Source organism: Sporosarcina sp. P12(2017), assembly GCF_002743035.1.
Lineage (GTDB): Bacteria > Bacillota > Bacilli > Bacillales_A > Planococcaceae > Sporosarcina > Sporosarcina ureae.
This window is the reverse complement of record NZ_PDYL01000004.1, coordinates 173,015-226,804: the sequence shown is the minus strand read 5'-3', so window position 1 is coordinate 226,804 and position 53,790 is coordinate 173,015. Positions and strand designations below refer to the sequence as shown.

Annotated in this window: 48 protein-coding genes, 1 pseudogene and 1 other annotated feature (1 of these 50 running past the window's edge); of the genes and pseudogenes, 32 read left to right on the top strand and 17 right to left on the bottom strand. The window is 41.7% G+C overall.

The genetic code is table 11. The annotated features are described in order from the left end of the window. The first annotated feature begins 244 nt into the window (after nucleotides 1–244). Complete coding sequence (locus CSV80_RS05100; protein ID WP_099671845.1) at nucleotides 245–1,468, top strand: IS110 family RNA-guided transposase; 1,224 nt, start codon at nucleotides 245–247, stop codon at nucleotides 1,466–1,468. Nucleotides 1,469–1,862: 394 nt separating this feature from the next. Here the strand turns inward: CSV80_RS05100 and CSV80_RS05095 are convergent, their stop codons facing one another. Continuing rightward, nucleotides 1,863–3,374, bottom strand: coding sequence for an APC family permease (locus CSV80_RS05095; RefSeq protein WP_099669990.1), 1,512 nt, complete (start codon nucleotides 3,372–3,374; stop codon nucleotides 1,863–1,865). A gap of 235 nt (nucleotides 3,375–3,609) precedes the next feature. On the opposite strand from CSV80_RS05095, the gene CSV80_RS05090 reads away from it, so the two are divergent. From CSV80_RS05090 to CSV80_RS05080, 3 genes are read left to right on the top strand one after another with little or no spacing between them, the layout of a single operon-like run. Continuing rightward, nucleotides 3,610–4,431 (top strand): amino acid ABC transporter substrate-binding protein, encoded by an 822-nt coding sequence (locus CSV80_RS05090; RefSeq protein ID WP_029053371.1) that lies wholly within the window; start codon nucleotides 3,610–3,612, stop codon nucleotides 4,429–4,431. Further along, a complete protein-coding gene (locus CSV80_RS05085) occupies nucleotides 4,421–5,137 on the top strand; it encodes an amino acid ABC transporter permease (RefSeq protein WP_099634949.1) in 717 nt (238 codons plus the stop codon). The genes CSV80_RS05090 and CSV80_RS05085 overlap by 11 nt, the downstream gene beginning before the upstream one ends. Then, nucleotides 5,134–5,871, top strand: a complete 738-nt coding sequence (locus tag CSV80_RS05080) for an amino acid ABC transporter ATP-binding protein (protein ID WP_029053369.1) — start codon at nucleotides 5,134–5,136, stop codon at nucleotides 5,869–5,871. Before CSV80_RS05085 ends, CSV80_RS05080 begins: the two co-directional genes overlap by 4 nt. A gap of 232 nt (nucleotides 5,872–6,103) precedes the next feature. Here the strand turns inward: CSV80_RS05080 and CSV80_RS05075 are convergent, their stop codons facing one another. Next, nucleotides 6,104–6,418 carry an MGMT family protein gene (locus CSV80_RS05075; RefSeq protein WP_099669989.1) on the bottom strand — a complete coding sequence of 105 codons (315 nt, stop codon included), beginning with the start codon at nucleotides 6,416–6,418 and terminating at the stop codon, nucleotides 6,104–6,106. 123 nt (nucleotides 6,419–6,541) lie between these two features. Between CSV80_RS05075 and kynU the strand changes: the two genes are divergently transcribed. The 4 genes from kynU to CSV80_RS05055 all read left to right on the top strand — a co-directional run bounded on the left by kynU (nucleotide 6,542) and on the right by CSV80_RS05055 (nucleotide 10,963). Further along, nucleotides 6,542–7,813 (top strand): kynureninase, encoded by a 1,272-nt coding sequence (gene kynU, locus CSV80_RS05070; RefSeq protein ID WP_099669988.1) that lies wholly within the window; start codon nucleotides 6,542–6,544, stop codon nucleotides 7,811–7,813. After that, complete coding sequence (kynB, locus tag CSV80_RS05065; RefSeq protein WP_099669987.1) at nucleotides 7,810–8,442, top strand: arylformamidase; 633 nt, start codon at nucleotides 7,810–7,812, stop codon at nucleotides 8,440–8,442. Before kynU ends, kynB begins: the two co-directional genes overlap by 4 nt. Continuing rightward, nucleotides 8,385–9,257, top strand: coding sequence for a tryptophan 2,3-dioxygenase (kynA, locus tag CSV80_RS05060; RefSeq protein WP_255407636.1), 873 nt, complete (start codon nucleotides 8,385–8,387; stop codon nucleotides 9,255–9,257). The genes kynB and kynA overlap by 58 nt, the downstream gene beginning before the upstream one ends. 65 nt (nucleotides 9,258–9,322) lie before the next feature. Continuing rightward, nucleotides 9,323–10,963, top strand: coding sequence for an S-layer homology domain-containing protein (locus tag CSV80_RS05055; protein ID WP_099669986.1), 1,641 nt, complete (start codon nucleotides 9,323–9,325; stop codon nucleotides 10,961–10,963). Nucleotides 10,964–11,064: 101 nt separating this feature from the next. Here CSV80_RS05055 and CSV80_RS05050 read toward each other — a convergent pair whose 3' ends face one another. Beyond that, on the bottom strand, nucleotides 11,065–12,297 hold the full coding sequence (locus CSV80_RS05050) for a dicarboxylate/amino acid:cation symporter (protein ID WP_233201526.1): 1,233 nt from the start codon (nucleotides 12,295–12,297) through the stop codon (nucleotides 11,065–11,067). Between the two features lie 185 nt (nucleotides 12,298–12,482). Here CSV80_RS05050 and CSV80_RS05045 point away from each other — a divergent pair, with 185 nt between their 5' ends. Both CSV80_RS05045 and CSV80_RS05040 read left to right on the top strand, forming a co-directional pair. After that, the gene (locus tag CSV80_RS05045) at nucleotides 12,483–12,902 is read left to right on the top strand and encodes a MarR family winged helix-turn-helix transcriptional regulator (RefSeq protein WP_099669985.1); all 420 of its coding nucleotides are present in this window, start codon (nucleotides 12,483–12,485) and stop codon (nucleotides 12,900–12,902) included. Between the two features lie 12 nt (nucleotides 12,903–12,914). Continuing rightward, nucleotides 12,915–14,105 (top strand): MFS transporter, encoded by a 1,191-nt coding sequence (locus CSV80_RS05040; RefSeq protein WP_099669984.1) that lies wholly within the window; start codon nucleotides 12,915–12,917, stop codon nucleotides 14,103–14,105. 44 nt (nucleotides 14,106–14,149) lie between these two features. Here the strand turns inward: CSV80_RS05040 and CSV80_RS05035 are convergent, their stop codons facing one another. The 3 genes and pseudogenes from CSV80_RS05035 to CSV80_RS05025 all read right to left on the bottom strand — a co-directional run bounded on the left by CSV80_RS05035 (nucleotide 14,150) and on the right by CSV80_RS05025 (nucleotide 17,225). After that, nucleotides 14,150–15,025 carry a GGDEF domain-containing protein gene (locus CSV80_RS05035; RefSeq protein ID WP_099669983.1) on the bottom strand — a complete coding sequence of 292 codons (876 nt, stop codon included), beginning with the start codon at nucleotides 15,023–15,025 and terminating at the stop codon, nucleotides 14,150–14,152. A gap of 71 nt (nucleotides 15,026–15,096) precedes the next feature. Beyond that, nucleotides 15,097–15,908 (bottom strand): annotated as a pseudogene (locus CSV80_RS05030) (alpha/beta fold hydrolase). Between the two features lie 126 nt (nucleotides 15,909–16,034). Continuing rightward, nucleotides 16,035–17,225: a coenzyme F420-0:L-glutamate ligase gene (locus CSV80_RS05025; protein ID WP_099669982.1), complete on the bottom strand. Its 1,191-nt coding sequence runs from the start codon at nucleotides 17,223–17,225 to the stop codon at nucleotides 16,035–16,037. Nucleotides 17,226–17,337: 112 nt separating this feature from the next. On the opposite strand from CSV80_RS05025, the gene CSV80_RS05020 reads away from it, so the two are divergent. Next, entirely contained in the window at nucleotides 17,338–18,222 is an 885-nt protein-coding gene (locus CSV80_RS05020; protein ID WP_099669981.1) for a LysR family transcriptional regulator, read from the top strand. A 382-nt stretch (nucleotides 18,223–18,604) separates the two neighbouring features. Here CSV80_RS05020 and CSV80_RS05015 read toward each other — a convergent pair whose 3' ends face one another. The 5 genes from CSV80_RS05015 to CSV80_RS04995 all read right to left on the bottom strand — a co-directional run bounded on the left by CSV80_RS05015 (nucleotide 18,605) and on the right by CSV80_RS04995 (nucleotide 23,596). Further along, on the bottom strand, nucleotides 18,605–20,662 hold the full coding sequence (locus CSV80_RS05015; RefSeq protein ID WP_099669980.1) for a catalase: 2,058 nt from the start codon (nucleotides 20,660–20,662) through the stop codon (nucleotides 18,605–18,607). 70 nt (nucleotides 20,663–20,732) lie between these two features. Then, nucleotides 20,733–22,409: an ABC1 kinase family protein gene (locus CSV80_RS05010; RefSeq protein ID WP_233201525.1), complete on the bottom strand. Its 1,677-nt coding sequence runs from the start codon at nucleotides 22,407–22,409 to the stop codon at nucleotides 20,733–20,735. A 102-nt stretch (nucleotides 22,410–22,511) separates the two neighbouring features. After that, nucleotides 22,512–23,081 (bottom strand): manganese catalase family protein, encoded by a 570-nt coding sequence (locus CSV80_RS05005; protein ID WP_099669979.1) that lies wholly within the window; start codon nucleotides 23,079–23,081, stop codon nucleotides 22,512–22,514. Nucleotides 23,082–23,117: 36 nt separating this feature from the next. Continuing rightward, nucleotides 23,118–23,381 (bottom strand): spore coat protein CotJB, encoded by a 264-nt coding sequence (locus tag CSV80_RS05000; RefSeq protein ID WP_099669978.1) that lies wholly within the window; start codon nucleotides 23,379–23,381, stop codon nucleotides 23,118–23,120. Next, complete coding sequence (locus CSV80_RS04995) at nucleotides 23,381–23,596, bottom strand: spore coat associated protein CotJA (protein WP_099669977.1); 216 nt, start codon at nucleotides 23,594–23,596, stop codon at nucleotides 23,381–23,383. Before CSV80_RS04995 ends, CSV80_RS05000 begins: the two co-directional genes overlap by 1 nt. Nucleotides 23,597–23,846: 250 nt before the next feature. Between CSV80_RS04995 and CSV80_RS04990 the strand changes: the two genes are divergently transcribed. From CSV80_RS04990 to CSV80_RS04960, 7 genes are all read left to right on the top strand, one after another. After that, nucleotides 23,847–25,094 (top strand): EAL and HDOD domain-containing protein, encoded by a 1,248-nt coding sequence (locus CSV80_RS04990; RefSeq protein WP_099669976.1) that lies wholly within the window; start codon nucleotides 23,847–23,849, stop codon nucleotides 25,092–25,094. A 185-nt stretch (nucleotides 25,095–25,279) separates the two neighbouring features. Further along, nucleotides 25,280–26,965, top strand: a complete 1,686-nt coding sequence (locus CSV80_RS04985) for a BCCT family transporter (protein WP_099669975.1) — start codon at nucleotides 25,280–25,282, stop codon at nucleotides 26,963–26,965. 64 nt (nucleotides 26,966–27,029) lie between these two features. Beyond that, complete coding sequence (locus CSV80_RS04980; RefSeq protein ID WP_099669974.1) at nucleotides 27,030–27,806, top strand: ABC transporter ATP-binding protein; 777 nt, start codon at nucleotides 27,030–27,032, stop codon at nucleotides 27,804–27,806. Between the two features lie 123 nt (nucleotides 27,807–27,929). Beyond that, complete coding sequence (locus CSV80_RS04975) at nucleotides 27,930–29,375, top strand: phospholipase D family protein (protein WP_233201528.1); 1,446 nt, start codon at nucleotides 27,930–27,932, stop codon at nucleotides 29,373–29,375. Between the two features lie 112 nt (nucleotides 29,376–29,487). Continuing rightward, nucleotides 29,488–30,105, top strand: coding sequence for an NAD(P)-dependent oxidoreductase (locus tag CSV80_RS04970; protein WP_099669972.1), 618 nt, complete (start codon nucleotides 29,488–29,490; stop codon nucleotides 30,103–30,105). Nucleotides 30,106–30,244: 139 nt separating this feature from the next. Next, entirely contained in the window at nucleotides 30,245–31,816 is a 1,572-nt protein-coding gene (locus CSV80_RS04965; RefSeq protein ID WP_099670001.1) for a sensor domain-containing diguanylate cyclase, read from the top strand. Continuing rightward, complete coding sequence (locus CSV80_RS04960; protein ID WP_233208466.1) at nucleotides 31,797–32,477, top strand: SAM-dependent methyltransferase; 681 nt, start codon at nucleotides 31,797–31,799, stop codon at nucleotides 32,475–32,477. The genes CSV80_RS04965 and CSV80_RS04960 overlap by 20 nt, the downstream gene beginning before the upstream one ends. A gap of 27 nt (nucleotides 32,478–32,504) precedes the next feature. Here the strand turns inward: CSV80_RS04960 and CSV80_RS04955 are convergent, their stop codons facing one another. The 3 genes from CSV80_RS04955 to CSV80_RS04945 form a co-directional block, all read right to left on the bottom strand. Then, nucleotides 32,505–33,806 carry a uracil/xanthine transporter gene (locus tag CSV80_RS04955; protein WP_233201523.1) on the bottom strand — a complete coding sequence of 434 codons (1,302 nt, stop codon included), beginning with the start codon at nucleotides 33,804–33,806 and terminating at the stop codon, nucleotides 32,505–32,507. Between the two features lie 186 nt (nucleotides 33,807–33,992). Continuing rightward, entirely contained in the window at nucleotides 33,993–36,404 is a 2,412-nt protein-coding gene (locus CSV80_RS04950; RefSeq protein WP_099669971.1) for a bifunctional diguanylate cyclase/phosphodiesterase, read from the bottom strand. Between the two features lie 257 nt (nucleotides 36,405–36,661). Beyond that, nucleotides 36,662–37,366, bottom strand: a complete 705-nt coding sequence (locus CSV80_RS04945) for a pseudouridine synthase (protein ID WP_029053343.1) — start codon at nucleotides 37,364–37,366, stop codon at nucleotides 36,662–36,664. A gap of 174 nt (nucleotides 37,367–37,540) precedes the next feature. Further along, nucleotides 37,541–37,760: a binding site (T-box leader), on the top strand. Between the two features lie 88 nt (nucleotides 37,761–37,848). Here CSV80_RS04945 and CSV80_RS04940 point away from each other — a divergent pair. From CSV80_RS04940 to CSV80_RS04895, 10 genes are all read left to right on the top strand, one after another. Next, the gene (locus CSV80_RS04940) at nucleotides 37,849–39,231 is read left to right on the top strand and encodes an anthranilate synthase component I family protein (protein ID WP_233190826.1); all 1,383 of its coding nucleotides are present in this window, start codon (nucleotides 37,849–37,851) and stop codon (nucleotides 39,229–39,231) included. A gap of 58 nt (nucleotides 39,232–39,289) precedes the next feature. Beyond that, entirely contained in the window at nucleotides 39,290–40,327 is a 1,038-nt protein-coding gene (gene trpD / locus CSV80_RS04935) for an anthranilate phosphoribosyltransferase (RefSeq protein WP_369802806.1), read from the top strand. Continuing rightward, complete coding sequence (gene trpC, locus CSV80_RS04930; RefSeq protein ID WP_029053340.1) at nucleotides 40,324–41,112, top strand: indole-3-glycerol phosphate synthase TrpC; 789 nt, start codon at nucleotides 40,324–40,326, stop codon at nucleotides 41,110–41,112. Before trpD ends, trpC begins: the two co-directional genes overlap by 4 nt. Then, complete coding sequence (locus tag CSV80_RS04925; RefSeq protein WP_099669968.1) at nucleotides 41,109–41,741, top strand: phosphoribosylanthranilate isomerase; 633 nt, start codon at nucleotides 41,109–41,111, stop codon at nucleotides 41,739–41,741. The genes trpC and CSV80_RS04925 overlap by 4 nt, the downstream gene beginning before the upstream one ends. Then, on the top strand, nucleotides 41,725–42,915 hold the full coding sequence (gene trpB / locus CSV80_RS04920; RefSeq protein ID WP_099669967.1) for a tryptophan synthase subunit beta: 1,191 nt from the start codon (nucleotides 41,725–41,727) through the stop codon (nucleotides 42,913–42,915). The genes CSV80_RS04925 and trpB overlap by 17 nt, the downstream gene beginning before the upstream one ends. After that, nucleotides 42,912–43,703 carry a tryptophan synthase subunit alpha gene (trpA, locus tag CSV80_RS04915; protein WP_099669966.1) on the top strand — a complete coding sequence of 264 codons (792 nt, stop codon included), beginning with the start codon at nucleotides 42,912–42,914 and terminating at the stop codon, nucleotides 43,701–43,703. Before trpB ends, trpA begins: the two co-directional genes overlap by 4 nt. A 254-nt stretch (nucleotides 43,704–43,957) precedes the next feature. Next, a complete protein-coding gene (locus CSV80_RS04910; protein WP_099669965.1) occupies nucleotides 43,958–44,887 on the top strand; it encodes a S66 peptidase family protein in 930 nt (309 codons plus the stop codon). Then, nucleotides 44,888–45,997 carry a mandelate racemase/muconate lactonizing enzyme family protein gene (locus tag CSV80_RS04905; RefSeq protein WP_099669964.1) on the top strand — a complete coding sequence of 370 codons (1,110 nt, stop codon included), beginning with the start codon at nucleotides 44,888–44,890 and terminating at the stop codon, nucleotides 45,995–45,997. Continuing rightward, nucleotides 45,990–46,874 (top strand): C40 family peptidase, encoded by an 885-nt coding sequence (locus tag CSV80_RS04900; RefSeq protein ID WP_158231862.1) that lies wholly within the window; start codon nucleotides 45,990–45,992, stop codon nucleotides 46,872–46,874. Before CSV80_RS04905 ends, CSV80_RS04900 begins: the two co-directional genes overlap by 8 nt. A 90-nt stretch (nucleotides 46,875–46,964) precedes the next feature. Then, the gene (locus CSV80_RS04895) at nucleotides 46,965–47,444 is read left to right on the top strand and encodes an acyl-CoA thioesterase (protein ID WP_029053333.1); all 480 of its coding nucleotides are present in this window, start codon (nucleotides 46,965–46,967) and stop codon (nucleotides 47,442–47,444) included. A 352-nt stretch (nucleotides 47,445–47,796) separates the two neighbouring features. Here CSV80_RS04895 and mscL read toward each other — a convergent pair whose 3' ends face one another. The 3 genes from mscL to CSV80_RS17460 form a co-directional block, all read right to left on the bottom strand. Next, nucleotides 47,797–48,183: a large conductance mechanosensitive channel protein MscL gene (gene mscL / locus CSV80_RS04890; RefSeq protein ID WP_029053329.1), complete on the bottom strand. Its 387-nt coding sequence runs from the start codon at nucleotides 48,181–48,183 to the stop codon at nucleotides 47,797–47,799. Nucleotides 48,184–48,217: 34 nt separating this feature from the next. Then, nucleotides 48,218–48,874: a phosphatase PAP2 family protein gene (locus CSV80_RS04885; protein ID WP_158231861.1), complete on the bottom strand. Its 657-nt coding sequence runs from the start codon at nucleotides 48,872–48,874 to the stop codon at nucleotides 48,218–48,220. 260 nt (nucleotides 48,875–49,134) lie between these two features. Beyond that, on the bottom strand, nucleotides 49,135–49,311 hold the full coding sequence (locus CSV80_RS17460) for a hypothetical protein (protein ID WP_158231974.1): 177 nt from the start codon (nucleotides 49,309–49,311) through the stop codon (nucleotides 49,135–49,137). Nucleotides 49,312–50,562: 1,251 nt separating this feature from the next. Between CSV80_RS17460 and desA the strand changes: the two genes are divergently transcribed. The 4 genes from desA to CSV80_RS04855 all read left to right on the top strand — a co-directional run. Continuing rightward, the gene (desA, locus tag CSV80_RS04870; protein WP_099669960.1) at nucleotides 50,563–51,609 is read left to right on the top strand and encodes a Delta(5) desaturase DesA; all 1,047 of its coding nucleotides are present in this window, start codon (nucleotides 50,563–50,565) and stop codon (nucleotides 51,607–51,609) included. 116 nt (nucleotides 51,610–51,725) lie between these two features. Next, nucleotides 51,726–52,853 (top strand): sensor histidine kinase, encoded by a 1,128-nt coding sequence (locus CSV80_RS04865; protein ID WP_099669959.1) that lies wholly within the window; start codon nucleotides 51,726–51,728, stop codon nucleotides 52,851–52,853. Between the two features lie 5 nt (nucleotides 52,854–52,858). After that, a complete protein-coding gene (locus tag CSV80_RS04860; RefSeq protein ID WP_029053324.1) occupies nucleotides 52,859–53,470 on the top strand; it encodes a response regulator transcription factor in 612 nt (203 codons plus the stop codon). Nucleotides 53,471–53,525: 55 nt separating this feature from the next. After that, on the top strand, nucleotides 53,526–53,790 hold the 5' end (the start) of the coding sequence (locus CSV80_RS04855) for a D-serine ammonia-lyase (RefSeq protein WP_099669998.1). Its footprint extends 1,028 nt past the window's final position; the window shows 265 of its 1,293 coding nt (coding positions 1–265); its start codon is at nucleotides 53,526–53,528; its stop codon lies beyond the right edge, outside the window.

The following is a 53,790-nucleotide window of genomic DNA, read 5'->3' as shown; positions in this document are numbered from 1 at the left end:
AAAACATACTAACATTAGTAGCACAAACCAAGGCCATGGTTTGTGCTACTATTTTTTATAGTAGAAGTGAAGAAAAGCCGACCAGCCTCTGGGACCATTTGTGAGTCCGTATATAAAACCGGCTAACTTCACGCCCTTATATGAATCAGTTTAGTATGTTGGGTCCAAAGAGATCGTGTATAAGAAAGTGGAATCGATAAGGTTTGTGAAGGCTTCTATAATTGGTAAAGAAGGAGAAATGAACATGAAACATGTCGTAGCTTTAGATGTGAGTAAAGGAAAAAGTACGATTGCGATTTATGATGGTTATCGCCAATGTGAATTTGAAGGCGAATTACATCATACACGTGCTGAATTTGAACGATTACACGAAAGAATGGCAGAGATCACGAAGGTAGATGGACGGGCGCCAGATATCGTGTTTGAAGCAACCGGCGTTTATTCAAAACCTGTCGAAGCATTTCTAAAAGATTTTGGCTATGCATATTGCCGCATGAATCCACTTGAAGCCAATTTACAGATGGCGAAGATGCGACGGCACAAAACGGATCTTAGCGATGCTCATGAACTTGCGAAAACTCATTTTCAAGTGGAGCGTAAAAATACATATATCCAAGATGATTATTATGAACAGATGCGTGCGATGACACGTTATTACGATGAAGTCGATGAAGAAATGATTTTACTGAAAAGCAGGATGCATTCAATTCTACATCTCAGTTTTCCAGAATTAGAAAAGCTTATTACACCAAGTTCGGCTCTGTTTTTAAATATTGTTCAACTCTATCCGCATCCTGCACTTTTACTGGATCATTCAAAGACGATCATTAAGAATCGTTTAAAAGCTAATACAAGAAAGAACCTTTCGTTGACACGGGCCGAAGCGAAAGCATCCGTTCTATTGGAAGCAGCGCGAAACAGCTATCCAGCCATTAAACCGAATGATATTCGATGCGACCAGGTTCGTGATTACGCGTCCCGAATTGCAGATTTGATGGAGAAGAAAGATACACTGGTGAAACAAATGAAAGAGTTATCAGAAGGCCGAAAAGAATATCTTGTCTACCGCTCGATACCGGGTATAGGCGATTCGACGGCATGCCGATTAATCGGAGAAATTGGAGATATTCGCCGCTTTAAGAATGCGAAACAATTGAACGCCTACGCAGGCATCGATATCATGCGATATCAGTCGGGTAATACACAATATAGAGATCGTATTAATAAAAGAGGAAACAAACATCTGCGGAAGATTTTATATTTTATGATATGCGCTATGCTTATGGCTAAAGGAAAGCCGAATCATTTTGTAGACCATTACTACAAATTAAAAAAGCAACCTCAGAGGAAGCCTCATAAGGTTGCGATCATCGCCTGCATCAATAAGTTTCTGAAAGTGACATTTCAGTTACTGACGCGTGGCATTCTTTACGATTATGAGTCCGCACTACCAGCTCAGAAATCGTAATCACCTACCTAGAACTATACCACAATGACCTTTCGAAAAAAACAAAATCGTCAGGTCTTTTTGGCGTATCTAAAGAGGATGGTTAAGCGGGGTGGGATATCCCACCCCGCTTAACCATCCTAGAAAGTATAAATTAATCTTTTAAAAAGGTTGACTAATCGTAAGAAAGAGGCTGGGACATAACTAATTTAGCTTTGTCCAAAGCCGAATGATAAATACGTTTTTTATTATCTAAATACAGAAAACCGAACTATTGCAGAATGCTGTGTTAGCATCTCTAATAATAGTTCGGCTTTTTGGGTTGCTGAGAACCTTTTGTCCCAGCCTCTTTCTACTGTAAGGAAAGAACCGCCACAAGAAGTGTAAACTTGTGGCGGTCCGTTATTTAGTATGCTTATGAACGAGTAGCTTCTGGAACAGGAAGATCGGTATCGGGTTCTACAGTTGCTGCATCCATCACTTCTGAGTCGATGGATTTCCCTAATATGTAATACTCCGTCTCATCTTGTGTCAGGCTGTTGTAACGCTTGCGGATAACCGTATAGAAGATTACACCAACGATTGTCCAAGTAAGTAATAATAAGTAAGAAGGCGTTGTGAGTGCCGCTGGAGAGTTTGGCACAAGTAGTAATGCCAAGAACGATCCACTAGCCACCATTCCTAGTAATGCCAAAAGCTTTTTCAATGGAGCAATTTCACGTCCTATTTCCTCTTTACCCCACGCTAGTACTTTAAATGCTGCCAGACATGTGAAGAAGTAGGCAACAGATACGCCCATTGAAGACATATCAACGATCCATGTCAATGCTTGGCGACCAAACCATGGTGTCGGCAAAGTAATTAATGCGACGAACCAGATCCCCCATTTAGGTGTTTGGTTTGCCGTCATTTCACGGAAGAAGTTAGGTAATGCACGTGCACGCGCCATAGAGAATAATAGACGACTTGAGGACATGAAGAAACCATTCAAACCAGTGAAGATTCCCATGACAATCGCTACTGCCATAATACCTAGTCCTCCGATTCCTAGTGCGGAACGAACAACTTCGCCTGTTGCCCACAAGTCACCGTTTCCGATGTTAGCCGTTGCAGGATATGTCCAGCTAGTCAGGCCAATCATGATCGCATAGATTACGAAAGATGTGAAAAGAGAAGCTACAATTAACATAGTTGCTTTACGAGGGGAAAAGTTGAATTCTTCTGCAGCTTGCGGCACATTATCGAATCCGACGTATGCCCATGGTGCAATTGCCAATACTACAAGTATAGAAGTAATAATTGACTGATTCCCTTTGAACAATGGCTGCAAATTGGCAAGCGGTTGTTCGGCTCCAGCGAATGTGAAGATACCGAGTACTATGACACCGGCAACAAGCAAGACGCTGAAATAAAATTGAATCTGACCTGAAATACTTGTTCCTGTCGTGTTAATAAATGCGAATGCTAAAATCAGCAAACTAGCAACAATGATTTCAGGTATGTATACGTCCCATCCTGCGACGCTATATAGAAACCCTTGTTTCATAAATCCGGGAGCTAAAAATTTCAGTAATAAAGTGAGTGCAGAAGCATTTAATGCGACGATCGATATATAACCGAGTGACAAGAACCAGCCGCAAATAAACGCCCATACTTTCCCTGCCGCCACAAAAGCGTATGTAAATCCGCCCCCGGAAACCGGAAACTTCTTGATCATTACACCATAACTGGAGGCGATGATCATCATCACGAGTGCGCCAATTCCTAATCCAATGACTGCGCCTAGTGGTCCGGAAGATTGAATCCAATCCCCTGGTAAGATGAACGCTCCCCAACCAACAGATGAGCCGAGTGCGATAGCAAACACCCATGATGGCTTTAATGTTTTATTTAATTTCCTTCGTGCATTCTCAGATTCTTGATCCATGTGATCCAACCCCTAAGTTAGTAGTATAGCGATTGTATGCCCCTTCTTTAGGGAATTAAAACGTGTTAGGCATCAAATTATTATTTTACTATCGTAAGACAGAAGTATTTAGTTTTACCAACGAATTCTGTATAGTGTAATAACGTATGATGCAAGCTTTACATGTTGACAGAGTCTACTCAATCTTTTATGATTCTAAACAACAAATACTTATAAGAATAGTGGGGTTTTATAGATGAAGAAAGTACTTCTACCATTTATGATCGTTTTATTGGCTGCTGTTTTGGTAGCATGTGGTGGTAAAGAAGAAAGTAAGCCCAATGACTCCGCTGAAAAACCGGCAGAGCAAGACGGTCTGCTAGAAGAAGTTCTCGCAAACGGTGTGCTCAATGTAGGAACGGAAGGAACATACGCACCTTTCTCTTTTCACGATGAATCTGGAAAGCTCACAGGCTATGATGTGGAAGTTACACAAGAAGTTGCGAAACGTTTAGGCGTGGAAGCAAAGTTTTTTGAAACACAGTGGGATGCTGTTTTTGCAGGGTTAGATGCGAAACGATTTGACATGATTGCCAATCAAGTCGGTGTAAATGAAGAGCGCAAAGCAAAGTATGAATTCTCTCAAGCCTATACGCACTCGAACTCTGTCTTAGTCGTTCGTGAAGACGCGGATATTGCGTTTGATGGAATGGAAGGAAAGAAAGCTGCGCAGACATTGACAAGTAACTATGGCGAACTAGCAAAAGCTAATGGTGCGGAAATCATAAAAATCGACGGATTCAACCAAGGAGTCGACTTAGTCGTTTCAAAACGAGTAGATGGCACGTATAACGATAAACTTTCTGCACTTGATTACTTAAAACAAAAACCTGATGCGCCGATTAAAGTTGTTGAGGAAGAAGAAATCTCTGAAGAGAATCAATCAGAGAGCGCCTTTTTATTCAGACAAGGCAATGAAGACTTAATAGAAGAAGTAAACAAAGCGTTGGATGCGATGCGTGAAGATGGTACATTGAAGACGATCTCCGAAAAATGGTTCGGCGAAGATGTATCTTAATACGATTGCACTAAGTCCCGAACGTATACAGAGATTCCAAGAAATCGCATCAACATCCATCGGGCCATTGATTGAAGGGGCTATTAAGTATACCATCCCCTTGGCAATCATCGCATTTAGTATTGGATTGATCATTGCAATCTTTACGGCATTAGCGAGAATTTCATCTAATAAATTATTGCGAGCAATAGCGCGAGTGTATGTATCAATCATCCGAGGAACGCCTTTGCTTGTACAATTATTTATCATATTCTACGGTTTGCCGACAATTGGTATCACCATTGATCCCTTCCCGTCGGCCATCATAGGCTTTTCATTGAATGTCGGTGCCTATGCCTCGGAAATCATTCGAGCAGCTATACTGTCCATTCCTAAAGGACAGTGGGAAGCAGCATATTCTATCGGTATGAATTACTCGCAGGCATTGCGGAAGATTGTTTTGCCGCAAGCCGCTAGAGTTTCCGTACCACCGCTTTCGAATTCCTTTATTGGACTGGTGAAAGATACGTCGCTTGCAGCTACTATTTTAGTAGCTGAGACATTTAGGAGGGCGCAAGAAATTGCCTCTATGAACTATGAATTTTTATTCGTCTATATCATGGCGGCTCTAGTATATTGGGTAATTTGTTTCATCTTGTCGATCATCCAAGGTAGAATTGAAATACGCCTGGATCGAGTTGTCGGTAAGTCAGGGGGATTATCATGATTTCTATACAAGGATTGAAAAAGTCTTTCGGATCGCAAGAAGTAATAAAAAATGTAGACTTGGAAATCGAGCAGGGAAAAGTGGTCGTGATTATCGGTCCTTCAGGTTCTGGTAAATCTACGTTGTTACGTTGTCTGAATGTGCTCGAAACACCGAATGGTGGCGTGCTGTCTATAGATGGACAGAAGCTAGACTTTAATACATCGGTCTCGAAGAAATCTATCAGTGCATTTCGTCGTTTGACAGGAATGGTATTTCAGAGCTATAACCTGTTTCCGCACCTGACAACGACAGGTAATGTGACGGAAGGACTCACTACAGTCAAAGGGCTATCGCATAAAGAAGCCGTGAAGAAGGCTGAACTGCTACTAGATAAAGTAGGATTGGCTGATCATAAGGACAAGCATCCCTTCCAGCTTTCAGGCGGTCAGCAACAGCGTGTTGCAATTGCACGAGCACTTGCGATGGATCCGAAAGTCATGTTGTTTGATGAGCCGACATCCGCTCTCGACCCTGAACTTGTCGGTGAAGTACTTCGAGTCATGAAGGACCTAGCACATGAAGGGATGACGATGGCTGTCGTAACACATGAAATGAGGTTCGCTAAGGAAGTGGCCGATGAGGTAATCTTTATAGATGATGGTGTCATTGTAGAACGCGGTGCACCAGCTGAGATCTTCAACCATCCAAAGCATGAGCGAACTAAGAAGTTTTTGAGTTTATTACAAGTATAGATAGACAAAACGCTTGGCACATAAGATGCCAAGCGTTTTTCTATGTTGATATAAGTGGAAATCAGCTTATTCGCTCATTAATTCGTATAAGTGATCATAGTTCGTGCTTCACCGCTCAATGCAACCTCACAACCGCTCTATCAATCTCGGTGAGCGCTCAATCAGCTTGCTCAAGCGCTCATAGTTCGTGCATAACCGCTCAATCTCAATAACCTTAACTACATACTCCCATTCAGTCCGGATGCCAACGATATGTATCGAGTGAGACACGGCCGTTTGCGTTGAATTGAACACCTTCCGCGAGCAATCGCTCACGTTGTGTCTCGCCTTTTCCTTCTGCGTTTTCCGGAGTCGAGATTCCACCTTGTGCATTGATGATACGATGCCAAGGCAATTCATATTTAGCACTCATCGAATGTAAAATACGTGAAATTTGTCTTGCACCTCGAGGATTTCCTGCTTCCGCAGCTACTTGCCCATAGGTCATCACTCGACCTGGAGGAATAGCTAGAATGATTGCCACGGCTTGTTCTGTAAATTTTTCCATAGTGATGCAACCTCCTTTTTTGTAAAGTCTAGCATAGATTATCGATACGTGTTATGCCATTATTCAGACGATATTGAATGCCAATATGGTATTATTTATGTACAGATAGAAAGGAGAATGTATATGAGCTCCAATACACTAGAGTTTGCAAAAGTACTAGATCAGCAAGATTCATTTGCGCCTTACAGAGAGGAATTTTATTTACCGCTAGAGAAAATCTATATGGATGGAAATTCACTTGGATTATTATCGAAGCGTGCAGAAGCGAAGTTATTCGAACTGGTAGATACATGGAAAGCACTTGCAATCGATGGCTGGACAGAAGGAATGCATCCGTGGTATTACATGGCAGAACAAATAGGGGATAGAATGGCACCATTAGTTGGCGGGAAGAAATCTGAAGTGATTGCAACAGGTTCTACTACGACCAATTTACATCAAATGGTTTCCACATTTTATCGACCTTCGGGAAAACGAACGAAAATACTAGCGGATGAATTGAATTTCCCGTCAGATATATATGCGTTGCAAAGTCAGATTCGTGTACAGGGGCTTGATCCGGAAGAGCATCTGATGCGTGTGAAAAGTGAAGATGGACTTACGCTTGATGAAAAGCGAATCATTGAGGCAATGACGGAAGACGTCGCGTTAATTGTACTGCCTTCAGTTCTATATCGCAGTGGTCAGGTGCTAAACATGAAAACGCTTACGCAAGCCGCGAAAGAAAGAGATATCATAATTGGATTCGATTTATCGCATTCGGTTGGATCCGTACCACATGCACTTCATGAATGGGACGTAGATTTCGCTTTTTGGTGTACATATAAACACTTGAATGGCGGACCTGGATCCGTTGGTGGTTTATTCGTCAATGAACGACATTTCGGTAAAAAGGCAGGTCTTGCAGGATGGTTTGGCTCTGATAAGACCAAGCAATTTGATATGAATCATACGATGACAGCTGCAACAGATGCAGGCGCATACCAAATCGGCACGCCGCATATATTGAGCCTGGCTCCGCTACTCGGTTCACTCGAAATGTTCGAGGAACTTGGAATGGAGAGAATCCGTGAGAAGTCATTGAAACTCACAAGCTTTATGTTGAGCTGTATAGAGAATGAATTGGGTGAGTATTCATTTGGTATCGGGAACCCGCTGGACGATTCACGTGGGGGCCACTTATTACTGCAACACAAGGAAGCCGCAAGAATATGTCAAGCATTGAAAGCACAAGGTGTCGTTCCGGACTTCCGTGCGCCTGACGGTATTCGGTTAGCACCTGTTGCACTGTATAATTCATTCGAAGACGTCTGGCAAACGGTACAAATTCTCAAAAAGATTATGCAAGAAGATGTTTATAAACAATTTTCGAATGAACGCGGGGTGGTAGCATGACGAATCAATGGATCGATATTACACAACCATTGAATCAGCGTATTGCGGAGTGGCCTGGGGATACACCGTTTGCCTATGAAGTAGCTGTATCGAAAGAGCAGTCCGGTTCCGTAAACATAGGTAAATTAACGATGAGTACGCATATCGGCACACATACGGATGCCCCTTTTCATTATGATGATGGTGGATTAAAAATCTTAGATTTACCAGTGGATTTGTATATAGGCAAAGCTTGTTTAGTAGACGTGACAGGAGTTAGCTGTGTGACACGGGCAGATTTGGAGCCATTTGATTTTGACGGTGCAGAACGACTTTTAGTGAAAACGGGAAGTCACCCAACTCCAACGAAATTTCCTGAGAACTTCACTGTCATTGGGGAAGATGTCGGGCCACTGTTGAAGGAGCGAGGTGTACGTCTAATCGGCGTAGATACACCATCCGTTGATTCGGAGACTAGCAAAGATCTACTTGGTCATCATTCGTTATATCGCAATGATGTGATTATCATCGAGAATTTAGTATTACATTCATTGGAAGTGGGGAATTATGAGTTGATTGCATTGCCTTTAGCATTGGAAGATGCGGATGGAAGTCCTGTCCGTGCAGTCGTCAGGAGGTTACAGTCTTGAAGGAAAAAGGGATTCATACCGATTTTAGGGATTCGATGACGTACAGCGAGTATTTGCATTTAGATCAGGTATTATCGAGCCAGAAGCGTCTATCGGGACATCATGACGAAATGCTTTTTATCATTATTCATCAAGTAAATGAACTATGGATGAAGCTGATTTTACATGAGCTAGAGACAGCAATCGAGTCGATTCAACAAGATGAGTTGCCGGAAGCATTCAAAATGCTTGCTCGAGTATCAAAAGTTCAGACTCAGATTATTCAGGCATGGGATGTCTTGGCTACATTGACGCCTGCCGAATACATGGAGTTTCGCGATAGTTTAGGAAAGGCTTCAGGATTCCAATCCTATCAAAATCGTTTGATTGAGTTTGCTTTAGGTTATAAACAACCACAAATTATTAAAATCTATGAAAAGGATAACGAGCTGTCAAAGAGATTGGCGAAAGCGTATGAGGCACCGGGAATTTATGATGTAGCCATTCAAGCTTTGGCACGTGCAGGTTTTGATATCAAGGCAGACTTACTCACACGTGATTTTTCAATTACTTATAAAGGAGATCCGAGTGTAGCGGCTGCATGGCTTGAAGTGTATCGGGATGTAGATCGATATTGGGATTTATATCAATTAGCGGAAAAGCTAGTCGATATCGAAGACAGTCATCAGCAATGGCGCTTTAGGCATATGAAAACAGTGGAGCGCATTATCGGCTTTAAGCAAGGCACAGGTGGCTCATCGGGTGTTCACTATCTAAAATCTGTACTTGATCATCGCTTCTTTCCAGAACTCTGGGATGTCCGAACTAAAATTTGACAAACTGGCAAGCTACCAACTATCATTAAATTTACAATAATCTGAAAAGAGAGGTGGTATGTATAATGACCAAGAAGTCGATGAGCTATGTTGTGATGGCATTTGCCTTAGTATTGCAAATTGCAGTCATGCCGTTACAAGCGTCTGCTGCAGATCCTGAAAAAGCACCTACGTGGATATCTCCTATTAATTATTTAGCGCTAGGGGATTCGTTAGCAGCTGGTGTCACACCAAATAACGAACTCGGTAAAGGCTATACAGACTTTTTAGCGGAGGAACTGGCTAAAAGTGAAGTATTGCAGGCCAGCAATAAAGGATTTTCATACCCAGGCTATAAAACGGATGATGTCTTGAGGGATTTTGAGATGGACGTCACGAAGCCGATCGTAGGGATCGGACATTCCGACAAAACAGCTACTCTTCATCAATCTGTGAAAGAAGCACATCTCATTACGTTAACAATCGGTGCAAATGACGTATTGCCAAAGTTTACGTTTGATGACAAAGGTACACCGCAATTCAACTCGGAAGAATTACAGGCGGCTATTATGAAAGTCGGGATGAATACGCAAAAAATATTGGCTAAAATATATCAACTGAATCCGAATGCACAAGTATATGTGATGGGCTATTACAATCCATTCCCTTACTTGAGTCCACAGAATCAACCATTAGTAAATCAGCTTGTCGTAACGTTGAATGATGCGATTAAAAAAGGTATAACAGGCACTACGGCACAGTTTGTAGACACATCAAAGCAAATCGCTGAAGATCCTTATACGTACTTGCCTAATCCTGAAAATATTCATTTAAGTCAAGCGGGCTATAAAGTAGTTATGGAGGCTTTCCAAAAATCATTGATGGAGAACTATTCATGGTTTGCAAAAGATGCACTTACTGTCACAGCCAAAGATTCGACTACAGTAGAACTCAACTGGAAACCGGTCATTGATACGGGAATGGTCTCCATGTATCAAGTCTATACTGGTGATAAAATGGTAGGCGAAGTGATGTCACCTGTCTTATCATATGAAATTACAGATCTCGAGCCGAATAAAGAGTATCATTTCTCTGTTCACGCCGTTAATCAGAATGGCAAAAAGAGCATGCAGCACTTGAATACTAAATACACAATAGATCAAGAGCCGGTTGAACCAACAGTGATGTTTACAGATATCACAAATCATTGGGCTAAAGATGTAATTGAAGTGGCAGCAATGAAAGGTATTGTTAGTGGCTATGCAGATCACACTTTCCGACCGGACACATCACTCACACGTGCACAAGCTATGTCAATCATTGTTCGCGCGCTGGATTTAAAATCTAAAAGCACAAAATCGGCATTTACTGATTTAGCAGACTACGCGGACAGCACGAAGAGGGATATACAAGCCGCTTATGACCATGGTTTAGTAAGTGGAGTGAATGGTCACTTCATGCCAAACAAGCCTATCACTCGTGCGCAGTTAGCATTAGTATTGAGTCGAACGTATGAAATAGCAACTGGAAAGCCATTCACGCCAACAGTAGCAGCACCGTTTACAGATATTAAGAAGTTCTCAAAAGACACGCAGTGGGCAATAGCGGGTCTTTACCAAATGAATATTGCAACAGGGGACAATGGCAAGTTCATGCCAAACGATTCCACAACACGAGCACATGCTGCAAAGATGATCGTGCATTCAATGGAAGCCATTGCACAATAATAAAGTAAATATCAAAAGGCAAGCCTCACATTGAGGCTTGCCTTTTGATGTTGTTCGATTGTAGATAACGATACTAGTTAAACGTTGATCAACAGTGTGGTTTATGCAAATTTCTTACGTGGCGTTTTCTTATCCACCACAGCAGCACCCACAATATCCCCCATGACATTGGAAGCGGTACCCGCCATACCAATTAATGCATCAACTCCGGCGATCAGAGCGACAATCTCCAGCGGTAATCCGAACATAGTAAGTACTGCAGATAGCGTAACCAATCCGGCAGCAGGAACACCAGCTGTTCCAATAGAAAGTAAGGTTCCAATTGCGATGATGACGATAAAATCTACAGCGGATAAGTTCAAGTTCGTGATATTCGCTGCGAAGACCAGGGAAATACCCATGCGCAATGCGCCGCCATCGGAATTGAAGACTGCGCCGAGTGGTAAAGCGAAGTTCGCTGTATTCTCAGAGACACCCGCTTTTTTAGCAGAATCAATTGCAATGGGCAACGTAGCAATACTACTAGAAGTGAAGAATGCAGTTGTATAGGCATCTTTTGTATTACGATAAAAAGGTAATACTGGATTACCAAAAAATTTCAAGAATCCGCTATAGACAAATAACCAGAGAATTAAAACGCCAAGATAGAATACACCGACGAATGATAGTAATCCAAGTAATGTTTCCCATCCTTGCTCACCAAAAGCAGTGGCACTGATTGCGAAAACACCAATGGGTGCATATAATAACACGCCTTCAAGAATTTTATAGAACATCGTATTTAATGCGTTAAAGAAACGATCAAGAAAATCGCCCATTTCAACGAGTTTCGTATCTTTGGAAAATTTCATGGAAGACATGGCCATGCCGATGATGATTGCGACGAATAGAATGGCCATCAGATCACCAGATGTGAAAGCTTCGAAGATATTCTTTGGTACAATTTGTAATAAAATTTCTGAAAATCCAGGTGCATGTGGAGGTTCCACTACTGCGTCAGTAGGTAAAGTTAAATGTCTACCTGGCTTGAGCCACATGGCCAATGAGAGTCCGATTAAAACGGCGGCCGCTGTAGTTGCCGTATAATAGAGAATTAACTTACCACCCATTTTCCCAAGTTGGGCTAAGTTCATTTGATTAACAGCTAATACAACTGTCAGGAAGATGACAGGAATGGCGATCAGGCTGAGCAAATTTAATAATAATGTTCCAAATGGTTTCAGGAAAGTAGTGTATTCGTTAAAAAAGATTCCAAGTAAGGTGCCCGCAATAAATCCAATCGTAATTTTAGCGACAAAAGGTGTGTTCTTATACTTATTCCAAATGGGTATCACTCTCCTGTTCGTTACTTATTCCCGCATCTAGTGAACTACAGTGAGAGAATATTATTTCATCATATCATATCTGTACAAATAGATTGCGTTAAGTACCTTGCTATTGCTTTACTTTCCATAAAAAAAGATTTAAAATAAAATAAATGGTTAGCCAGACTAACTAAAAAATAAGGGGTGTAAATTTTATGGAGCAAACACAACAGTTTTTTCCGGAATATGTTCAACTCTACCGTCCATTGTTAAATCGATTAAATAATTTGTTGGCACCGTATCAATTATTTCACTCACAATGGGGAATACTAAAGTTGTTATGGTTAGATGGTGAAATGACATTAGCAGAAATTGCTATACGTAGACAAGTGGAAAAGCCCAGTGTCACTAAAATTATCCAGCGTCTATTGGAAATGGGTTTAGTCAGCATTCGGCCAGGAACAGATCGCAGGGAGAAATGGATAGGATTGACCGAACAAGGAAAAGCTACAGTAGTAAATGTTATGGCTGACTTGGAAGTATTTTATGACAATTTACTTGAAGGTGCTACAGTGGAAGATCTAGAAGCAGGAATTCGTGTGTTAAAACTAGCAAATAAAAATCTTCATAAATGAGAGAGTGGTTGAATGAATAATAAAAAAATCTGGACAAAGGACTTTATTGTTACATCAGTCATTAACTTCTTTTTAATGTTAGTCATGTATTTACTTATAGTTACGATTGCGCCTTACGCAGTGAAGGAGTATGGCGTATCAACAAGTGTTGCAGGTCTTGTGTCAGGTATTTTCATCATTGGAACATTGATTGCACGCCTTGCTGTAGGTGGGTTAATAGAAAAAGTCGGCAGCCGAAATATCCTATTGATTGGATTATTGGTCACTGTATTGGCATCCGTCTTTTATTTTGGCGCAGTAAACTTACCGTTATTAATGGCGAACCGATTCTTCCATGGTGTTGGACTAGGCATTTCTTCTACCGCGACAGGTACAATGGTAGCTCAAATGCTTCCACCTTCACGTAGAGGTGAAGGCATTGGGTATTTCAGTTTAAGTACAGTTCTTGCTACAGCGATTGGACCATTTTTCGGTATTTTCTTAAGTCAGCACTATCATTTCAATATACTCTTTATGTTTTGTCTGGTACTCAGTATTAGTTGTGCGGCGATGTTCTTTTTCGTTGAGAGAAAGCCAACAGTCCTGCCTAAAAAGAATGTACAGACGACAACAAAGAAATTGGGAGTTCACGGATTATTAGAAGTGCGGGCATTACCGATTGCGTTTGTGACGTTGTTAGCAGCTATCGCTTATTCTGGTGTGCTATCATTCATTTCGTTCTATGCTGAGGAAATCAACTTGGTAAGTGCAGCCAGCTTCTTCTTTTTAGTATACGCCATTGCTGTACTGTTCTCGAGACCATATACCGGTAAATTATTGGATGTAAAGGGTAATAAGTTTGTTGTTTATCCTTCGTTGTTATTATTTGCAGGTGGATTATTATTGTTAAGTGGGGCAAATGCAGGTTGGATGCTACTTCTTGCGGGCGGTGTTCTTGGGCTCGGGTTTGGTAACTTCCAATCATCTGCACAAGCGATTGCGTTGCAAGGTGTGAAACCTGAGCGTTTAGGTGTTGCTACGTCAACGTTCTTTATTTTCTTAGACTTTGGTTTTGGCTTTGGCCCGTATGTACTCGGGTTACTTGTACCGATCATCGGCTATCAGCATCTGTATTTGGTTCTTATGGCTATAGTGCTGATCGCGCTCGGTATTTTCATGTTATTCAGTCGGACGCGCCAACTTCTTATTGTAGAACAAGATTGATAAACTATGCAAAAAGACACTACCGTTCTGTATGTAGTGTCTTTTCATATGCGTGTTAAACAATTTCGACCATTACGTTTAGAAGTATATTGAGCATCATCAGCTCTGCCATAAATCTGGCTCGATTGATCGCCTTTGCGGAAACTCGTGATTCCCATACTGACGGTTATCCCGATGCTATTCCATTCAGACTTTTCTATATAGCATCGAAGTTCTTCTGCTCTTTCACAGTTCTTTTGATGATTAGGGTCATCAAATAGTACCGCAAATTCTTCTCCGCCAATCCGTGCTACTAGGTGTGGAGAGTAAATTTTGTACTCCAACTTGCGAGCTACTTCTCTCAACACATCATCACCTACTAAATGGCCATGTGTGTCATTCACAGTTTTAAAATGGTCGATATCAAACATTAATAAAGAGAATGAACGCGTCATAAAGAGTTCTGCACGATTGATCGCAGCATCTAAATTTCTCCGGAATACACGACGATTATAGAGTCCTGTCAATTCATTCCGTGTAGCTAACTCTTGAAGTTCTCCATTCAAATCCTGAAGTTGCTGTTGCTTGTATTCGACTACTTCAAGCAATCCGAGTAATTTATTGTACGCTTCATCCGTCTGTTGTTGAATTTTCTCTGCTTCTTTTTTTGATTTTAGTAACTGGTTCTCATATTCATCACGTACTGTAATCGGAACTACAATACCTTCATATAATCCATTGCGTTTACTGACATTCATCAATACAGGGAGGGTACGATTAACTAATTTAAAGTTTAAATACATTTCCCGTATTTCTTGGTGCATAGAAATAGACGGCACGAAGTAGGTTTGGAAATAAACTTTAGATGGGACTGTTAGTACGTCATGCATATGTCGCGGCATTTTGTCTAGACGTAATATCTCTCGCATCGTCTGATTCATTTCAACAAACTCCCATTCACTTGTTAAGACGAATATCCGCAAGGCAATAAGTCCATCTGCTCATCCATGATTTATACGCTCCTGTCCTCTTCGATAAAACGTGTAATCTCATCAATTGTTTCTGTAGGATGACTGATATGTGGATTATGTCCTTTTGCTTTCATGATGACCAGTTCACTGTCCGAAATGTGCTCCTTTATATAGTGTCCTACTTCCATAGGTACGATAGAGTCTTCGGTTGGTTATAAAATAAGTGTTCTTGTGGGAACCTTAGGTAATTCCTCACGAACATCTGACATGAATGTTGCTTCTGCAAAGCGACGTGCGATGCCAGGATCATTCGTACATAGCATAGACTCGAACTCTTCAGAGAGATATGGCCGATCTTCATTTTTCATCGCAATGGGTGCTAAGTATTTCGTGAACTCTTTATAGTTCATCTCCATCATATCGAGTAATTCATCAATATCTTCACGTTCAAATCCACCATGGTAATCGGTTTCATTCAAGTAATGGGGGGAAGGGCCGATCATAATTAGCTTTTCCATTAAGTCAGGTCTTTGGATAGAAGCGAGCACACCAATCATTCCACTTACTGAGTGACCAACATAGATAATATCTTTTAGTTCTAGGGCATCACATACCTCGATTACGTCTTGTGCATAGCCAGGCAATGATGCATAGCGCTCTGCTGAGTAGGCTGTCTTATCACTTTGACCAGAGCCTACGTAATCAAATGTCACAATCCGATACTGTTTTTCGAATGCGGGAACGAATGATTCCATACCGTTTGATCACAGCCAAAACCGTGTGCAAAAACTATGGTTTGTTCACCAGAACCTGTTATATGTACAGCGTTTCTTCTTTTAATATCTATTGTCATAAACTCAATTCTCTTCTTCTGAACACCACGTAAATTATTACCATTGTAGCATAGGAAAAAGATCCGTTTATAATACTTGGGCGATAAAGAAAAAACACCTGTGAGTATTCTCACAGGTGTAACATCTTAGTTTGTGAAGTTATCGAAATATCCTTGAATAAAGACAATAGGTGTACCTTTGTCACCACTACCTGAAGTCAGGTCGGATAACGAACCGATTAAATCCGTTAGCTTACGAGGAGTTGTTCCTTGTGAAGCCATGGATCCCATTAAATTAGTATCTTTATTCTCAATAAAATTAGAAACAGCATTCTTTAATTCCTCTCCGCGCAATTCAGAGAAATCATTATCAGCTAAGTATTTTAGCTTTACTTCATTTGGAATGCCGTCAAGTCCATCTGTATAAGCGGGGGATACGACTGGATCGGCCAGTTCCCAAATCTTACCTACAGGGTCTTTGAACGCGCCATCTCCGTAGATCATTACTTCTAAATCTTTGCCTGTTTCTTTTTTTAACATGGCCTGAATGTTATCTACTATAGGCTGACAGCTATGAGGAAACAGCTTGATACTGTCTTCTTGTGCTTTGTTTGCGCCAAGTAAGCCGAACTGTTCGTTGTAGCCACTGCCATCGATAGAAGTTGCCAAGATATCATCCAAACCATAAATCTTTTCGGCACCGTTTGCTTCCAGAATACGCTTTGTTCTGAAACGTGTATGGATATCGCAAGTCAGTACAGTTTTCGTATAATCTAAAATCGTTTTCGCATTATTGGAGAAAATGACCTCATGCTCTACATCGAACTCGTCCATCAATGATTTATAGTATTCAATATAGTCAACGCCTGTGAATGGGTGTTTGTTCTCACCGAAGTGTTCGCGGAACTCAGCTTCAGTCAATACATCAGTCCAAGGGTTAACTCCCTTTTCATCTAGACGATCCAGTTCAACTAAGTGGTTACCGACTTCATCGGAAGGATAGCTAAGCATTAAAACGATTTTCTTCGCACCTTTTGCGACACCGCGTAAGCAGTTTCCAAAACGGTTACGACTAAGAATAGGGAAAATGACACCGATTGTATCATCACCGAATTTCGCTTCGATATCTTTTGCGATATCATCGATTGTTGCATAATTTCCTTGTGCACGCGCTACAATTGATTCCGTGATGGATACGATATCTTTATCTTGAAACGTAATATTCTCTTTTTCTGAAGCTTCTAATACACTATCCACTACGATTTGATCAATATTGTCACCTTCATTTATAATCGGGCAACGTAATCCTCTAACAACCGTTCCTACAACTCTTCCCAAAACAATCGCTCCTTAGTGAAACTCAATTTGATCACTCTTCTTTGTATTATAACGTTCATTTATGGTATAAGTAAAATTAATATACTTAATAGGGGATATAAGGAGTGGTTATATGTCAATCAACTTAGAGTGGTATAAAGTCTTCCAAACTGTTGTTCATAATAAAAGTTTCTCAAAAGCCGCTCGAAGTTTATTTATGACACAACCTGCCGTTAGTCAAATAATATCGCAATTGGAAGGAGCATTGGACACACGTCTGTTTAATCGTACATCCAAAGGGGTGACATTGACCGATGAAGGCTCCTTGCTATACGAGTATGCCAATTCGGCACTGAATTTAATCGAGGCAGGCAATGAAAAGTTACAGGAGTTGAAGAATCTATCATCAGGTGAATTGAAAATAGGTGTAGGGGATACGATTTCCCGTTATTATCTGCTACCTTATCTGGAAGCTTTCCATACAAGTTTTCCGGGCATTCGATTCAAAATTACAAATGGCACAACTTTAGAGCTAATCGCTGCGCTGAAATCAGGCGAAGTGGATATTGCCATTTGTAACTTTCCAATTGAAGATGATTCGTTGGAGAAGCATGCGTGTTTCGACGTACAAGACACGTTCGTATACGGAGAACGATTTCGAAAACTTTTCTTGAAACCCGTGCCTCTGCAGGAGCTTGCAAGATTACCGTTAATTTTATTGGAGTCGAAATCCAATTCACGTCAGTATGTAGAAGACTTTCTATTGAAGGAAGGTGTAAAGATTTACCCTGAATTTGAACTAGGTTCTCATGAGTTGTTGTTGGAATTTGCCCAAATCAATTTGGGCATTGCATGTGTGGTCAAGGAGTTTTCGGAAGAGTACTTGGAACGTGGCATGCTGCAGGAAGTAGAGTTTTTAAAACCGATACCTAAGCGCAGCATCGGTGTGTGCTATTTAAAAGGAGTGTCGCTATCACCAGCGGCTTCGAAGTTTATAGGGATATTGGAGAAGAATTAGATAAACCGGCAGCGATGTTGGGGTGCATATTCCCATCGAAAAAATGTGCTCCAAACGCTTTGCTTATGCCTAAATCCCAACAGAGCAACTGGGGGATAATTAGTGTTGTACATTAAAGTTAGAGTATTATTCAATTTTGACTTAAATTTATAGTTTAACCTAAATAGGTTTAAAGGCAACAATAGTTCATACATTATCGTCAGTAAGTGATCTGAGTTCTACCACTATAAAGGCAGGGATTGAAGCAGAAGCTGGAGCTTCAATTCGCTCGTACTCATTAATTCACTCTCCATTCTTTCAAGTTTATGAACCTTAAACTTAAAACTACCCATAAAAAAGGCTGACGCAAGAAGTGGATCTTCTTGCGTCAGCCTTGGTTTGATTATGCGTAAATATTACGATCCCAGAAGCGGTGGTGTGCAACAGCCTCTACCCATTGCTCGCCTTCGCCTGAAACCTTCAAATCCATCAAAATGCCAGGACCTGGTTTTACTTTGGTCTTTTCCATCAACCCTTCAGCTGCTGGAGCAGAGCCGATCGGTTTGAAATGCATATACGCTTCATTGACGAAATCAGCAACATCGGCATTGAACTTCTGTTGTTGCTTCGCTTGTCCACCTACAACATACAACGCATCGTATAGGACGGAGTGAACTGTCAATAATGTTTCGTCTACATCTACTGTAGCCCCATTCTTACCCGTCAGCTTGCCGAACTTCTCGCTCACAATATTAACCGTCATACCTGCATCTAATGAAGCCTTCAAGAATGGCTCAAGCGCTTCATCGTCAAACTGGTCCGCGATCAACACGGCTACTGTACGCGTATCGGGCGCTTTTGCCGTGTTCTCCTGACTGAGGGCGGGGGATGACTTAGATTCGCTAGACTGTGTGACTTCTGTTGGTGGCTCGACACCGACTGCGTCAGCAACTTGAGTCGCCATATTCATATCGACATTAGCAAACATATCCACTGCTTGTTTCCTTACATTCATATCATTCACTTTTCCAATTTCAAAGCTAAACGCTGCAATAATGTGCTCTTTCTCTGCGTCAGACATACTGTTCCAGAATAGACGGGCCTGTGAGAAGTGGTCTTTGAACGAATCACTTCGGGCTTGTACTTTGCGGCCTTCTACCTTCTCTTGGTAATGTACGTAGCCGCCATCTTCCTCGGAAGCCGTGTCCGGTTTATTGTTGGATAATGAATTGTTATGATAATGAGTTTGTCCGACGTTGATGGTTTGTCTGCCGTATCCGTCACGTTGGTTATTGTGGAACGGACAGACCGGTCGGTTAATAGGCAACTCATGGAAGTTAGGTCCGCCCAGACGGATTAATTGTGTATCTGTGTAGGAGAACAATCTTCCTTGCAATAGTGGATCATTCGAGAAATCAATTCCGGGTACCACGCTGCCTGGGTGGAATGCAACTTGCTCCATTTCAGCAAATACATTGTCTACGTTGCGATTTAAAGTCATTTTTCCAATGATTTTTACCGGAATATCTTCTTCAGGCCATAGCTTAGTAGGATCTAGAATATCAAAATCAAATTTAAATTCATCTTTTTCCTCTAATAATTGTACGCCAAGTTCAAATTCTACGAAGTTTCCGTTTTCAATTGATTCCCATAAATCACGACGATGGAAGTCAGGATCTTTTCCGTTAATCTTCTGCGCTTCATCCCACACTAGGGAGTGGGCACCGAGCTTTGGTTTCCAATGAAATTTCACAAAGTGCGCTTCACCCTGATCGTTTACAAAGCGATACGTGTGTACACCGAAGCCTTCCATCATGCGGAAACTCCGTGGAATAGCGCGGTCGGACATTTGCCACATGACCATATGAGCAGATTCTTGATTGTTCGCAACAAAATCCCAGAATGTATCATGTGCAGATGCGGCCTGTGGCATTTCATTGTGTGGTTCAGGTTTCACAGCATGTATTAGGTCAGGAAATTTAATAGCATCTTGAATAAAGAATACCGGTATATTATTTCCTACTAGATCATAGTTACCTTCTTGTGTATAAAACTTCACGGCAAAACCTCGTGCATCACGTACGGTTTCAGCAGAACCTTTACTACCTGCTACACTAGAGAATCTGGTGAATACAGGAGTTTTGGTGCCTGGCTCCTGTAAAAATCCTGCTTTTGTATATTTCTTCATGGACTCATACACTTCGAATTCACCGTGCGCTGCAAAGCCCCGTGCGTGAACTACCCGCTCTGGAATTCGTTCGTGGTCAAAGTGCGTCATTTTCTCTCGGAAATGGAAATCCTCCATTAGCGTTGGACCGCGTGTTCCTGCTTTTAGTGAATGTTCGTCTTCTGAAATCTTCAATCCTTGATTTGTTGTCATAGAATGTTCGTAGTCACGCGCGCGGAATGTCTCCAATTGTTTATTTTTGCTCTCTTCGTTTACTTGATGATCTTTCTTCACATAAAATCCTCCCATCGAAAATAGTAGTCTGCTTTTCTTATTCCCCAATTGTGTAGGGATAAACAGAACATTATATTCGTCCGGAACGTAAGATGGAAAATAGCAGGTAAATAAACATTAGAGTTGCGATGACCGCACCGACTTCAATGAGCGGCAACTTTAAGAAGAGCGCGGTTTGTCCGGCAATGGCAGAACCGATAATTAGGCCGACCATTAGAATACTGAATGCCAACAACACGATACTTAAAGAAAGGCGGTTAGCGATTTTATCAAGTCGGCGGAAAATAATGTTTGTTTGCTTCAAGCCGACGTCTAATTCCACTTTCCCTTTTTGTATGGTTTTGATGGCTTTTTTCATATCGTTAGGTAATTCGGACAGAATTTCGGCATTCTTAACAAAAGTATGCCAACCATTCTCCAGTAAGTAGCGTGGATCGAATTGTTTGAACACCATCTTTTTACCATACGGTTCAATGGCTTTCATAATACTGAATGAAGGATCCAATTTTCCGAGTACACCTTCAAGTGTCAGAATCACCTTTACAAGAATAGCAATTTCATTCGGTAAACGTATGCGGTGGCGATAAGCGATTGAGAAAATTTCCATAAATACATCGCCTAATCTTAAATCTGTAAGGGGTGTCTCATAATATTTTCGTTGAATAATCTGTAAATCACGATATAGAGCATCCGTTTTAGTATGCTCATGTAAAATATTCATAGCTTCAAATACATCGATTAATCGAGCAATATTTCCTTTTTGCAAGGCAACGAGCAATGAAATGAAATGATACGTCATTTCCTTACTCAGTTGACCGACCATACCGAAATCCAAATAATGAATAACGTTTCCAGGTGCAATGAAGATGTTACCAGGATGAGGATCACCGTGGAAAAAACCGTTTTCCATTACTTGAGACAGCATGGAATCTGCAATTCTTTCTGCAATCAACTTGCGGTCATATCCTTCGCGGTCCAGTTGTCCGATATTGCTCACTTTAATACCGGTGACCAGTCCTGTCGTTAGCACAACACGTGTAGTGTATTCATCGTAAACAACCGGAGCTTGGATGGTAGGGTTTTTCGCAAATTGATGCGAGATTCGTTCTGCGTTACGGCCTTCTAGTTGATAGTCCAATTCTTCACGTAGAGAATGAGAGAACTCATAGATTAAATCTTTTATATGATACGCTTTCGCCCAGTCCATATTCTTCTCGAGAAATCCGGCCAAGTCGTGCAAGATAGCGAGGTCAGTATTCACTTGTTGTTGGATATTAGGGCGCTGGATTTTTACCGCTACGTGTTCACCGTTAGGCAACCGAGCTGTATGCACTTGACCTATAGAAGCTGATGCGAGTGGTTTTTCATTGAATTCTAAAAAGAGTTCTTCAATCGTTCCCCCTAATTGATGCTCGATTATTTCCCTGACTACTTCAAATGGGAAAGACTCCACATGGTCTTGTAGTTTTTCAAGCTCTGAAGCGATTTCCTCTGGGACTAAATCGCGCCGGCCACTGGCAATTTGTCCAAGCTTAACGAAAGTTGGTCCGAGTTGTTCTAATGCAGTTCGTAATTTTTTACCGACATGATATAAATTCAAATCGATTTGTTCATCCGCAGAAGTAAACTTTCGATCCGTCAGTCCAAGACGAAATAAGACATGACTGAATCCATTTCTTAAAAAGACATTTATGATTTCCTGTGAACGTTGTGCATTTTTCATTCTTCGTTTTAACAAAAAGAACACCTCCGTATATCTCCTTTCTACAAAAGATACCATTGAATCCTTGTGATTAAACACTAAAAAGGTCTCCTTCTCTTTGTTGAAAAGAGAAAAGGAGACCCATTGTTAGAAGATTTTTTTCCTGTCGCGTTCTTCCTTCAAGACTTCGACCGCTTCACGAAAACGCAGTGAATGGACGTTTTCTCTTTCTCTTAGAAATTTAAGAGAATCATTAATCCATGCATCGTCTGAGATATCGATGATCCATTGATACGTAGCGCGTGCTTTTTCTTCCGCTGCTATATCTTCGTACAAATCAGCAATCGGATCTCCCTTTGCTTGTAAGTACGTAGTCGTAAAGGGTACACCACCCGCATTTTCATAAAACAACGCATGGCCGTGATTGACGTAATGTGCACCAAGTCCGGCTTCTTCAAGTTGTTCAGGGGTCGCATCTTTCGTTAATTTGTAAATCATGGTAGCAAGCATTTCTAAATGAGAAAACTCTTCGGTCGCAATATCATTCAGTACACCGATGACTTTATCAGGAACGGTGTAACGCTGATTCATATAGCGTAATGCAGCAGCCAGCTCGCCATCTGCACCGCCATATTGCTCCGCAATGTACCTCGCAAGTTTTGGGTTACACTCTTTGACCTCTACCGGATACAATAATTTTTTCTCATAGACCCACATCAATATTCCCTCCAGTAAACTAGTATATAGTTGAGACTACATTTGCCATGGCCAAGGTGCTTGGTTCCAGCGCCAACCCGTATCAATGGCTTGTTCAGACGGTATGGAATGTAAGGAAAGCGGTCCGAAACGCTTTTCGTACATTTTCCTTAGTCTGGCTGCTTCTTTTATAGCAAGTCGCCATTGCGTAAGTGCTTCCTGGTCATTAGGATGCGTGTTGGTGTAGAGTGTCAGTTCGACTACCACAAAATCAGCCTGCTGCACATTCTTCAACATGTCTCTTCGTTCCGTTGCATCCATCAGGAGATCCCCTCCCTTTTTGAATAGCCGTCGACTAGTGCCGGCCACAGCGACCCGTGTTGTAAAGCTTCAGCAGGTGAAAATTGTGGAAGTGACGCGGGCTGGAAATTCATAAAAAGCTGAGGCGGCAAGGAAAACGTTTTGACTTTGATAGGTGGACACGGATCCCACGGAGAAATATATGGTTCATAACTTCCTCTGAACGTATAATCCATTCGTTATCAACTCCTCTACGCAAGATATGTAAATTTCTCATGCTATATGACCGAACCCAATCTTTCTCCATAGCGAATAAATTAATTTCGCTATTATAGGTCCCTTGGAATAGAATAGTTATATCTAATGAATATATTTATTAATAACTTGTATTCTAGTACAATAGAAGGAGTACGTGGCTTCAGTAGTTTCGTAGGAAGAATACATACAATGAAGGAGACGTTCAAATGAAACGTGGAGATGGCATAAATGGATGATTACTCCATATTTATCGGAAGGCAGCCGATCCTGAGCCGCTCAGGTGAGATTTATGCATATGAACTACTATACCGAAATAGCGAAGAGAACTGTTTTCCTGATATAAATCCTGAACAGGCTACCATCGGTCTATTGGTCAATACTTTTCTCACCGTTGGAATCGACCAGGTAACAAGTGGTGTACGTTCATTTATAAACTTTTCAGGTGAACTGCTAGCGCAAGACGTATTTATGAGTCTGAATCCTGATCAAGTAGTGATCGAGATTTTGGAGGATGTGGAAATAACACCTGCTCTTTTGCGTCGGCTGCGAATGTTTAAGGAAGCGGGATTTACGCTAGCGTTAGATGATTTTATTTTACAAGATCAATACATAACCTATTCTCAGTTATTTGAGCTGGTGGATATTATTAAAGTGGATTTCATTCAAACAAGCATAACGGAGAAACATCGCATCAACACATTTTTGAAAAGATATCCAACGATTATTTTATTGGCGGAAAAGGTGGAGACAGAGGCAGATTACCAGCTCGCATTAAAGAGTGGCTATGATTTGTTTCAAGGCTATTTTTTTGCGAAACCTGACATTATTCAAAGTGCTGAAATTCCATCTAATACATTAATTCATCTACAGATTATTGATTATTTCCAACAGGAATCCCAGTCTATCGATCAACTATCCAATCTAATTATGCAGGATGTATCGATATCCTATAAATTGTTACGCTTTATCAACTCATTAGCCTTTGACATACCGCGTCAAATTAGCTCTATCAAGCAAGCGATTATGATGATCGGGCTAAATGAAACGAAGAAGTGGCTACAAGTTCTAATGTTGCATGAATTAGGTCAAGATCTACAAGATGGTCGTGTGAAAGCGCTTATTGAATTATCACTTCGTCGTGCACGAGCATGTGAGCTGTTAGCGAAGTATAAAAGAAAACCAAATAAGGACGAGTACTTTCTCACAGGTATGTTTTCGTTGATTGATGCAGTGATGCAGCGGAAATGGGAAGATATTTTGCCATTACTTTCTTTGTCTGATGTCATTATGGATACATTAAGTGGAAAGCAAACTGAAATGAGTCCATACATGGAACTCATAGAATCGGTAGAGCGTTTTGAATGGGAAACAGTAGAGAGGCTTTCACGTGAACTGGCAATTCCTAAAAAAGAGTTAAGCGATATTTTTCTACAAGCCTTACGCTGGTCTCAGGGAATAGAGGATGAAACGAACTGAATATATACTGAAAAAGACATTTGCACTTGAAGATGTCTTTTTTGATGTGTAATATTGACAGTTATAATCTATTTGGTAACTTCTTATTCTGTAATTGATATGGGCAGAAGTACGTTATATTTCTTGTAATTGGGGTAAGGAGTGTAGTAAGAGAGTTACCAAATGAACACTAGGAGTCGATAGGTTTGGATAAAAAGTTCTGGAAAAATCCCGTGTTCTCTATTTCTGCCGTATTTATTTTTGTGCTCGTCGTACTAGGAGCGACCATACCTGTACCGTTTGGCGTGGTTTCTGAAAGGCTCTATCATTTTACGACAGATAATTTTGGGTGGTTTTATTTACTAGCCGTATTTATTGTCATTATATTTTTAGTAGGATTGGCAATAAGTAAATTCGGAGCCATTCGTTTGGGTGGAGATACAGAACGTCCGGAATATCCGTTTTTTACGTGGATTGGTATGCTCTTTTCTGCCGGTTTCGGTGTAGGATTGGTGTTCTGGGGTGTGGCGGAGCCAATGAGTCACTACTTTAAGTCACCTATTGCTGGTGCTGAAGCCCAGACAGAAGAGGCGGCACGTGTGGCAATGGGGTATTCATTCTTCCACTGGGGTATTTCTCAATGGGCAATATTTGGCATAGTAGGGCTAGTTATTGGGTTTCTTCAGTTCCGGAAGAAGAAGGATGGTTTGATTTCAACGGCGCTCGAGCCGTTGATTGGAAGTAATCGATACGTTAAGACCGGAATCGATTCATTTGCAGTCATAGCAACTGTCATGGGAATTGCTACTTCGTTAGGTATGGGTGTCTTACAGATGAGTGGTGGTATGGAGTATGTCTTTAATATTAAGAGTACGTTTACGATTCAACTGCTGATCATTGCTGTTGTGTTCGTTGCCTACATGACATCTGCTTCAACAGGCTTGAGTAAAGGTATTGCCTATCTAGGTAATTTTAACTTGGGTATGGCAATTGCATTATTGCTATTTTTCTTTATAGTAGGACCAAAAGTATTTATATTGGAAACCTTTACGCTGGCGATTGGAGATTATATTAATAACTTCATTACGTACAGTTTGCGTCTACAACCTTATCAAGGTGGCACTTGGGTAAAGGATTGGACCATTTTCTACTGGGCTTGGACTATCGCTTGGTCACCTTTCGTCGGTGCATTCGTGGCACGTGTATCGAAAGGACGAACAATCCGAGAATTCATCATGGGTGTCATGGTCATCCCGCCAGCATTTTCTTGTATGTGGATTGCGACGCTCGGTGGAACGGCACTATACAGCGACTTGCGTAATGGTACACAAATCGCACAAGAAGTAGACAAGGATGTGACGTCTGCTATTTTTGCAACGCTTCAACATTTGCCGATGACAGGGATCGTATCGTTCCTGGCTATTGTGCTGATCTTTACATTCTTGATCACGTCTGCTGACTCCGCAACGTATATTCTAGCGAGTATGACAACACGAGGTAGTTTATTCCCTCCATTAATTGTGAAATTCGTCTGGGGATTCCTAATGACTGCAATCGCGGCTGTATTATTATATGCAGGTGGATTAGAAGCTTTGCAATCAGCATCACTCGTATCTGCCCTGCCGTTTACCTTACTACTTCTATTACTGATCTTCTCGTTGGCCAAACTATTAGCCAGAGAACCGATTACAGTCAGACCGACAGATATTCGCCAATTTGAACATGTGGAAGGCGAAGTCAAAAAGAGACGTAAACGGAAAGAAAGTGAAAGAGAGAAGAGAGCACGCAGAGAAGCAGAAAAGGCTAGGAAAATAAAAGAGAAAAACGATAGAAAGTATCAAGAGCTTGAAAAGAAAAAGTATCGAGAAGTGGAGAAAGAAAAGAACGAATAGAAGAAAAGACCGGTTCGTAGCATTTAGCGCGAATCGGTCTTTTATCATAGAGAGGAGAATGTATGTGGCCATTGTAAAAGTTGAAGACATTCAGTTTACAAGAGACGATAATCAAATTCTGCAAGATATAACTTGGGGTATTGAGAAAGGGCAGCAGTGGGGTATGCTTGGATTGAATGGTTCCGGTAAGACTTCGTTATTATCTATTATTTCTACATATGAAATTCCTTCTAGTGGTGAAGTGGAGGTACTTGGCAAACGGTTTGGGAGCGCATACTTACCTGAATTACGTAAGAAAATCGGTTTTGTCAGTAGTTCTCTAGAGAAGTTCTCGGACTATTTCTGGAATGAATCGATTGAGCGGATCATCATTAGTGGTAAATTTGCGAGCTTTGGTATTTACGATGAAATTATAGCTGAAGACTGGATACGTGCCGATTATTTAGTGAAGGAATTTCGTTTGGAAGACGTCAAAGGCAAGAAATTCAGATTACTCTCTGAAGGAGAAAAACGTCGTGTATTGATTGCACGAGCATTGATGGGTAATCCAGATTTATTGATTTTGGATGAGCCGTGTTCTGGGTTGGATATTTTGGCAAGAGAACAGTTTCTTGAAGCGCTTAAAATTGCTACGGAAAATAATGTGCACCTCGTTTATGTCACACATCATATAGAAGAACTCGTTCCCGAAATCACTCACGTACTATTATTAAAAGAAGGAAAAATTGTAGCGAGTGGTCCTAAAACAGAAGTCTTGACGGACGAACTGCTATCTGAAACGTATCAAGTACCTGTAACTATTGAGTGGCATGCAGAACGACCTTATCTTTCAATGAAATAATGCAGATCCATACAGTTTATTGCTAGATAGAGAGGGAATAGTAAAAAAAACATAATATCGCCATACGATGTGTGCAGGAAGGAGTATATCAAATGAACTAGGGAAAGGGGGAAAGAGCTTTTGGTGAATCATAAACGTAAAATGACTAAAAAGCGCATAGCCTCCTACCTACTGCTTTTTGTTGCATTGCTTTACGCGGGTGTCATGCTTTGGCAAACGTATAAGCCATTGCCACCCGGTATTTCATATAAAGGAGAACTTCATCAAGTAGAAGACGTAGAGTTCATTTATGATTTAACGTACTCTAAGACGAAGTCAAAAGATCACTACAAATCAGAACTTCGTATATTCAATGAGGTTTTTCGAATGATTGAAGAAGCGCAAGAGTTTGTCGTGCTCGACTTCTTCTTAATGGATGATTACTATGATGAAAAAGAAGACTTTCCTCAAATTGCGGATCAACTTACAGAAGTACTTGTGAAGAAGAGGAAAGAGTCTCCTGACATGCCGATCGTATACATAACGGATCCAGTGAATACAGGATATGAATCCTATGAGTCGGAATGGTTTAAAGCATTGGAAAAAGCAGGTGTGCAAGTAGTGTACACAGACTTGGAGCCATTGCGTGATTCAATGCCCTTATACTCTGGGTTATACCGCATCTTCCTACAGTGGTTTGATTTTAACGGGGAAAATCAATTCCCCAACTTCTTGGCTAGTGATGCGCCTGAAGTGAAGTTCTCATCTTATTTGAAATTATTGAACGTTAAAGCGAATCATCGAAAAACTCTTGTGACAGAACAAGCGGCATTAGTTACGTCTTCTAATCCTCACGCAGCTAGTGGTCGTCACGGCAATGTGGCATTCAAAGTGAAAGGCCCAATTCAGAACGATATATTGGAATCGGAAGAAGCTGTGCTTCAGTATTCATCAGACGGAACGTTACCGCGTATCGAAACGGAAGAACAAGAAGGACCCTACCAGGCCCAGTACTTAACAGAGAGCAAGGTAATGGATGCATTAGTGGGCGATATTAAAAAAGCAAAAAAAGATGATGTAATCCGTATGGGCATGTTTTATCTTTCTGAGCAGGAAGTAATCCGACCTTTAGAAGATGCAGCCAATCGTGGTGTACATGTAGAGATTATCCTAGATCCGAACGAAAACTCATTCGGTAGTAAAAAGTCAGGTTTGCCTAATCGCCCCGTCGTCCAAGAAATAAGAGAGAATACAGATGATAAAATTAAAGTGCGTTGGTACAATACCGTAATCGGTCAATATCACACCAAGCTAGTAACGGTACAGACTGCGGACGAGACGTATATTACAAACGGATCTGCCAATATAACGGAGCGTACGTTACGTGATTATAACCTGGAAGCAAATCTGCGTATTATAGCACCAACAGACAGCGAGCTGACAGATGAAATCAACGCGTATTTCGATCGGATATGGAATAATGAAGACGCGCTATACACTCTGGACGTAGAAGAATACCAAAACCACCTGACATTCTTCCAACGAGGAATTTACGCACTGCAACGCTGGGCGAAGCTTACATCATATTAAAATAAAAAAGTACCGTTTATTGTTGCCGGTGCTTCACGCATATTTAACGCAAAGCATGAATGTAAAACATGAAGAGTATCTAACGATAAATTGAACATAGGAGATGTAGTAGATGAAGATTGTAATATTTGGAGCAACAGGCCGTACAGGAAGTGAGATTGTTCGTCGTGCATTAATTGACGGTAATGAGGTAACGGCAGTCGTTCGATCGCCTGAGAAGTGCAAATCTCAAGAAAAGCTGACGATCATTGCAGGTGACGTACGGGATCCGGATGCAGTAAAAAAAGCATTATCGGGGGCGGACGCAGTCGTAAGTGCTCTTGGCACTGACAAAACAACCACACTGACAGAAGCGATGCCGGCTATTATTGAAGGAATGAAAGAACACGGAATCGAAAGAATCGTAACAATTGGAACGGCAGGCATATTAAATAGCAGAACAGAACCGTCCAAGTTACGTTATCAATCGAATGAATCCCATCGTAAGTTGACATTTGCGGCAGAGGAGCACCATAAAGTATTTACGATGTTGCAAGATTCCGGTCTAGACTGGACGATCGTGTGCCCAACCTATTTACCTGATGGAGAAGCGGTCGGCAATTATCGGACGGAAAGAGAGTACTTACCGATTGATGGCGCCAAGATTTCTACCGGTGATACTGCTGCGTTCGCGTATGATGAATTATCTAAACAAGATTATAAGGGATATAGAGTAGGAATTTCCTATTAAAAAATATTAATCAATGTGAGAACACATTTAAAATTTTGGTGTAATTCGTATTGAATGTTGAAAAAGTCTCATAAAATCTCTTTGCTCTATGATATAATAGGAGGATAGAACCACAGGGAAAAGGAGAATGGGGAAACAGATGAGATGGTCCTTGAAGAACTTAATTCAAGTCGTGGCAATACTGGCTATTGCGTTGACCTTTCTAACGAGTACTACGGTGGCATATCAAGTGCATAAACAAACATTAATACATTCCACTCTAGAAACTAACTACGCATATGTCCAAAAATTGACGTCCACTACAGATACTTATTTACGGGAAATATTAAACACATTAGAAGTTAATGCGGAAGTAGTCCTATCTCTCCTTGATGACCCTTCTTCACAAACACAAATGAATGCGTTAGCCGAGCGGATTAGAACAGAAACGAGTACATTTGATTCTGTTGCGGTCGCCTCTACAGAAGGTGTCATACTAGGTGCCTCCTCTCCGAGCCTTGAGTTGCTTGGGGGAAAGTTAACATCGATTGGAGCAATGCAAGCTATTAAGGAAAAGAGGAAAATAATCTCTCACCCTTACGTTGGAATTGAAGGAGAACCAATTATATTTATTAGTGTTCCACTTTTTGAAAACGGTGAGTATAAGGGGTTTTTGGGAGGAGCCATTTATCTCGATCAGCCTAATATATTAGAGAAGCTCCTAGGGAACCATTACTATGAAAATGGTTCGTATGTTTATGTAGTAGACTATGCAGGGAAACTAATTTATCATCAAGAAAAAGAACGTTTGAAAGAGGATGTCTCGAGCAACCCGGTGGTTCAAAAATTAATAACAGGGGAAAGCGGCCATAAACAGCTAATTAACACGGAGGGAATGCCTATGTTGGCTGGATATGCCTATGTACCCATTGCTGAATGGGGAATCGTAGTACAAAGACCACTAGATATTTCTGTTGCTCCCGCAAAAGAAATGGTGCTGGAGATGGCATTAAAGTCTCTCCCGTTACTACTTCTTTCGTTCTTCTTGGTTAGGTATCTGTCAAGAAAGATTGCTCTGCCACTTCAAAAATTGGCATATTATACGGAAAACAGTGTAGAGTCTGATCAAAAAGAAAAAATGGAAGCCATCTCTGATTGGTACTATGAAGCTAAACAATTAAAAGGAGCTATGGTACATAGTTTGGATTACTTCAAAAATGAGATGAACTATTTCATTCACCAATCAACGATCGATCCGTTGACGAAACTAACAAATCGTCGAATGATGGATAGTTACATGAAGCAATGGGTGGACGATGGAACACCATTCGCTCTAATTATTTTTGATATAGACAAGTTTAAACGTGTCAATGATCGCTATGGTCATGCAGTCGGCGATGAAGTTCTGATCTACTTGGCAGATTGGATGCAACGAACAGTTCGCAAGCAAGATATATGTTGCCGCTACGGTGGAGAAGAATTTGTCATCTTATTACCGAAATCGGATAAAGTAACTGCTTACCTGACAGCAGAACGCCTTCGTGAAAAAATGGAGGACACAGTCAGCCCTTGCGGCGAAGTCATTACAATTTCGTCTGGGGTAGCTGCTTATCCACTACACGCAAACCACCCGGCGAGACTTATCGAATTAGCCGATCAAAGTCTGTATGAAGCAAAACGTACAGGACGTAATAAGACCATCGTTGTTTCTGATGAACCTCGGCAGAAGTAATATGCCGGGGTTTTCTTTAGTAGTAGATCAACAGAAAGGAGATGGAGAAGTGCCAGAGCATTCTATGGATAAACGCTTGCACATCAAAACCCAGGGTGTTAGAGAGTGGATTCATCAGTCATCTCATTATAATCGTTATGAAGCGACACCTTACGAGATGCTAAATTATTTATTTGCCGAACATGACCTCCTAAAAGAGGGGAGCTTGATTGACTTTGGCTGCGGAAAAGGAAGAGTGCCTTTTTATGTAAATCATCTTTTTTGTCTGGACACAATAGGTATTGAAATGAATAGTGTGTTACATCAAAATGCAATGACCAACTTATTGGATTATCGACAAGCCTTTCCGAAGAGACCTGGTTCTATTTCATTTGAATGCTGTATAGCGGAGAGTTACATCATTCCTGCAGATGCTGTGACGTTCTACTTCTTTAATCCATTTTCTTTGGACATTTTTCGGTCTGTAGTTCAACGAATTCTAAAGTCAGCAGAAAACGTCCCCCGCACATTGGAAATCATTCTATATTATCCGACTGATGAATACGTTTATTTCTTGCATCGTCACCCATTATTCGAGAAAGTGGCGGAGATACCGATTGCACATTTGCAAATCCATGACAAAGCAGAGCGCTTCTTAGTCTATACGTACAAACAGCCCTGATCCTATAGATCAGGGCTGTATTTATATTCATGCAGAATAACTGAATCGCTTTCCTATCCAGAATATGAATTCCATCAAGAGTGCAGCTAAGATCCCAACTAACAACCCGCTTGATAATAGAGGTTGAACTAGCTCCGGGAGTGAAGAAAATACTGTGGCTGGCAAAGTCATAATCGATAACCCGAGAAGTGCAGGTAATGCGACTCGGTAAATAGTTTTAGGTTCGAAAGTTAATCCTTCCACATTGCGCAAGGCAGACCGGAATAACTGTAAATAGGCTACAAATAATACCGTGTTTCCGACGCTTTGAGGAATAGTGGAAAAAAACGCACTTAATGACGGTACGAGCCCAAGGATTATGAACAGTATTGAACCGATAAAGAAGGGAGCTCTGTCCTTTATTCCGCTGGACTGAAGAAAACCGATAGATGAAGCATAAGGTGCATACGGAACGAGGCCTAGCGCACCTGCACCGACATTCAATCCCCCTGTTATAAGGAACGATGTTTTATACTGACTTTTAGTAGTTTCTTTTTGATATATATCTTCCGCGCCTTTTAGAGTAGCAATTGTGTTCGTTGTATTCAATAAACCTGTAATGACGACTGTAAACACGATGCCGATTTCAAGTGTTGGCTCACCCCAAGGAAACCATTGGATAAATGGCGTGGTTTTAATTGTTTCAGTGGCTGCTTGCGGAAAAATCAGCACAGCACTAATCCATCCGACTGTCATACCGATGAGTAAGTTCAAGCTGCTGATGATTCCTTTTCCTTTCACATGAACCAAAATCGTCAGACCCGCTAGAGCGAATGAAAATATAGTCTTCGATAGACTGATGAATTCACCATCATTGAGACCAATCATTCCCTTTAAAAAGATAGTAATCAACTGATTAGCCAACAGTAGTAAAAAAACGAACATGACAGTAGGTGTAAACCACTTCTTAAGAATTTCGCCCATACCGAGCATACCGAGAGTAGCAACCAGTACACCAGAAATCATGGCGCCTATTGCAATACTGCCTCCAACTGTAGCTAAACTTAAGCCCATCGCGCTCGCAGTTCCGGCCAAGCTGAGTACAACACCCCACCACAAACCTGACTGACCTTCCATTAATGCCAATCGGTGTCCAAGTGCTCCTTGAAGTAAACAAGCGATTCCCGTAAAGATAAATGAGCGTTGTATGGCTGAAACGATTTCAATCTGCTCAAGCTCAAAAGCAGTACCGACCGAAATAGGGATGACAACTGTATTAGCGAACATAAAGAATAGCCATTGAAATCCGGCTAACGCTGTAATTGAATACCGCATTTGTGTAGTGCCCATTCACATCTCTCCCTGTAAATAGTTATCTATGTATGTCTAAAAAATTGAAATATAAAGAAAACTATAGCACAAAATTAATAGGAAGAATAATGTTTCTAGTATTAACTCGATGAAAAAGTAATTCATTAGTAATCACATATAATAGTAATAGCCAGCAGACGTTCGTCTGCTGGCTACCTAGTATAGTTATATAGTAGTGAATAACTGTAAAAGTTCGTTGGGAGGCACGGGTCTAGAATACAAAAAACCTTGTGCTTCGTCACAATCAAGCTTCTTGAGAAATTCGGCCTGTTCGTGAGTCTCAACCCCTTCAGCAATCACTCGTAAGTGTAAGTTCTTAGCCAAGTCAATAATAGCTTTGACAATAACCGAATTCGAATTCAGTTCTCTAACAAAAGATTGATCGATCTTAAGGTGAGTTAGAGGAAACTTAGTTAAATAACTTAATGAGGAATAACCTGTTCCGAAATCATCGATACTAATTTTAATGCCGATCTCACGAAGTTCTTGTAAAATGTTTTGGCAATAGTCCACGTCAGAGGTCATACTTTCTGTAATTTCGATATTTAAATAGTGTGGCAGCAGACCGGTTTTATGAAGTGTTTCTTTGACATCGTTCACAAAACTGATACTTTTAAACTGACGTAAGGAGACGTTGACGCTCATTAATAGTGAAGTGTGGCCCAAGTCTTGCCACTCTTTCGCCTGTCTACAAGCAGTTTCTAGCACCCACAAACCAATGGCAAGTATCATTCCAGTTTCTTCTGCTATCGGTATGAATTGCCCGGGTGGAATCATGCCTCGGGAAGGATGTTGCCAGCGTACCAAAGCTTCTACGCCAATCATATTTCCTGTATTAAATTCATATTGCGGCTGGTAATGTAGAGATAATTCCTCTTTGTGAAGTACTTGACGCAATTCCATCTCAATTAAAGTTCGTTCCATTAAGTCTTTATAAAGTTCTTCAGTGAAAAATTGATATGTGCTTTTACCTGATTGTTTTGCTAAATACATAGCAGAGTCCGCATTACGAAGAAGCGTATCGTACTGTGCACCATCGTCTGGGAACATGCTGATGCCAATGCTTGGAGCGATAAATATTTCCAAGTAATCGATGAGGAATGATTTTGATACTTCATCGACAATTCGTTTGGCGACCATTTGTGCACCTTGTTTCGTCGTAGAAGAACACAGAATAAGAAACTCGTCTCCGCTAAGTCGACCAACCAAGTCATTTTGCCTAACGAGCGTTTGTAATCTTGCACCAACCGCTTTAAGCAATTGATCACCTACATAATGACCCATGGAATCATTAATATTTTTAAAACGATCCAAATCCATATAAAGCAGAGCGAAAGGTTCCCGGTTGTTTAAACGGGTCTCAATCAAGTCTTCTACTGTCTGCTTCAGTAACCTTCTATTTGGCAATCCAGTTAGATGGTCGTGAAATGCCATATGTTCTACTAAACGTTCAGCTTCTTTACGATCTGTAATATCACTGGCGGTACCGACAACTTCGACTACATTTTCACCTTCAAAAATAGGAGAGAGGTAAACTAGAAAAGTTCTTGATTGATAGTCAATTTCGAACTGTCCTACACGACCAAGTAGTGCACCAAGAAGCTGTCGCTTAAATGTAGACAAAGTGAAGCCTTTATTCGATGCGAGCTGATTAAGTGTATCCGCAGTGATTCCAAGTTGTTCGGCAACTTTTCCTTCTAGTAACGTAATATGAATTTGATCGTTTTCGTCCAAGGAATATTTAAAAATAGCATTTTGGAGATTTTTCACAGTCGTAGAAAAATCATTTTTTAATGCCAATTCTAATGATTTCTCCGCTTCCATCTGAGATGTTACATCCTGTCGTATGGAAATATATTGGAATGGCTTACCATCTGAACCGATAAACGGAACGATAGTAGTATGGACCCAATAAAAATTTCCGGACTTAGACTTATTACGGATCACGTCTCTCCATACTTGACCAGACTGAATCGTACTCCACATATCTGCGAAAAAACTTTTAGGATGTGTACCTGAGTTGACTACCCGATGTGTCTTGCCGATCAGTTCCTGACGCGAATACTCTGAAAGGGTACAGAAGCGATTATTGACATACGTAATTACGCCTTTTGGATTGGTGATGACAACTACTGCTGATTCATCCAGCGCATATTTAAAATTCTGCAGGTCGATACGTGTTTTGGCATACTCGTTTGAGACCATTTTTGAGCCGGTTACATCAATGTCGAGTGAGAGATAACCCGTTAAGTCTCCGATCGTATCATAAATAGGTACAATGGCGATATCTAGCCAGTGTACTGAGCCAGACTTAGAGTGAATTTGTATGGCTTCTTGATAGACGGTTTCATGTTCAAAATGCCTTTTAAGTATATAAAGCCTCTCTTCAATAGAAAATTCTCTATTTAACTTCCCCCATGTTCTACCTAGTAACTCATCTTCGCTATAACCTGTCAGCACGCAAAAATTGTGGTTTACATAGGTGAAATGACCGCTTAAGTCTATAAGTGATATGCAAAACTTTTCATCAAGTAGTGTAGATAGGTGTGAAGAAATACTAGGAGCATATAACGGCATAAAGGCACATCCTTTCTTTAGAAATCGTTATGGGGAAGTAGAATAGTCCTTGCTTTGCAAGTATAAAAGTTATGAAATTATATAATAATATCTAATAGATTGAAGAATAGATTTAATCTGTCTGATTATAACATGAATGAGAGAGTTTTGAACTAGTTATTGAAGAAAAAATATATAGGTTGTTAGAAGTGTAGGAATAGGAGAGCAGTACATAACAAAAAAGATCATGAAAGCTTTGTAAAGCCTTCATGATCTTTTCATCTTTTCGGTTTGTAATGAAGTGTTTTGAATAGCTTATTACGCTCTGCATCTGTTAGTTCTCGCCATTCACCAATTGGAAGATCACCCAGTTCAATAGTGAGTATCCGAACACGCTGCAAGCGACGTATGTGATAGCCGAGCGCTGCACACATTCTGCGGATTTGTCGATTTAAACCTTGTGTCAATATAATAGAAAAGGTTTTAGGACCGAGTTTTGTTACCGTACAAGGTTTTGTGACAGTATCAAGAATCTTCACCCCTTTTTCCATCTGTGAAATAAACGAAGCGGTTAGGGGACTATCCACTGTCACGATGTATTCCTTTTCATGTCCATGTTCTTCCCGTAGGATTTCATTGACGATGTCACCGTCGTTCGTTAATAGTAATAAGCCATCAGAATCTTTGTCTAAACGTCCAATGTGGAAGATTCGCAATGGGTGATTGACAAAGTCCACCACATTACCTTCTATATGGCGTTCTGTTGTACTAGTGATTCCTACTGGTTTATTAAGCGCGATATATACTAACTGTTCTTCTTGTTCGACTAGCTTGCCGTCAACTTCTACTTGATCACCTGATTCGACTTTACTGCCGAGTTCCGCGAGTTGACCATTGATTTTCACGCGACCGTCAGCAATCCACTGATCTGCCCCCCGTCTGGATACAATACCTGCACTACTTAAAAATTTATTAATCCGCATAAAGATTCTCCTTCCGCACTTGTTACAATAAGCTAATTATAGCATTTTTCCCGTAAGAAATTGTTGACATTAAAGATTCTGCATATTAAGATAAATATAATAACTAGATGGACAGAAGGTTTCGATAGCGGAATCGTCCCGGTAGATGAGATGAGTTAGCAGAGAAGAGAATAGCGAAAAGATATGAATAAGAAGAGTAGCGATCGCATGTGCTTTCTAGAGAGTCAGTGGCTGGTGAAAACTGATACACATTGTTCGTGAATGGACTTATGGCAGCTGTTTTGATGAAAAACAGACGTTTGCCCGCGTTAAGGGCAGTGTGAAAACACATAAAGTGGGAGTACTTTGGTACTTCAATTTGAGGTGGCAACGCGGTTATATAATCGTCCTCTGCAACAGGCTAACTGGCTCTGTTTGCAGAGGGCTTTTTCTATTTAATCATAAGAATTATACGACAGTCCATAGAGCAGAGGAGAATGATTATGATGACAGAGCAGAAGAACTTACGGGTCACGACGAGAAAGATTGAAGGAGATTCCTTAACTCCTATTTTGATATTTAGAAGATTGAAAGGGAATCATAAGTTCCTGTTGGAGAGCTCATCGCAAGCAGGTGGGTCTGGGCGTTATTCATTTATTGGACTGAATCCTCAAAAAGCGTATCGTGGTCGGGATGGTGTAGTAGAAGAGATCGTCTACTCAACGAATAGGACGTATACGCATGAAGGAGATCTCTATACGTTATTGAAGCGTCTCATGCCGCGTATTACGGAAGATGCGGGGTTCCCGTTTACAGGCGGTGCGGTTGGTTATGTAGGGTATGGAGCAGCAAGAAATGGTGAACAACGAACAGCTGATGACCTCCAGATGCCGGATGTCTACTTCAATATTTACGACACCATCGTGATCTATGACCATCAATTGCACGAAGTGACGTTGCTGCATACAGAAATCAATCCAGTATACGAAGCGCCTGATTTAGACGCCATCGAGGATATGATTGTTAATGGTTCAGTCGATAAAGAAGATAGTGTTTCTCTATCTGATTATCGTTGTGCCATTTCCAAAGAAGAGTTTGAGCGTCGTGTCCAGATTGTTATTGATGCGATTAAAGAAGGGCAGGCGGAACAAGTCGTTCTATCACGTCGCTTTGAAGCAGATATTACAGGTGATCCGTTTGCGTTGTATCGTAAACTGCGTCGCCGCAATCCATCTCCATATATGTACTACATGGAGTTTGAAGATCATACAGTCATCGGAACGTCACCTGAAAGTCTCGTGCGTGTCACCGGAGATAAAGTATTAACCAATCCAATTGCGGGCACTCGCAGAAGAGGGCGAGATCAAGCGGAAGATGAAGCGCTTGAAATCGAATTACGCAATGATCCGAAAGAGCTGGCCGAACACGATATGCTTGTGGAAGTAAGCAAGAAAGAACTGCAACAAATCTGTCGTCCCGAAACGATTGAAGTTGCAAATTACTTGGAAACAGTTCGCTATGAACATGTTATGCACTTAGTTTCCGAAGTGACAGGTGACCTTGCTCCAGGTTTGCATGCACTGGATGCACTGAAAGCGACGATGCCAGCAGGAACTGTTACGGGTTCCCCGAAACCAATCGCTATGGACATGATTGATGAACTGGAAGATCAACATCGTGGGATTTACGGAGGCGCTATCGGATATATTGGTCTTAACGGTAATATCGACTTCGCATTGACAATCCGTACAATGCTCGTAAAAGAAGGCAAAGCGTATGTTCAGGCAGGTGCGGGGATAGTAGGAGCTTCTGTTCCTTCATTAGAATATAAAGAGACATCCAATAAAGCCCGTTCCTTACTAGAAGCAACAGAAATGACAAAGTGATTGCCAAGGCTAAGCCTTGCTGAAAGATTGCGTAAACGTCTAGACGAGAAGGGGAGAGATGAGTATGAAGAGGTTTTTGAGCATAGTAGAGAAGCAACGCAACCTTATGTACGAAGAGATGAGAGAAGCCGCCGAGCTATTGTTCAATGACGCGACAGATGAAGATCTAATTACACAATTTTTGATCGCGTTATCGAAAAAAGGTGAAACATCACATGAAGTAGCGGCATTAGCGGCTGTTATGAAGTCATATGCGAACGACCTGACGCCTACAGAGGCACGTTATCTAGATAACTGTGGAACCGGTGGAGATGGAGTCAATACATTCAATATTAGTACGACAGCTGCATTCGTGCTGGCGGGTGCCGGGGTCCAGGTTGCGAAACATGGTAATCGTAAAATCTCTAGTGCATCGGGTAGCCAGGATGTTTTGGATGCACTTGGCATTCATTCTGATTTCCAGATACCTGATATGCAGAACTTATTGGAACAACAAGGGATTGCATTCTTATTTGCCCCGTCTATTCATCCTAAAATGAAGAGGATCGGCGCTATACGGAACAAAATTGGTAAGACGACGATCTTCAACTTAGTTGGGCCCTTGACGAATCCTGTATCACTTGAAACACAGTTTACCGGTATTAACCGTCCAGATTTCATCATGGAATATGCATCAGTACTCAGAATGCTGGGGCGGGAAAGAGCGATTGTTGTGAGTGGGGCAGGGGGAATGGATGAAGCGTCTCTTGCAGGCCAGAATGAATTTGTATTACTCGATCATGGTGATTTAATTCCATTTTCATTGACTGCAGATGACGTGGGGCTTGAATATGCACCGTTATCCGCAATAAAAGGTGGAGACGCAATAGAAAATGCCGCGACTACTCGATCGATCTTAGGTGGAGAACGTGGACCAAAGTTTGATACAGTCGTGTTGAATGCAGGTATTGGTTTATTTGCAAATGGGCATGTTTCTACAATTCAAGAAGGCGTGAAAGTAGCTACTGAAAGTATCTTGTCAGGCAAGGCGTTAGCAAAACTAGATGCCGTTGTCGCATTTAGCGAAAAGATTCGGCAGAAGGCGGTTATCCAATGACGATTTTAGAAAAAATTATTGCACAGAAGAAAATAGAAGTAGATCAATTGCTAGCGAGTAACGTGACGTTTCCGGAACGGGAGATCACACGTCCGTCACTCTATCAAACGCTGAGGAAAGCGAAACAACTGCAAGTCATCTCTGAAATGAAACGTGCATCACCTTCTAAAGGATTAATTGCAGATGGTGCCAATCCGGTTAAACAGGCAACTGCTTATTATGAAGCAGGTGCTGCGTGTATCTCAGTATTGACTGATAAAGAATTTTTCAAGGGATCATTTGAAGACTTGTCTGCAGTAGCGGATGCTGTGCCCATCGCATTGTTGTGTAAAGATTTTATGATCCATAAAATTCAGATTGACCAAGCGAAAAGCGCAGGTGCATCCGTCATTTTACTGATTGTGGCAGCACTCGATGATGAAACACTTGGAAGTCTATATACGTATGCCAACGAAGAAGGTTTGGATGTGCTAGTAGAAGTGCATAACGTCGAAGAGTTGCAACGCGCGTTGTCAATCGATGCAAGAATTATCGGTGTCAATAACCGCGATCTGCATACATTTGAAGTAGACTTAGCACAGACAGAACTGATCGCGTCACACTTCCCGTTTGATGAAGAGCGTGTGTTCATCAGTGAAAGCGGGATCTGGGGACCTGAGGATGCAGAACGTGCAGCTAAAGCTGGAGCAAGTGCAGTACTTGTAGGAGAATCATTGATGCGCAGTGATTCAGTAAAAGAAGCTCTGCAAGCATTGCAAGTAGAAAAGCACGTGGATCGTCCATGACAAAAGTAAAGATTTGTGGACTGATGAAACCAGAACACGTACAAGCAGCCGTGGATGCAGGCGCTGATGCTATAGGGTTTGTATTTGCACCAAGCCGCAGGGAAGTGACGGTAGAGCGGGCACATGAACTGGCGAAACTCATTCCACCGTCCGTATTAAAAGTCGGAGTCTTTGTGGATGAAGCAAAAGAGCAGTTACACAAGATATTTAAAGAAGTGCCCTTGGATTATATCCAATATCATGGAGAAGAGACTCCCGCCTTCATTCAACAAGTGGGATTACCTTCTATTAAAGCCCTTGCTATTGAAACGGAAGACGATGTGAAACTCGCTGCCACATATGAGGTGGATTATTATTTATTCGATACACCAGGTGTTGAATACAAAGGCGGTAGTGGTAATACGTTCGATTGGTCGTTACTTGAACATGCGGGTGTATCAAAAGAGCAAATTATCTTAGCTGGTGGACTGCATGCAGGCAATGTGCAGGAAGCGTTGAGGCAAGTGAATCCCTATATGGTGGATGTATCAAGTGGAGTGGAGATAGAGAAGCAAAAAGACACGGAACGCATTCAAACGTTTATTCATACAGCGAAGGGTAGGAGAGATTGTCATGACAACAGAAACTAAAGGACGCTACGGGAAATTCGGAGGTCAGTTCGTTCCGGAAACATTGATGACTGCATTGCAGGAGTTAGAAACTGCTTACGAAGAAGCACAGCAAGATCCTGCGTTTTCAAAGGAATTGGATTATTATTTGAAAGAGTTTGTAGGTCGTGAAACCCCTTTGTTTTTTGCAGAGCGTTTGACGAAGCATGCAGGTGGCGCGAAAATTTATTTAAAGCGCGAAGATTTGAATCATACAGGTGCTCATAAGATTAATAACTCTCTTGGCCAAGCATTGCTTGCGATTCGTATGGGCAAGAAGAAAATCGTAGCGGAAACAGGAGCAGGACAACATGGTGTGGCAACAGCTACTGCTTGTGCGTTACTCGGTCTGGAATGCGTTGTATTCATGGGCAAAGAAGATATCCGTCGTCAAGAACTGAACGTCTTTCGCATGGAACTGCTGGGTACGAATGTGGTTTCCGTTGATAAAGGTTCAGGTACTTTGAAGGATGCGGTCAATGAAGCATTGCGCTACTGGGTTTCCAATGTAGAGGACACACATTATATTTTAGGTTCGGCTCTAGGTCCGCATCCATTCCCACAAATCGTCCGTGATTTTCAGCGAGTGATCGGTGATGAAACACGTAAGCAAATCGTGGAATATGAAGGACGACTCCCTGATGCAGTCGTAGCTTGTATTGGTGGCGGTAGTAACGCGATTGGTATGTTCCACCCATTCGTCGATGATCAAGATGTAAAGTTGTACGGTGTAGAAGCGGCAGGCAGCGGCATTTCAACAGGCAAACATGCGGCAGCCATTGCGGGTAAACAAGAAGGCGTTTTGCACGGTGCGTACATGTACGTATTGCAAGACGATGATGGATTTATTCAAGAGGCGCACTCCATTTCCGCCGGTCTCGATTATCCTGCGGTAGGACCTGAGCATTGCCATTTAGCTGATATCAAGCGTGTACAGTATGACTCCGTTACGGATCAACAAGCGCTTGAAGCGGTGCAAGTACTTTCACGTGTAGAAGGAATTATTCCGGCTCTTGAAAGTGCTCACGCTGTTTATTATGCAGTGCAGTTAGCGAAAGAAATGAAAGAAGATGAGCTACTCGTGATCTGTTTATCGGGGCGCGGCGACAAAGACATGCAAACAGTACGTGATGCGCTGGGAGGTCAATCCACATGACAAAAAAACTAGTAACACAAGCGATTATGCAGTGTAATGAACAGGGAAACAAAGCGTTTGTACCTTATATCATGGCGGGTGACGGCGGATTACAGACGTTGAAGAAGACGATATTATTCCTGCAAGAAGCGGGTGCAACTGCTATTGAAGTGGGCATACCATTTTCAGATCCGGTAGCAGACGGTGATGTAATCCAGCAAGCCGGTGAGCGAGCATTAGCTGAAGGCATTACATTACGAAAGATTATGAAAGAACTTGCTTCATTCAGAGAAGAGGTCAAGATTCCCTTAGTGATCATGACGTACTTGAATCCTGTTCTTAGCTATGGCTTACAGTCAATAGCGGCAGATTGTGAAGCAAGTGGTGTCTACGGTTTAATCGTTCCAGATCTTCCGCTCGAAGAAAGTGGTTTACTCAAAGAAGCGCTGAAAAATAGCGATGTGGCATTAATTCAATTAGTTTCTCTAACCAGTCCAGCTGAGCGTATTGAAGCCATTGCGAAAGCAGCAGAAGGTTTCATTTACGCAGTGACAGTAAACGGCATCACGGGTGTCCGTTCATCATTTACAGAAGGACTCGAAGGTCACTTAGAGCGTCTAAAGGCTGCAAGTTCCGTTCCGGTTCTTGCGGGATTCGGTATTTCTACCCCGGAACATGTACGCACACTTGGCGGACTTGCTGACGGCGTCATCGTAGGAAGTGCGATCGTAACGGCTCTTCATGAAGGAGATTACGAAAAGGTTCGGACGTTAATTAACGCATCGAACAATCAACTAACCAATAGCTAATAATTTTGCGGATAACTGATATATTTCAGTTATCCGTTTTTTACTGTAAATAAAACTATCCACAATAGAGAAAGTGTGAATAACTTTTTCTGTTATTTAAGTAATTTTATATAAAGTATGCACAATATCTAGGGATTAGCTGTTTATAAAGGGGATAACTTAAAGATTACTCACAATCTATTGTAAATGTCTAAGAAATCTCGTGATGACGATGGAGTTTCATGAATATGATAAAGTAGGACGTAGAAAGGGTGATGAGTAGAATGATTCGTCCAGCACATTTAGTACAAGGTGATGTAATTGGGATTGTGGCACCTGCCAGCCCTGTAGAACGTGAAGTATTGGAGCGTTCATTTCAATTTTTGGAGCGATTGGGTCTGCGCTATAAAGTAGGCCAGTCCGTGTATAAGAAAAATGGTTATTTGGCAGGGACTGATGAGGAACGGCTTGCTGACTTGCATGAGATGTTTAAAGATCCCGAAGTGAAGGGAATTCTCTGTGCGGGTGGTGGTTACGGCTCGGCACGCTACGCAGAACAACTGGATCTCGATTTGATCCACGACCATCCGAAAGTGTTTTGGGGGTTCAGTGATATTACGTATCTACATACCGCGATTCGTCAGGGAGCAGGACTCGTTACATTCCACGGACCAATGCTTGCATCATGTGTCGCGCAAGACGAGTTTCATGAAATGTCGGGCAAAATGTTTGGGCAATTATTTACGCCTGTAGAAGTTCATTATTCTGAAGCCATCTCGCCACTCGAAACTATTGTAGGCGGTGTTGCAGAAGGCGAAGTGGTCGGTGGTAACTTGACGCAACTAGTCAACAGTCTAGGCAGTGAATTTGAGGTTAAGACGAATAATCGATTACTTGTACTTGAGGATGTGGGTGAAGAGCCTTATAAAGTGGATCGTCTACTTAATCAATTACGTCTCGCAGGTAAGCTTCGCGAAGCAGCAGGTATCGTGATTGGTGATTTCGCGAAAGCTACACCAACGAAGCCCAATGCTTCACTCGCATTGGATGAAGTGTTTGAACATTATTTTGGCAAACTAAATCAGCCTGTCGTAAAGGGATTCCGTATCGGTCATTGCGAACCGAATATTGCGATTCCATTTGGTGTGAAAGGACGTTTGGATGCAAATAGTAAGACGCTGACTATCTTACCGGGAGTGGAGTAATTGCAAATTCGCACGGTGGAAACATTCCTCGTGTCATCCTCATTACGTAAACCGTTTATCACGGCGCTGCGTACTGTTCATACTGTGCAATCGGTCATCATCAAACTAACAACTGACGACGGTCTGATTGGCTGGGGGGAAGCGGTGCCCACGCATGTCATAACAGGTGATTCCATCGGTGGCATTCGTTATGTCATCCATGATGTTCTTGCACCTATATTGATTGGCGGAAATATCATACAGCGAGAAGTAATAATGGAAAGAATACAACGGGCAATTATGGGGAATACGAGTGCAAAAGCTGCAGTTGACATGGCAGTGAATGATTTATTCGGACAGCTTTGCGGTTTACCTTTAGTCCAAGTGTTAGGCGGCTACCATCAGAGCTTGAAAACAGATTTGACAGTCAGTGTCGGGAAGCCTGCTGAAATGGCCAAGGAAGCGGCAGAACATGTTGCCAAAGGCTTCGATACGCTAAAAGTGAAAGTTGGTACAGGTTGCTTTCAACAGGAAAGAGAAAGGATTCACGCAATTCGTCGAATCGTTGGCCAAGATATCACGATTCGCCTCGACGCCAATCAAGGTTGGAAATCTAAAGAAGCCATTCGCCTCATTCGCCAGTTAGAAGATGACGGAGTTGATTTGGAATTAATAGAACAGCCAGTTAACGCATATGATATAGAAGGCTTGAGAGACGTGACAAGACAGACAAGCACGCTGATCATGGCAGATGAATCATTATTTTCAGCGAGAGATGCAAAAAGATTGCTGGAGATGCGCGCAGTGGATGTACTGAATATCAAATTGATGAAGTCGGGGGGGATCCGCGAAGCCTTGAAAATCAATGCATTGGCTGAAGTACATGGCATAGAGTGTATGGTCGGAAGTATGATGGAGACAGCAGTTGGGGTGACGGCAGCTGCCCATATAGCAGCAAGTCAGCCGAATATAACGCGAGTAGATTTAGATGCACCACTATTATTAGCAGATGAATTATCGGCAGGGGGCTTACACTATTACGGATCGCGTATGGAATTGAGTAAGGAGTCAGGACTAGGATTTGATTCGAAGCGGATGATGCAATGGGTGAAGGAGCATGCATGTGAATGAGAAATGGATGTGCGCGGTAAGCGTTGCGACAGTATGGACGGATCCTGATTCTCCTCGTGTGGCTGATCTTCCTGCCTTGGATCATCCTGTGCAAATCAACAGATGGCTTTCCCAGTTATCCTATGAGGAACGTCTAGCGCTAAGTGAAAAAAATTACATTCAGACGCAATTATTATACGGTGAATCTGTGATTGTCGAAGAAGTGGTTGGCGACTGGGCGCGTATAATTGCGAACTCCCAGCCAACTCGCAAAGATCCGCGAGGCTATCCTGGCTGGGTGCCACTTGTCCAACTTTCCATGAAGAAACGAATACAGACAGAAGAGTTTGTCAGAGTGACTTCTCCAAAGGCAGCTCTGTTTGATGAATCAGGTACATTCTTTTTACGTATTTCTTTCAATACAATCTTTCCATCCGCAGAACGACGCGGCAAGAAGATACGTGTATGGACACCGCATGGCTGGAAACTGCTAAATGTATCTGATGTCGAGCGTGTGGGAGAAGAATCAATTCACCGTCCGCTAACAGTGGGAAGACGCTTTATTGGCTTGCCGTATTTATGGGGGGGCATGTCCGCCTGGGGCTTTGATTGCTCAGGATTCACCCGAGCTATATGGAAAGCGTGTGGAATTTGCTTGCCGCGTGATGCAGTGGATCAGGCAGAAGAGGGCAGATCCATCTCGCTCGACTCTGCAGATTGGCAAAAAGGTGATTTAATCTTTTTCAAGAATGAAGAGCAACGTATTCATCATGTGGCGATGTATGTAGGGAACGGAAAAATTCTTCACGCACCTTCAACCGGGAAATTAATTGAACAAATTGAACTGAAGAAGTCTGCTTATGCCGACAATGTCTGTAGTGTGCGAAGAATTATCTAATCGAATATGCAATACATCAAGAAAGAATTGGCGCTGACTCCCTTCTTTTATGTATACTTGAAAGAACGTACTAAAAAGGGAGTTGTCGTAATGTCTGAACAAAAGCCGATGAGCGAGTCGAGAACCATCCAAAGTAAGCTGGTCTTACCGCCGGACACGAACCATATTGAATCAATCTTTGGAGGAAAAGTTCTCTCCTATATCGATGAAATTGCAGCTATTTCAGCTATGAAACACGCGGGTACTAGAGCAGCAATCACCGCTTCAATAGACTCTGTCGATTTCGTTTCTCCAGCCTTGCTGGGTGATGTCATTGAACTTGAAGCGGTAGTCACTTCCGTTGGTCGCACATCTATGGAAGTTTTTATTTCGGTTCATTCCAAAAACTTGGTGACAGGTGAAGTGAGGTTGACGACAGAATCATTCTGTACGATGGTTGCGGTAGATGACACAAATCGTCCGATTCCAGTGGCGGAAGTGTATCCTGAAACGGAATTAGAAAAACGCCTTTTCGATACCGCACCTGCACGACGTGAACTTCGTAAGCAGCGGAGATTGATGAAGCATTAATAAAAGCGCAAGGAAGAAATGGAGAAATCGTTTCTGCCTTGCGCTGTTTTTATGAAAACTTCCTATATAATCGTGTATATAAAAACAGCAGTGGATGAATAGGCCATAGCCCGTTCATTCACTGCTGTTAAATTGTATTAGTTATTACTGCTGAACGTACGGACTAGTCCAAGTACTGTTCCACCGAGAATAAATGCAAACAATGCATACATGATATAGACGAACCACATGAATATCCACTCCTTTGATCAGTATCCTGCCTATCATTGTAACACCTTGACAGGCGCGTTGCAATGGACTTTGTAAGACAACTGTGACGGCTGTACGACTGCAAGAGTGAGTGGCCGCTATTTTATCGTTCGCTTTTTAATAAATCACGAATCTCAGTAAGTAATTCCTCTTTTATATCCAATGGTTTTTCTTCAGGTTCTTCTTCAACTGCCTCTTCCGGCTTCATTTTCAACTTCATAAGTACTCGTAAGAAGACGAAGATCGAACCTGCGACAATTAAGAAGTCAATAATAGATTGAATGAATAGACCATATTTGATTACAGCATCACCAATTGTATAGCTCAATTCTGAAAAGTTCAGACCACCTAATAAAATGCCAATCAGTGGTGTCATAATGTTTTCGACTAAAGAAGAAACAATCGTTCCGAAAGCGGCACCAATTACAACACCGATTGCCAAATCAAAGATATTCCCTTTAAACGCAAACTCCTTAAAATCCTTCCACATAGAAATAACCTCCTTGTATAAACTTCATCGTGTTTTACTTTGTTTGTAGATTACCTGATCTTTGTCGTTGGAATCGTTGATAGAATGCAATGGATGCGAACAACCAGACTGAACTAGCTAGCACCCCGCCGACTATATCGCTTGGGAAATGAACACCCAAGTATATTCTACTGACCGCAATCATGACAATCATCATAGCTGCAAGAATGATAATCACAACTTGGCTTCCTGTATTCTTTACATTCCTCCATAGGATATAGGTAAGTATCGTATATAGGCTGAATGCCATCATCGTGTGTCCACTAGGAAAGCTATACCCGCCAATGTCGATTAGACGATTAAAATCAGGACGTTCCCGTTTGAAGATGAATTTAAGTACTTGATTAAGAATGCCTGTCCCAGCTAGTACTATAGCGAATAGTACCGCTTGGGCACGATGTTTCTTCCATAACAGCACTCCAAGTGTCAGTATGGCCAACAGAACAACCGATGTAGTAGAACCGATGGTAGTAAATAGTTTCATAATAGACGTCAGCCCTGGAGATTCTGCGCTTTGCACAAAGTCAATTATAGGTTCATCAAAACTAGAAATCGTTTGCAAATGAATCGATCTGGCAATGTAGGCGAAAAAGCCGGTAAACAAAATACAAATAATCCAAACGGCTAATAAACGAAGTGATAGTTTATGCATGGTATACATTCCTTTCTATAGTTGTATATTCTGAACGATTGTAAAATGAATGTACAGCGAAATGTAGAGGTTTGTATCAGTTAATGTCGAAGTTTTATGTGGTGTGTAGAAGGTGCCTTTGTTAGATGCGGTATAGGACATTTTCAGAACAGTAGTTTTCCTAAAGGAGTGACGAGTGCCTGTCGGAGTACGCTACAGTTCATGGTAAGTAAGAAGCGGCTTGGGGTTGTGGTTCTCGCAAGTGCTTTTTCTGTTCCTGTTTAATCAGGGGGTTGTGGTTTAGCTGGCAATGTAAGTGGCAAGTTCATTGCCCCCACTACGGCGCTGGTGGATGGCTTTCGCGATGAGCCACAGACAGGAAAGTGCGCCTGTCTCTGTTTCATCGCTACGCCTACCACAGCAGTCGCCTTCGTTGCATCGAGAGTAGGGCAGTTCATATAGGTGTTTTAATCGTAAAAGTGCTTTTGTATTCCGTTTCTATTTAGCAGGCCTAATAAGCGGCGTGCGGTTGTGGTTCTTGCACGTGCTTTTCTTTTCCTTGTTCAATTAGGTGGTTGTGGTTTAGCTGTTAATCTAAGTGGCAAATTCATTGTCCCCACTACGGCGCTGGTGGATGGCTTTCGCGAGGAGCCACAGACAGGAAAGTGCGCCTGTCTCTGTCTCATCGCTACGCCTACCACAGCAGTCGCCTTCGTTGCATCGGGTGTAGGGCAGTTCGTATACTTCTTTCGCTAGAGATACAAGATAGATATTACGATGTTGCTGATCCTCTACCTATTAGAACCACAACTAGAATAAATACCACTTTGTAGCGCAGGCACAACTGCGGGGTAGGCCGTGGCCATGAGACAACTGGCGGCACTTTGCCAGCTGGCTCCTGGCTGTAGGCAATCCCCCACGTGCCTGTGCGGGTCCAGAAAACGAACACTCGCTAACTTTAGTACCCAACAACCAGTCGAGCAACGATCCCAACCAAAAATGCCAAAGACTCGTAGCCGCATAGTCGCTACGCGAAACGCGTCTCTAGGTCGGGTAATGTACGCTAATTATCATTTTGTTAGGCCATTTAGAACCACAATTTAAATAACTTTCACTCAGTAGCGCAGGCACAACTGCGGGGGAGGCCGTGGCCATGAGACAACTGGCGGCACTTTGCCAGCTGGCTCCTGGCTGTAGGCAATCCCCCACGTGCCTGTGCGGGTCCAGAAAGCAGACACACACTAACTTCATTCCCCAACAACCAGTCGAGCAACGATCCCAACCAAAAATGCCAAAGACTCGTAGCCGCATAGTCGCTCCGCCAAACGCGTCTCTAGGTCGGGTACTGTACGCCATCTCTTGTTTTGCTTTACCGCTTAAAACCACAACCAAAATAAATACCACTCAGTAGCGCAGGCACAACTGCGGGGTAGGCCGTGGCCAGGAGACAACTGGCTCATGGCTGTAGGCAATCCCCCAGTGCCTGTGCGGGTCCAGAAAGCAGACACGCACTAACTTCGGTCCACAATAACTAGTCGAGCACCGACCTAATTCAACGTATCTCTTACAACGCATATTGTAATATGACTTCTTGTCCCAAAACACATGACATTTGTCATCTCAAAGTCATGACATCTATGTCTACCCCTCCCACCGAATACAAGTTATTCTTAATGTACTAGCAAACCCAATAGGAGGGAAATTCAAACATGAGTAAAGAACAAACGAAGCAACTGCATAAAGACGTCGCGCCTTTCGCGAAGTCTGATTTGAAAAAGAGTATCGTTCAAATGATCAATACAATACCGCCAATATTCATCTTATGGTTCCTGGCTTACCAAAGCTTGAGTGTATCTGTCACATTAACAGTTGCGTTGTCAATCGCTGCGGCGTTCTTCGTAGTTCGCACATTCATCATCTTTCATGACTGTACGCACGGTTCATTCTTCCGCAATAAAAAAGCGAATAGCATTGTAGGAACAATTACTGGCGTCTTGACATTATTCCCATATGAAAAATGGAAAAGAGAGCACTCGATTCACCACGCAACTAGTTCAAACCTAGACAAACGCGGTGTTGGAGATATCTGGGTCATGACTGTGGAAGAGTACAAAAATGCCTCGAAGTTCGAGCGTTTCAGCTACCGTGTTTACCGTAATCCTATTGTGTTGTTTGGATTTGGACCTTTATACTTGGTACTGATCTCAGGTCGTTTTAACCGTAAAGACGCGCGTAAGAAAGAGCGTATGAATACGTATTTAATTAACATTATTTTAGTTGCTATATATACAGTATTAATCGTAGCGATTGGTTGGAAAGCGTTCTTGCTAATCCAAGGTACTATGATGTTCACAGCTGGTGCCCTTGGTATTTGGTTGTTCTACATCCAACATACATTCGAAGACTCTTATTTTGAAGAAGAATCTGATTGGGATTATGTTAAAGCAGCAGTTGAAGGAAGTTCATACTATCAGTTGCCACGTGTTTTACAATGGGCAACAGGTAATATCGGATTCCACCACGTACACCACTTGGCACCACGTGTACCAAACTATAACTTGGAAATGGCGCATGAATTGACTCCGCCATTGCAAAAAGCTACAACGATTACATTGAAAACTAGTTTTGAATCATTACGTTACCGCTTGTATGATCCAACTAATAAAAAGTTCATCACATTCAAAGAAGCAAAACAATATTCATTTAAAGATAAGTTGTCAATTGATTTAAAACCAAAACGTACACGTTTATCTTAAAGTGGCGAGAGAAGGAGCAATCCTTCTCCGCCTTTTTATTTTGTCCATATGTCTCTAAAGAGCTAGCAAAGAAAATGTTTGTTACAATAGAATGAAAAGGACGGCGATGAGAACTGATGTATAGTTGGTATAGTATTTTCCCTAAAAGCCCATGGCTCAGTATTTATGCTTGGGTTGTATTTTGTATCTTACCTTTCTTTTTTATTTTACGAAGTGCATCTCCATTTAATTTAGCAATAGGCATCATGTTATTAGTGTTATTTTTCCTTTCTTATTATTTTTCCGCCAAGTCCAAAAGCGGTCTCATGTATATGTGGATCAGTTTTGAAATTGTCATTACGGTCGTGATGACATTGTTATTTGGTTACGTTTATCTGTCACTGTTTATTGCGTTCTCTATTGGAAATATCAGAAGACCAGTAGGCTTTTTTATTATTTATGGATTACATATTGCGATCTTAATCGCAGCGATTGTCTCAGGGTTTTTTCTTGAAATTGAATTGTTTTTACCGCAAATCCACTTTGTTATTATCACGGTGATCGGTGTAGTATTATTGCCTTTTAATTTGTACAATCGTCAAAAACGGGACCTACTTCAAGATCAGTTGGAGATTGCAAGGGAACGGATATCTGAACTGATGATCATTCAAGAGCGTGAGCGTATTGCGCGAGATCTCCATGATACGCTTGGGCAAAAGTTATCCATGATTGGCTTAAAGAGTGACTTGGCTTCTCGATTGATGGATCGGGATATCGAGTCGGCAAAAGCTGAGATTCAAGATATACGTCAAATCTCTACGACAGCATTAAAAGAAGTACGAGTTCTCGTCAGTGGTATGCGCCGTGTGAAGCTTAAAGATGAGATGGTGCGCGTCCAACAAATGCTGAAGGCAGCTGAAATTGAAGTGGATATAGAAGGTAATCCGAATTTCCCCGACGTGTCTCCCATTGTAGAAAATGTGCTCGTCATGTGTTTGAAAGAAGCAATCAATAACGTAGTGAGGCACAGCTATGCAAAGCAGTGCTGTATCAAATTTGAACAAACAGAAAAAGCATTTGTAATTAGAATAAACGACAACGGAATTGGTATCGCGCAAAATGGCGTGAATTTACCAGGTAACGGGCTCGATGGTATGAAGGAACGATTGGAGTTTATCAACGGTAAACTGTCGATAAAAAGTGACAATGGGACTCATCTGAAAATCGTGGTACCTGCTGTTCTAAAGCAAATAAAGGAGGGGTAACGTTTATGATCCGCATTGTAATTGCAGAAGATCAAGGAATGCTGCTCGGTGCGCTAGGGTCGTTGTTGAACCTGGAAGAAGATATGGAAGTAGTAGGAATGGCCAAAAATGGTCAGGAGGCCGTGGATTTGGTCAAAAGTCTTCAGCCTGATATTTGTATAATGGATATTGAAATGCCAATTAAAACCGGTTTGGATGCAGCGGAAGAATTACAAGATATGGAATGCCGAATTATTATTTTAACGACGTTTGCTAGAGCGGGTTATTTCGAACGAGCACGTAATGCAGGTGTACGTGGATATTTGCTGAAAGATAATCCGATCGAAGAGCTGGTGAAATCGATTCATTCTATTATTGAAGGCCGTCGAATTTATGCGCCAGAATTAATCGACATGGCATTTGATATGAAAGAAGAAGAGAAGAATCCATTGACTGAGCGGGAAGTCCAGGTACTTAAACTGGTATCGGAAGGGAAGACTACGAAACAGATTGCGGCTGAACTGTTTTTGTCACCAGGTACTGTCCGTAATTATGTCTCCACGATACTGGATAAACTTGGTGTGCGTAATCGTATTGAGGCTATTACGTTATTCAATGAAAAAGGCTGGTTCGAATGAAATCTACTCAGGCATACATTCATAACAGGGGAGTGATTGATTAGTGGATAAAATCATGCAAAGTGAGTGGCTTGTAAAGCTACCTTTATTACAAAGTGTGATCAAGAAAAAGGAAGTAATATGGTGTAACCCTCTCGTCGAACCGGTAGCAGCCGGCCTGTTGAAGACGAATCTATCAAAAGACGATATAGCAGACGCCAGCGATCGACTGGAGAGATTCGCTCCCTATTTGGCGAAAGTCTTTCCGGACACGGATAAAGGTATCATAGAATCCCCATTGACACCGATTCCAAAGATGAAGCAAGAACTTGAAACAGTGT

Bases quoted from the DNA above. Each gene is read 5' to 3' on its own strand.
- desA (WP_099669960.1), top strand. From the start codon at position 50,563: ATGAGTAAAGAACAAACGAAGCAACTGCATAAAGACGTCGCGCCTTTC.
- CSV80_RS04990 (WP_099669976.1), top strand. From the start codon at position 23,847: ATGGATGATTACTCCATATTTATCGGAAGGCAGCCGATCCTGAGCCGC.
- trpA (WP_099669966.1), top strand. From the start codon at position 42,912: ATGACAAAAAAACTAGTAACACAAGCGATTATGCAGTGTAATGAACAG.
- CSV80_RS05080 (WP_029053369.1), top strand. From the start codon at position 5,134: ATGATTTCTATACAAGGATTGAAAAAGTCTTTCGGATCGCAAGAAGTA.
- CSV80_RS05090 (WP_029053371.1), top strand. From the start codon at position 3,610: ATGAAGAAAGTACTTCTACCATTTATGATCGTTTTATTGGCTGCTGTT.
- CSV80_RS04960 (WP_233208466.1), top strand. From the start codon at position 31,797: ATGAACCTCGGCAGAAGTAATATGCCGGGGTTTTCTTTAGTAGTAGAT.
- CSV80_RS04940 (WP_233190826.1), top strand. From the start codon at position 37,849: ATGATGACAGAGCAGAAGAACTTACGGGTCACGACGAGAAAGATTGAA.
- CSV80_RS04865 (WP_099669959.1), top strand. From the start codon at position 51,726: ATGTATAGTTGGTATAGTATTTTCCCTAAAAGCCCATGGCTCAGTATT.
- trpB (WP_099669967.1), top strand. From the start codon at position 41,725: ATGACAACAGAAACTAAAGGACGCTACGGGAAATTCGGAGGTCAGTTC.
- CSV80_RS04925 (WP_099669968.1), top strand. From the start codon at position 41,109: ATGACAAAAGTAAAGATTTGTGGACTGATGAAACCAGAACACGTACAA.
- CSV80_RS05000 (WP_099669978.1), bottom strand. From the start codon at position 23,381: ATGGATGCAACGGAACGAAGAGACATGTTGAAGAATGTGCAGCAGGCT.
- trpD (WP_369802806.1), top strand. From the start codon at position 39,290: ATGAGTATGAAGAGGTTTTTGAGCATAGTAGAGAAGCAACGCAACCTT.
- CSV80_RS05085 (WP_099634949.1), top strand. From the start codon at position 4,421: ATGTATCTTAATACGATTGCACTAAGTCCCGAACGTATACAGAGATTC.
- CSV80_RS04885 (WP_158231861.1), bottom strand. From the start codon at position 48,874: ATGCATAAACTATCACTTCGTTTATTAGCCGTTTGGATTATTTGTATT.
- CSV80_RS05075 (WP_099669989.1), bottom strand. From the start codon at position 6,418: ATGGAAAAATTTACAGAACAAGCCGTGGCAATCATTCTAGCTATTCCT.
- CSV80_RS05035 (WP_099669983.1), bottom strand. From the start codon at position 15,025: ATGAATCAGACGATGCGAGAGATATTACGTCTAGACAAAATGCCGCGA.
- CSV80_RS05020 (WP_099669981.1), top strand. From the start codon at position 17,338: ATGTCAATCAACTTAGAGTGGTATAAAGTCTTCCAAACTGTTGTTCAT.
- CSV80_RS04910 (WP_099669965.1), top strand. From the start codon at position 43,958: ATGAGTAGAATGATTCGTCCAGCACATTTAGTACAAGGTGATGTAATT.
- CSV80_RS04970 (WP_099669972.1), top strand. From the start codon at position 29,488: ATGAAGATTGTAATATTTGGAGCAACAGGCCGTACAGGAAGTGAGATT.
- CSV80_RS04995 (WP_099669977.1), bottom strand. From the start codon at position 23,596: ATGGATTATACGTTCAGAGGAAGTTATGAACCATATATTTCTCCGTGG.
- mscL (WP_029053329.1), bottom strand. From the start codon at position 48,183: ATGTGGAAGGATTTTAAGGAGTTTGCGTTTAAAGGGAATATCTTTGAT.
- CSV80_RS05100 (WP_099671845.1), top strand. From the start codon at position 245: ATGAAACATGTCGTAGCTTTAGATGTGAGTAAAGGAAAAAGTACGATT.
- CSV80_RS04965 (WP_099670001.1), top strand. From the start codon at position 30,245: ATGAGATGGTCCTTGAAGAACTTAATTCAAGTCGTGGCAATACTGGCT.
- CSV80_RS04950 (WP_099669971.1), bottom strand. From the start codon at position 36,404: ATGCCGTTATATGCTCCTAGTATTTCTTCACACCTATCTACACTACTT.
- CSV80_RS05055 (WP_099669986.1), top strand. From the start codon at position 9,323: ATGACCAAGAAGTCGATGAGCTATGTTGTGATGGCATTTGCCTTAGTA.
- kynB (WP_099669987.1), top strand. From the start codon at position 7,810: ATGACGAATCAATGGATCGATATTACACAACCATTGAATCAGCGTATT.
- CSV80_RS04860 (WP_029053324.1), top strand. From the start codon at position 52,859: ATGATCCGCATTGTAATTGCAGAAGATCAAGGAATGCTGCTCGGTGCG.
- trpC (WP_029053340.1), top strand. From the start codon at position 40,324: ATGACGATTTTAGAAAAAATTATTGCACAGAAGAAAATAGAAGTAGAT.
- CSV80_RS05045 (WP_099669985.1), top strand. From the start codon at position 12,483: ATGGAGCAAACACAACAGTTTTTTCCGGAATATGTTCAACTCTACCGT.
- CSV80_RS05040 (WP_099669984.1), top strand. From the start codon at position 12,915: ATGAATAATAAAAAAATCTGGACAAAGGACTTTATTGTTACATCAGTC.
- CSV80_RS05095 (WP_099669990.1), bottom strand. From the start codon at position 3,374: ATGGATCAAGAATCTGAGAATGCACGAAGGAAATTAAATAAAACATTA.
- CSV80_RS04955 (WP_233201523.1), bottom strand. From the start codon at position 33,806: ATGGGCACTACACAAATGCGGTATTCAATTACAGCGTTAGCCGGATTT.
- CSV80_RS04895 (WP_029053333.1), top strand. From the start codon at position 46,965: ATGTCTGAACAAAAGCCGATGAGCGAGTCGAGAACCATCCAAAGTAAG.
- kynU (WP_099669988.1), top strand. From the start codon at position 6,542: ATGAGCTCCAATACACTAGAGTTTGCAAAAGTACTAGATCAGCAAGAT.
- CSV80_RS17460 (WP_158231974.1), bottom strand. From the start codon at position 49,311: ATGAACTGCCCTACTCTCGATGCAACGAAGGCGACTGCTGTGGTAGGC.
- CSV80_RS04945 (WP_029053343.1), bottom strand. From the start codon at position 37,366: ATGCGGATTAATAAATTTTTAAGTAGTGCAGGTATTGTATCCAGACGG.
- CSV80_RS05005 (WP_099669979.1), bottom strand. From the start codon at position 23,081: ATGTGGGTCTATGAGAAAAAATTATTGTATCCGGTAGAGGTCAAAGAG.